Below are 55165 nucleotides of genomic sequence, written 5' to 3'. Positions count from 1 at the left end.
GAGGCGATTGCCCGGGTGACGGCCGTGATCGCCGGGGTGGCGCGGCCCGGGAGCCGTGCCACGAGGACCCGGCGGATCTCAGCGGGTGCGCCTTCGACGCGCAGCAGGCTCACCCCGGGCGGCAGCACCGGCGAGAGCCGCGAGGGCACCGTTGTCACCCCGAAGCCCCCGGCGACCAGCTGAAGCTTCGTCAGCCAGTCGCGCGCGCGGTGGACGATGTCCGGCCGTCCGGGCAGACCGGGCCAGACGCCCAGCAGTGGCTCGGTGTTCGACGCAGGGGCGGCGATCCACGGGGCGCCGACCAGTTCGTCGACGTGCACCGCGGTGCGGCCGGCGAACTCTCCGGTCGAAGACGCCGCCACGAGCAGTTCGGTGTCCGCGACGGTCTCCACGTGCAGGCGCGGCGACTCGCCGTCCAAAGGCCGGTGGGGTGGGCGGGACGTCAGCACGGCGACGTCGATCGAGCCCGCGCGCAGCGCCCGGATCAGGGAGGGCGTGGTGCCCTCGGTGGTCGTGACCGTGATCTGCGGGTCGGTCGCCGCGAGCCGGGCGAGTGAGACCGGCAGGATGGCCGCGCCCGCGCTCAGGAACAGCCCGAGCCGCACCAGCTCGGTCTGCGGGCCGCTGCCGGTGAGGTCGCGCTCGGCCGCCGCCAGACAGTCCAGGATCGTGCGAGCGTGGCGCAACAGTGTCAGACCCGCGGCGGTCAGCCGCACTCCGTCGGGGCGGCGTTCGAACAGGGCGGTGCCCGCGCTCCGTTCGAGGGAGGCGGCCTGGCGTGAGACCGCCGACTGGGTGTAGCCGAGCCGGGTGGCTGCCGCGGTGAAGCTGCCGGACTCGGCGATCTGCCGCAGGACCCGTAGGCCGGTGCTGGAGATGTCCATGCTGGATACGCATACCAGAGATGCCTGATCGTCGCTTCCCGCATGTCTGCCGGGCTCCTAGTGTCGATCCCGACGACATGGACGAACACGGAGGTCATCCCATGCGAGCAGCAGTCCTGACGCAGTTCGGTGCCCCGCTCACGGTGCGGGAGGTTCCCGACCCCGAGGCCGGCGGCGGCGAGGTGGTGGTCGAGGTCCTCGCCGCCACCGTTGCGCCCTACGCTGCCGAAGTCTTCAGCGGCGAGCGGAACTACCCCCTGGTCCCTCCCGTCGTGCCCGGGACCGGCGGCGTGGGGCGGATCGTCCACGTGGGCCCGGACGCCACCCGGCTGCGCCCCGGCGACCTGGTGTGGTGCGACTCGACGGTGCGGTCGCGGGACGACGCCCTGACGCCCGACATCACGCTCCAGGGCTGGAGCTCCCGCGGTGAGGGCGGCGCGCGCCTCGCCCAGCATGTGCACGACGGATCGTTCGCCGAGCTCATGCGGGTCCCGACGGAGAACGTCTATCCGCTGCCCGCAGCGGCGGGGGACGACCCGGCCCGCTGGGCCGCGCTCGGCGTGCACGTCATCCCGTACGGCGGGCTGTTGGCCGGCGGGCTCGCGGCCGGTGAGACGCTGCTCGTCAACGGGGCCACCGGCAACCTCGGCAGCAGCGCGGTCGCGGTCGCGCTCGCCATGGGGGCGGGCCGCGTGGTCGCCCCGGGCCGCAACCAGGCCGCGCTCGACCTCCTCGCCGACCGGTTCGGTCCGCTCGTGCGCCCGGTCCCGCTCACCGGGGACGAGGCCGGCGACCGCACGGCGATGTCCGCGGCGGCCGGCGGCCCGATCGACATGGTGATCGACCTGCTCCCGCCGAGCGCACCCAGTGCGGCAGCGCGCACGGCAGCCATGACCGTGCGCGAATACGGCCGCGTCGTCCTCATGGGCGGCGTCGGCATGCTCGGTGGCGACGACCTCGCACTCCCGTACCCCTGGATCATGCGCAACTCGATCACCGTGCGCGGCCAGTGGATGTACCCGCGTACAGCCAACGTCGGCATCATCCGGCTCCTCGCCTCGGGCAACCTGGACCTCGCCCCCGAACGGGTCCGGTCCTTCGGTCTCGACGCCGTCAACGACGCCCTCACGTACGCCGCCGCACACCGTGGCCCGTTCGACCGCACCACCCTCATCCCGCCGGCTCACTGACAGGACCGACTGCTCCCCGCACGTCAGGGACCGACATTCCCCGCACCCCCGAGGGCATGAGCAGATGCCCTGGCCCGCAGGCCGGGCGCGCTCGCCACACATCTGCGGCACCCGGCACCCCCCTTCACGGCCGGGGCGACCCATGGCGGGCGAGCCACTCCAGAACGCGGTCCGGGTCCTTCTGGAAGTGCAGGTACCCGTCCCAGCGGCGCGTGGTGCCGTGGATCCAGAACAGCTCCTTCGGCACGTCCGAGGGGATGGCGTCGAACATGGACCCGACATCGGCCGACCGCGTCATCAGGTCGTCGTGGACCTGGTAGAGAAGCGTCGGCACCCGGACACTGGCGGCCGCGCCGCTCTCCGCCGGGGACATCTCGTCGAGACCGAAGCCGGTGCGCAGCCTGATCAGCCGGTCCAGCTCCGTCATCCGCTCGGCCGGGATGCCGCGCCGCTCGAGCGTCCGCTCCAGAACCGCGCGCGGCGACAGCGGCTGGCACGCGACCAGACAGCAGACGTCCGTGAACTCCTGCGGGGCCCGCTGCATCGCGAACAGCGTGGCGTCGGCGCCCAGGCAGCGGCTGAACAGCGCGATCCGTGCTCCGCGCAGGTCAGGGCGCGACCGCGCATACCGCAGCGACCCCACGACGTCGCGCGACTCGAATCTGCCGCTGGTGGTCACGCCACCGTTGGCGGCGCCGCTGAGGCCGAAGTTGCGCAGGTCGTAGGCGAGGACGTGGTAGCCGGCCGCGTGCAGGAGTGCGATGTCCGGCACCAGGTCGACCTCGATGTCATTGCCGGTCTCGCCGTGACTCGACCGCCAGGGCTCCAGATGGGAGGGCAGTCCCGAACGGCTGAAGAACCGCGGATGGTTGACGATCACGATCCGGTCGGAGCCGGGGGCCGGCACGAACCAGCCTTCGAGTGGGATCCCGTCCTCGGACGGGAACGTGACCTCCTCGAAGTCCAGCCCGTGCTCGGCGGGGGAGTGCAGCACGGGCGAGCGCGGCGAGGTGCTGAACCGGTCGGCGATGGCTTCGAGCATGTCAGGCTCCCGTACGTGTCATGCCGCCGTCGACATGCAGGATCTGGCCGGTGATGAAGTCGGCGTCGTCGGAGACCAGGAAGCCCAGGGCGTTGCCGAGATCCGCCGCGACCGATCGGCGCTTGATGGTCTGCAGGGCCGTCACACGGTCCATCACCTGGTCGGCGCTCGGGCCGTCGGGCCGGGCTCGGCCCAGGAAGCCCTGGGTCGCCACCAGGCCGGGCGCGATCGCGTTGACCGTGATGCCGCTGTCACCGAGTTCGTTGGCGAGCGCCCGGGGCAGGGCGTGCACGGTGCCCTTGCTGGTCAGGTATGCGAGGTCGCGGCTCTGGGTGAGGGTGATGCCCGAGCCGGTATTGACGATGCGCCCCCACCCTGCGGCCCGCATCCCCGGCGCGAACGCCCGGGCGAAGAGCAGGATCGACTCGACGTTGACCGCCAGCACTGTGCGCCACAACTCGATCGTCATGTGCTCGAGGTCGGTGAAGGGGAAGATGCCGGCATTGTTGACGAGGATGTCGCAGCGCCCGTACCGGTCGAGGACCGTGCGGGTCACGGCGTCGACCTGCGACGGCTCACTGATGTCGCACACCAGTCCCAGCTTGTCGCCCTCGCCCGTCAGTTCGTTCACGGTGTCCGCCGGGTCGTCGATGTCGACGGCGACCACGTGCGCGCCGTCCGCGGCGAGCCGTCGGCAGTACGTGTCCGATGCCGCGGGCCGCCCCGGTCACCACCGCCGTCTTTCCGTCAAGCGCCACGGGTGAACTCCAGTCCGATCTGGGTGGCGATCGAAAAGTAGTCCTCCAGGTGCCAGGTCCGCACGATGCGGCCGTCGACCACCTGGTGGAAGTCGGCCGCCCGGAACTCCACCTCGCGGCCGGTGCCCTCGACGCCGAGCAGCTCACCGGTGTGCTTCCCGCGGCTGACCGCGCGCACCGCGACCATGTCCTGGTCCGCGACGACGTGCTCGATCTCGACGCTCAAGTCACTGAACACACCACGCAGGTGAGCAATGCTCGCCTTCCATCCCTCCGGGCCGCCCCCGGTGCGCAGAGGCGGGACGGCCTCCCAGCCGGCCGCGAGGGCCCCGTCGACCAGCGCGCTGTCACCGGTGGAAAGTGCCTCGTAGAAGTGTCGGACCGCGATGTCGTTGTCGTCTGCCATGGATCTCACGGTAGGGACGCGGACTCTCGGTCATCAAAGACCTGTTCCGGACCACGTCATACCATTCAGGCATGACGGACCTCGACCTTCGGCTGGTGCGCTACTTCACCACCGTCGCGTCACACCTGCACTACGGCCGAGCCGCGGCCGAGCTGCACATCGCGCAGCCGTCGCTGAGCCGGCAGATCAGCCGGCTCGAGGCCCAGGTGGGCGCGCGACTTCTCGACCGTACGCGACAAGGCACACGGCTCACCGAAGCGGGAGAAGCCTTCCTCCCGCACGCACGCGCCTTGCTGCGCTCGGCCCAGCAGGCCACGGCCGCCGCCCGGACCGCCGCGCGACCCACCCGGATCACCGTCGGCTACACCGCGGGCCTGATCGTCACCCCGGCGGTGCGGAACCTGCGGCACAAACACCCCGACGCCGATGTGCGCACGCCGCACCTGAAGTGGAACGAGCCGCGCCAGGCCCTGCTCGACCGACGGATCGACGCGGCGGTCACCCGGCTGGCGCTGCAGACCGACGGCCTGGATGTGACGGTCCTCTACGACGAGCCGAAGATGCTGCTCGTACCGGTCGGGCACCGGCTGGCGGACAAGGAATCGGTCACGCTGGACGACATCGCGGGCGAGCCGATTCCCCGCTTCCCGGATCCGGAATGGGACGCGTACTGGCGCATCGACCCGCGGCCGGGAGGCCGGCCCGCACCCGGTGGACCCCCGGTCGAGACCATCGAGGACAAGCTCGAGCATGTGGCCGCCGGGCAGGCCGTGGCCATCATCCCGGCCGCCCTGCACTCCGGCGGCACCCGACCCGACCTCACCACCGTCCCGCTGCGCGGCGTCGAACCCGGCCATGTCCTCATGGCAACCCGGGCCGGGGACCGCAGCCGACTGGTGTCCGCGTTCCGCGCGTCGGCCCATGACTGCATGACTGCATGACTGCATGACTGCACGACTGCACGACGGCGTGACGGCCTGATGCGTCTCGGCGCACTGCCCGAGACGGCGGAGGATTGCGGGTGTCACGTAGCGCTGCCGAAAAGGCCGCACTGAGCACCGGGTCTCAGGGCAGGGCCGCGGCGGGTACGGGCGGCTCGGGTCGGAGACGGACCACGTCCTGGCTGGGTGGTGTGCCGAACATACGGCGGTACTCGCGGCTGAACTGTGAGGGGCTCACGTAGCCGACGGTGTGGGCGACGCCGGTGACGTCGGACGGGCGGCCCGCCAGGAGCAGCCGGGCTTCCTGCAGTCGGATGCGCTTGTGGAACTGGATGGGGCTCATTCCCGTCACGGCGTGGAAGTTGCGGTGGAACGCGGACACGCTCATGCCCGCTGTCCGCGCGAGGTCTTCGACGCGGAACGATTCCGCGTAGTGCTCTCGGATCTGCCGGACGGCCCGGCTGATGTGGGCCAATCCGCTGTCCGCCAGGCCGAGCTGACGGATGGCGGGGCCCTGCTCGCCACGCAGCAGGTACCAGAGGATCTCCCGCTTGATCAGGGGGGCGAGGATCTTGTGGTCAGCGGGCCGGTCCAGCAGCCGCAGCAGCCGGACGATGGCATCCAGCAGTTCCGAGGGGGCCTGGCTGACCGCTATCCCGGCGGGTGCGGTGGGTGCGGGGGCGGGCAGGTCGCGGGGGTCGGCGTCCAGGAGCAGCTGAGCGATGTCGGCAGGGGCGAGGGTCATACCGAAGCCGAGGGTGGGCCGCCCGGTGTCGATGACGTGGCCGGTGACGGGGAGATCGACCGACGTGACGAGGTACTGGCCGGGTCCGTACTCGTACAGGTGCTCGCCCAGGGCGAGACGCTTGCCGCCCTGGGCGATGACCGCGAGCACGGTGCCGGACATGCCTGCCGCGGGTGCGCTGTACCGGTCGAATCTGCATGTCTGGACGCCGTCGATCGCTGTGGACATGTCGGGGCGGGCATGCCGGTTCACCAGCTCGCACATCTCGTCCAAAGGCATGGCATCAGTCTTGCATGCACGGACCGACCTCTGCCCGCTCCGAAGCAGCAGGATCAGGCAAGGAGGGCGCGGCGTACCGAGGCAGCCCGCGGTGCGGGCGAAGCCCGGTGGCCGGCGCGACGTGCCACCAGGCGGCAGCCGTGACATCGGCGTGGTGGAGGGCCGCGTTCGCCGGGGCCGCCCCGGACGGCTCGGTCACAGATTCTGGCCGCCTGAGACCTCGATGTCCTGGCCGGTGATCCAGCGCCCCTCCTCGGAGAGGAGCATGGCGATGACCATGCCGATGTCGTCGGGTTCGCCGACTCGCCCGAGCGCGAACGTCTTCGCCAGTTCCGGAATGATCTCGGGGTTCCTCGCGAAAGCGTCATCGGCGAAGCGGGTGCGGGTGGCCCCGGGGGCGACGGAGTTGACGCGAATGCCGCGGGCGCTGAACTCCTTGGCCATGTACCGGGTGAGGACCACCATGGCGCCCTTGAGGGCCGCGTAGACGGAATAACCGGGCGCGGTCACGTGCGGCAGGGTCGAGTTGCTGGTCAGATTGACGATGGCACCGCCGTCGGCGAGCATCGGAAGCAGGGTCTGGGTGAGGAAGAACGGGCCCTTGAACAGGCCGTCGGTGAGCTTGTCGAATTCCCGCTCGGTGGTGTCCGCGATCAGTGCCGTCCCGGCGAATCCCGCGTTGTTGACCAAGTGGTCGAAGGAGTCCCGCCGGAAGGTCTCACGCAGTGCGCCGGCCACGGCCTCGTGGAAGGCAGGGAAGCCGGCCGTGTCGCCGACGTCCAGGTGCAGCGGCACGGCGGTGCCGCCCAGCTGCTCGATTTCGCGGACGGTGTCCTTGGCGCCCTGCTCGTTGGAGCTGTAGGTCACGATGACGCCGGACCCGCGCCTGGCGATCTGGACGGCCGCGCTCTGGCCTATGCCGGAGCTGGCGCCGGTGACGACGGCTACCTTCATCGGTTGTGCCTCCTGGGCGTCCGGAGCCCTGAAGGCTCCGCTCGGAATGTGACACCTCAAGGCAACCGCGTCCCCGTCCTCGCGGAAAGAAAGATCCTGCTGGTCTCTTGCCCAATCCTGCCCGATCAACGGGCCGAATTACACGCCTGACGGTCCCGCGCAGGACAGTAGGCCGCTGCAGCTTCAGGTGGTCACGTCCATCTGCTGCGTGCCGATGACCTTCAGCAGCTGCAGGTTCCGGTAGTCGCTGGAGTCGGGTGCGGCGGTGAACAGGACCAGCTGCTGGTCACGGTCGGGGATGGTGAGTATGTCGAAGTCGAGCTCGATGGCGCCTATGCGGGGGTGGTGGAACGCCTGCCGGGCGTGGTGTTCGATGTGCAGTTCCTGGGAGTGCCACAGCCGGGCGAATTCCGCACTTCCGGCAAGGAGATCGTCGATCAGCGCACCTAGTTCGGCGCTGTTGGGGTAGCGGGTGGTAGCGACTCTCAGGTAGCTGACGGCGGTGATGACGAAGCGCCGGTGGTCGGTGATGCCGTAGGCGCCGTGGTCCCCGTCGGGGTGCAGGAAGTAGCGGCGCAGGACGTTGCGGTCCGTGGCGCGCAGAGCGGAGAAGTCTTCGAACAAGGCGGCGGCCAGCTCGTTCCAGGCCAGGACTCGGCAGGTGTTGTCCAGGACGAGGGCGGGGGTGTCGGCGAGCCGGTCCAGCAGTGCGGCGGTGGCGGGGTCGACCTCCCGGGACGGCATCCGTTCCGCATCCTGTTCCAGCTCGCCGGCCAGGGAGAACAGGTGCGCCCGTTCTTGGTCGGACAGCCGCAGCGCGCGGGCGATGCCCTGGAGCACCTGCCGTGAGGGATGCCGGCCACGGGCCTGCTCGAGACGGCTGTAGTGGTCCGTCGAGATATGGGCCAGCTGGGCCACCTCTTCCCGGCGCAGCCCTGGAGTGCGGCGCCGAAAGCCGCGCGGCAGACCCACGTCCTCCGGCCGGATCTGCTCCCTCTTGCTGCGCAGGAACGCGGCGAGCGCGTGCTTGTCCATGCCCTCAGGCTACGGCCCTGCCGGGGATGCCCTTGCCTCCCAGCCATGGACCGACGGTCCCTGGATGCGCGGCGGCCACGGCCGAACGCTGAGAGGGAGCGGCCGCGCAAGAGGTGCGGTCAGCGACGAGCGAGGAGAACACGATGCGGATCTTTCTGACAGGAGCCAGCGGCTATCTCGGCGGGGTGCTCACCGAGCACCTGAGCGCGGCGGGCCATCAGGTGCGGGCACTGGCACGGTCTCGGGAGGCGCGGGAGCGCGTGACGGCGCTGGGTGCGCAGGTCGTGCCGGGCAGCCTGGCCGACACGGAGATCCTTCAGGAGGCGGCTGCCGGGGCCGAGGCCGTCGTGCACGCGGCGGTGGACTTCACCAGCCCGGCCATGCGCGAGGTGGAGGAACCCGCTTTGGCGGCCATGCTCGCCGGGCTGAAGCAGGGCAGTCCATTCATCTACACCAGCACGGGCCTGGTCTATCCGGACCGCGGCGGCCTGACCGCGGGCGAGGACACGCCGGTGGACCTGGAGCATTCACCGCAGCCGTACAAGGTGCTCGGCGAGCGGCAGGTGCTCGCCGCTGACGGACCGGCGGTCACCGTGGTGCGGGCGGCACTCATCTACGGACGGGGTGGTTCCGGACTGTTGCGGAACATGATCGCCGCGGCTCGGGAGCGGGGAGCGGCCACCTACATCGGCGACGGCGACAACGCGTGGTCCTCCGTGCACGTCGACGACCTCGCCCGGCTGTACCTGGCCGCGCTGGAGCGGGCCGAGTCCGGGCTCGTGGTCAATGCCGCCTCCCGCACCCGCACCTCCATGCGGCAGATCGCCGAGGCGGTGGCCGACCTCACCGGGGCCCGGACCCTGTCACTCAGCCTGGAGCAGGCGCAGCAGATGATGGGCCCCTTCGCCAAGGTCCTCACGCGCTCTTCGCCGTTGGATGCCTCCCGCGCCGAGCAGACCTTCGGCTGGCGGCCGCTCGAACCCGGTCTCCTTCACGAGCTGCGCACCGGTTCGTACGTGGGCGAGGCTGCGGGGGCGTGACGACGGCAGCGCAGATGAAGGGGCGCACCGCCCTGGTGACCGGCGCTACCACCGGCATCGGCGCAGCGATCGCCGACCGCCTGGCAGGCCACGGCGCCCACCTGGTCATCGTGGCCCGCAACGACGTGCGCTTGAAGGAGACGGCCGAGCGACTGAGAGGCCGCCACGGCGTCCAGGTCCTTCCCGTCACACTCGATCTAGGAGTCCAGGAAGCCCCGCGCGGCCTCGCACAGCAGCTGCAGGAGCGGGGAATCGACGTCGAGATGCTCGTCAACAACGCCGGCGTCAGCACCCTCGGAGCCGTCGCGACGGGTGATGCCGCACGACTGCGGACCGTCATCGACGTCAACGCGGGCGCGGTCGCCGAGCTGACGGCGTTGTTCCTGCCCGCCATGGTCGAACGCGGACATGGCTCGGTCGTCAACATCGCAAGCACCGGCGCCTACGCCCCGGCCGCGTACCTGGCGGTCTACGCCGCCTCCAAGGCCTTCGTGCTGTCGTTCACCCAGGCTGTCTGGGCCGAGACCCGCGGCACCGGAGTGCGGGTCGTGGCCGTCAGCCCCGGTCCGACCGACACGCCCATGAACACTCGGCCCATGCGCGGCAAGCGTCAACCCGGTGACGTGGCCGACACCGTCCTGGACGCTCTCGGCGGCCGCGCTCCAGCCGTGGTGGACGGCCGCGCCAACGCCGTGCAGACCTTCGTCCTCGGCCGGTTGCTGTCCGCCCGCACCACCGCGCGCATCGCAGAACGCAGCCTGAGACTTACCGCCGAAAGGAGCAGATGACCTCCAGCGGTGGAGCCCGTCACCTGCGACGGGCTCCCGGGCCTGCCTGACGCTGCCACGGCGACCGACCGCACCATCTCTACTGGCCGGCTCGTCCGCCGCCACCGGTGCCGCACACCGCTCTCGCAGGAACGGCTCGCAGGTCATGGCAGGGCCGCCCGCGACCTGCCCGCCTCCCGGGCGATCGTCCGGTGCAAGGGGATCGCGAACACGAACACGAACAGCCCGAAGACGGTGATGGGCAGCAGCCAGAGCCACTGCGCGGGATCATCCCTCAGCCAGTGCCGGTTGCCCCACCAGTTCGTGCTGACGTCCGACACCATCACGGCACTTGCCAGGCAGACCCCTTCCCGCCGCACAAGCCCCACCAGCACGGCGGTCAACGGATCCAGCACCACCAAGCCGACGAGGAACATCCGCAGAGAGACCTGATGAAACGCCGCATAGGCGTGTAGGCCGCCACGGACCAGATCTGCGATGTGAGCACCGGTGCCCTCGAGGAAACCGATCAAGTACACCGCGAGAACCCATCGCGCCCACAACGGCTGTGCGCTCCACCGTTCCCGCAGCTCGAACCCCATCGCGTCACCCTAGACGAGCGCCCGGGCCGCTGCGGACGAGACGGCAGCGCCGGCAGCGTCGACGTGCCAACGGCCCCCGTTCTCATACCGATTCGAGCGCGGTCAGCAGCAAACCATCGATGGCCGGCGCTCCGGTACGCCCATGACGCGTTTGAAGGCGACGCTGAGGGCGCTCTCGAAGCCGTAGCACTCCCCCCTTTGTTCGGACGGTCGCTCAAGGAGAGCGGACTTTAAGCCATAGTTTGTCCAGGAAGGACGTCCTAGCGTGAGGGCATGACAGACATTGCCCCCTTCACCCCGCTGACCACGCCCTTCACAGACCGCGCCACCGCCGAGGAGGTGATCGACGGCGTCGACCTCTCCGGGCGGCGGGCCGTCGTCACCGGCGGAGCCTCGGGGATCGGGGCCGAGACCGTTCGAGCGCTGGCCCGCGCGGGCGCCGAGGTCACGATCGCCACGCGCGGTCTGGAGTCCGCCTCCGCCTTCGTCCGCGAACTTGAGGAGGTCCCGGGCGGAGGCCCGGTGCGGGCCGCGGCGCTCGACCTGTCCGACCCGGCATCGGTCGACGCGTTCGTGCGGGCCTGGGACGGGCCGCTCGACATCCTGGTTGCGAACGCCGGGATCATGGCCCTTCCCACACGTGTCCTCTCCTCTTCCGGCTGGGAGATGCAGCTGGCCACCAACCACCTCGGCCACTTCGCCCTCGCCACCGGGCTGCACCCCGCCCTGAGTGCCTCGGGCGCGGCACGGCTGGTGATCGTGAGCTCCGGCGCCCATCTGGGTGCGCCCTTCGACTTCGAGGACCCGCACTTCGAGCGGCGGCCTTACCACCCGTGGACGGCATATGGGCAGTCCAAGACCGCCGACGTCCTCTTCGCGGTGGGCGCCCGGCGCTGGGTGGCTGACGGCATCACGGCCAACGCCCTCAACCCGGGTTACATCCTCACCCGACTGCAAAGGCACTTGGACAACGACACGATGCGGGCGTTCGGCGCGATGGACGACGAGGGGAACCTGACGCCGCCGCCCTACTACAAGAGCCCGGCGCAGGGGGCCGCCACGTCCGCCCTGCTGGCTGCCTCTCCGCTGCTGGACGGTGTCACGGGCCGTTACTTCGAGGACAACCAGGAGGCGCGCGTCGTAGGGGCCGACGAGGAGAACCCGTCCGGAGGCGTGGCCACCCACGCCCTCGACCCGGAGGCGGCCGACCGGCTGTGGGAGTATGCCGCGGCCACCTTGCACCACTCGGCCTGACGGGCGAGCGCCGGCGAGCCGGGCCGGCTTCAGGGCTTCCGCGGTCGCCGCGGTGGTCTGCCCGGGGCCGATCCGCGTCCGGCCGCGGGCCTTCCCTTGCGGGAGAGCCCGCGGCTCATCGGGAGGAATCGCCGAAGGCCGGCGCCGCGTGCGTGCACGCCGACATGAAGGACAGCGTGCCGGGCAGCAGGTGCCCCAGTCCGTGCGCCGACCGCGCCGGCAGGCTCTCACGCGACGTTTCGTCGCCAGTTCCTCCAGCACACACCGCATCCGGATGTCGGCGTCGTGTGGAACTGCCTTACGGCGGGGCACCATCCGCAAGAGACCACGTCGTCGGACGTAGTCAGTCGGATTCCTCCGTCAGTTCCACCGTGCACAGCGGATCCTCACGGAACGGCGCCAGTTGCGCCTCCGTCGCGCCCGCGTCCGTGATCAGCGTCCAGGGACGGGTGAACGTGGTCCACCAGTGCGACTCCTCGCGTCCCAGCTTCTCCGAGTGGACCAGTACATAGGCCTCTCGCGACCGCTCGACCATCAGCTGTTTCAAGGAGGCCTGTTCGGGCCGCGCCTCGCAGATGCCGCGCCCCGCCACCACACCGTCGGCGCCGAGGAAGACCGCGTCCGCCGTCAGCCGCGCCACGGCCGACTCGGCCAGCGGCCCGACCATCCCCAGGCTCATGGGCCGTACCGAACCGCCGAGGACGATCAACTCGATCCCCGGCATCCCGGCCAGGATGCCGACGGATGTCAGCCCCGGCGTGGCGACGGTCAGTTCGTGGTGGGTCGCCAGCCGCGACGCCAGTGCCCCCACTGTCGTACCCGCGTCGAGGAGTATCAGCCGGCAGCCCTTCACATGGGCTTCGGCCGCACGGGCGATCGCCTCCTTCTCGACGCGGGCGATTCCCTCCCGTTCCTTCAGCGGCTGCTCCTCGGAGCCCGACGACAGAGCGCCACCGTAGGTGCGGACGATCTCGCCGGAGTCCGACAGCCGTGTCAGGTCCCGGCGGATGGTCGACTCCGACACCCCGTACCGTTCCGCCAGTTCTGTCACCGACAGGGGGCGCACCTGCAGCAGGTCGCGGATCTCCCGGCGCCGCCGTTCCCCGCTCACGCAGCGTTCCCCCCGGTTCGTGCGCCGGCGTGGCGCCGCGGCGCCAGCTCCACCGCCTGGCGCAGCGCCTCCACCATCGACGCCTCGTCGGCGCGGCCGGTGCCCGCGATGTCGAACGCGGTCCCGTGGTCGACGCTGGTGCGGATGACGGGCAGGCCCACGGTGATGTTGACGCCCGTGTCCAGGCCGAGCACCTTCACGGGGCCGTGGCCCTGATCGTGGTACATGGCGACGACCAGGTCGAAGTCGCCGCGGACGGCGCGGAAGAACACCGTGTCGGCCGGGAGCGGGCCCTGGGCGTCGATGCCCTCGGCGCGGACCTTCTCGACCGCGGGGACGACCTTGGCCTCTTCCTCACCGTGGCCGAACAAGCCGTTCTCACCGGCGTGCGGGTTGATGCCGCACACCGCGATGCGGGGTGCGGAGATTCCGGCGGCGACCAGCGTCTCGTACCCGCGGCGGATGGTTCGCTCCACCAGGCCCGGCTCGATCTTGGCGACCGCGTCGACCAGTCCGATGTGGGTGGTGACGTGGATGACGCGCAGCTTCGGCGCCGACAACAGCATCGACACCTCCTGGGTGCCGGTGAGTTCGGCGAGGAGCTCGGTGTGGCCCGGGTACTTGTGCCCGGCCGCGTGCAGTGCTTCCTTGTTGAGCGGCGCCGTGCAGATGGCGTCGACCCGCCCTTCGGAGGCGAGCCGGGTGGCGGTCTCGACGTACCGGTAGGCACCCTCGCCGGCGATGGGCGAGAGCTTCCCGAACGGCAGGTCCTCCGGGATGTTCGCGAGGTCGAGACAGTCCACCGTGCCGGGCTGGTAAGCGGCCTCCTCGGGAGAGGCGACCGCGTTGATCCGCAGTTCTGCGCCTGTCAGTTCGACCGCGCGGCGCAGTCGTTCCGCGTCTCCCACGACGAGAGGCAGGAAGGGGAGCGAAGCAGCGGCGCCGGCCAGTGCCTTGACGACGACCTCGGGTCCGACGCCGGCGGCGTCCCCCATGGTGATCGCGATCACGGGTTCGGGCATGGTGTCATCCTTCGGAGTGTTTTGCTCAGCCATGGAGAGTACGGGGTGGGCGGGGGTGATCTTGCCAGCCGGGTCCTGCAGTGCCCGAACGGCACGCAGCAGCGTCCCCGGGTCACCGAAGGCTCCCGCCTTGGTGACCACCGTCAGTCCGCCGGGTGTACGCATGCGTGCGACCCCCGGTTCGACCTCGCCCTCGACCACGAGCGTGTCCACACCGGCGGCGAGCAGCACGGCGCGCGCGGTCTCGCCTCCGGTGGCGACCAGGAAGCCCGCGGCGTCCAGACCGGCGTGGGTGACCTCTGCCAGGGTCTGGGCGAACTGCTGGGCGCGCTCGGGCTCCACGGCCTGGTGGGGGTCGAGGAAGACGACGGCGTTGTCGCCCGCCCCGAGCGTGGCGCGCAGTTCGCGCATCGCGTTGCTCGTGCCGCCGGGACCGGTCTTCACCACGACCGGCACGGCGGGCAGTTCCTCGATGAGCACGCGGCGCTGCGCGTGGGCCTGCCGACTCCGGCTGCCGACGCAGACGAGCGCCGGACCGGAGACCGGAGCGTCCGGTGTTGCCGCGGGTGCGGGGAGCGCGCGGAGCGGCTCCGCCTCCGTCCGCAGCGGGTCCAGCTGGTGGGCCATGCCGCCGGAGCCGGCCAGCAGCACGGGCAGACCTGCCGAGGCCCGGACCGTGCGCGCGAGGTCCTCGTCGGTGAGCGCGTCGACGACGACCGCGTCGACCGTACCGGCGGCCGCCGCGAGGGCACGGGCCGGATCGCCGTCCCGTAGTTCCGCCAAGCCCAGCAGCGCCACGGTCAGGCCCACGGCCTCCAACTGTGCGACAAGGGGCCGGCGGCCTGGGTGGCGTTCTTCGAGGGGCTCGCTGCCGACGTGCACCCGACCGCCGACGACGGTGCGTCCGGTGGCGGGGAAGGCCGGGGAGACGACCGCGAGGTGGCGCTTTCCCTCCCGCTTGTGCAGGGCGTCCAGGCATGCGCTGATCTCGGGACCGATGTGGCCTCGGAGCGTGGAGTCGATCTTCTTGTAGATCCGGGTCCCCGCTCGCGACCGGAGGATGCCTGCCGCGACCCGGTCGGCCGCGATGTCGGGGGAGGTGTAGCGGGAGTCGGTGTCGATCGCGACCACCGTCGCCCGCGGCCACTCGGCGTCGGCGTCCAGTGACACCACCGTGTCGGTCCGCCCGGCGAACGCGACCGCGCTGTCGGCTGCGCCCGACAGATCATCGGCGATGACGAGCAGAGCGGGGGAGGAGGACGGGGAGCCCGTGGCGTGCTGCGGTACGTGGTTCACCGGTGTGCGGTCCCGTCGGTTGACGTCGCGCCCACGGTCGAGGGCGTCGTCTCCGCGGTCCCGGCCGGCGCGTCGTCGGCAAGCGCCTGCGGCCGTACCCGCTGCAGTCTGCGGTGGTAGGCGGCGGTGATGACGGGAGTGAGCAGAGAGGTCACCACCACGGAGGCGGCCACCAGCACCGTGGCCTTGTCCGCGGCCTCCTTGTACACGGGGTTCGCGGCCGCGACCAGCGCGGGCACGGCGGCCGCGTTGCCGGCGGTGCTGGCGGCCGCGAGGCCGGGCAGACCGTTGCCGCCGAGCAGCCTGTCCGTCGCGAAGAGGGTGCTGCCGCTGACGATCAGTACGAAGAATCCGAGGCCGACCCCGAGCAGACCGGCCGTCCAGACGGTGCCGAGGTCGATGCCCGATCCGAGTGCGAAGCCGAAGAAGGGGATGCAGACCGGCACGGCGGCGCCGAGGAAGCGGCGCATGTCCGGGTCGAGGTTGCCCAAAATCATGCCGACGACCAGCGGCAGGATCGCACCGAGCATGGTCTGCCAGGGGAAGGCGGACAGACCGGCGACACCCAGCGTGACCATGGTGAGGAACGGACCGGACTCCAGACTCATCAGCGAGTACGCGGCCGTGTCCTTGGGCCTGCCGAACTGACCCATCAGCGCCATGTAGAGGCCGCCGTTGGTGTCGTTGAGCGAGGCCACGATCGCCAGGGTCGAGATACCGGCGAAGACGCCGCCGTCTACCGGCGCCTCGCCCAGGAAGTGACCCACCACAACGCCGATCACGACCGCGACGCCGGTCTTGACGATCAGAAGCGCCCCGCCCTTCTTCAGGATGTACGGGGTGGTGCGCAGCTCGATCGTGGCGCCCATGCAGACGTAGAACACCGCCAGGATGGTGAGCGCACCCGAGAACAGTGCGCCGGTGAACGAGCCGAAGAAGTCCCCGGTCCCGGAGTGGACGGTATTGATGACGGCACCCACGAGCAGCGGGATGAGCATCATCCCGCCGGGTACGCGCTCCAGGCTTTTCTTGATGGGTATGGACATATCGGCCCTGCCTTCCATCGACCCCATGCGAGTGTCGGCGATACCGCACACGTGTCCCAAGAGACGGGAGTGGCGCTCCGCTGCTGAGTGGACAGTAAGCGTCGTGCGCACTTCACGCAAGGTGCGCGAAGTGCGCACTGGATGGTCGGGTTCCGCCGGCTGCCGATCACGCACGGGCCAGGTGGCCGGCCGCGCCTTGCCGTCCACGACGCCGAATGCGGCGCCGGCACCCCGTACGAGTCGACCGCCGCCGCTCTCGCCGCCGGCGTCGTGGGCATGGCGCGCGCCTCCAGCGTTACCCCGTCCCGGTGATGTGATCCAAGGGCCGCACCCCCGGTGAACTGCGGTGTTGCCTGACTCGTACGGCCTTCGCGCACAACGGGCATTGGACCTGTGACCTTCCGTTACCGAGGGTGAGAACACCAGGCATGCCGCGCGACATCGAGACTGAAGGAGCCATCCGACGATGGGGAACTACGACGGAGAACGCGTGCTCGTCGTGGGCGGAACGAGCGGAATCGGGCTCGCCACCGCGAAGCTCTTCGTCGACGGGGGAGCCCGCGTCGCCGTCACCGGGCGCCGGAAGGAGACACTGGACGCGGCCCGCGAAGAACTCGGGGCGAACGCCTTCGCATGGCAGAGCGATGCGACGTCGCTGCCCGCCATCGATGCTCTCGCGGGCCGTGTCGAGGCCGAGCTCGGAGTGCTGGACCTGCTGTTCGTGAACGCGGGGGCGACGCGCTTCGTGCCGTTCGAGGAGATGGACGAGGCCGGGTACGACGCGCTGTTCGCGGTCAACGCCAAGGGGCCGTACTTCACCGTCCAGAAGCTGGCCCCGCTGCTGACCGAGGGCAGCGCCGTCGTGCTCACCACGTCGCTCGCGGATGTGAAGGGCATGGCCCAGGTCAGCGTCTACTCGGCCGCCAAGGCCGCGTTGCGCTCGATGGCACGCACGCTGGCACGCGAGCTGCTGCCGCGCGGCATCCGCGTCAACGCGGTGAGTCCCGGTCCCATCGACACCTCGATCATCGCCAGATCGATGCCCGAAGCCGCCGCGGAGCAGGCCATCGAGCAGCTGCGTGAGGCCAATCCGATGAAGCGGCTCGGCCGCCCCGAGGAGGTCGCCAAGGCCGTGGCGTTCCTGGCTTTCGAGGCGACGTTCACGACGGGAGCCGAGCTCACCGTGGACGGCGGCGCCTCCCAGCTGTGAGGCCCTGTTCGGATGACAGGACGCCGAAGCCGTCGGGCCTCGCTGGGGAAGCCGGGCATCGTCTGCATGACGGCCAGGCACTCGGAGTTGTTGAGCCCGGGCGGCCTGACTGGAAGCCGGGCGACACCGGCCCAGTCGTCATCGATTTACGTGGAGTGCCGTCACGGCGGTGTTCGGTTCTGTCGTCATGAACGGATCTTGAACACCCTCTCCTCATGCCCGCAGGCCCTCGAAAGACTTGTCTAGGAGGGGCGGAGCCAGTCCTTGCTGCCGTAGGCCACCGTGCGGTTGCCGACCAGGAGATCGGCGTAGCCGTCCCCGTTGGTGTCGGTCAGAGCCGAGGGTATTTCGCTCGGCTTCTTGAAACCCTTCCAGCCGACCGGATGGGCGGTGTCGAGCCCGTCGGCCGAACCGGGGTAGGTGCGCAGCTTGTACTCCTCCGGGCCGTCCTCGAATCCGGTGTCGATGACCACGTCGTCCTTGCCGTCGCCGTTGATGTCGCCCACCACGGCGTCGTACTCGGCGAAAGGGAGGCCGACGCTCGCGAGCGGCTTGCTCTTGAAGCCGTACCAGGAGCCGGGCAGGACAATAAGAGTGCCTGTGTCGGCCGGATCGTCGTACGAGGTGACGGTCACCAGATCGTCGTAGCCGTCACCGTTCACGTCGCCGCACGCGCTCCCCGACTGATTACAGTTTTTCCCGAACGCGACGTTCGACCCTATGGTCACCGCAGCGGCGACAACAGTACCGAGTACCACCGCGATGACACTTTTGGTGCGAAATGACACAAATGCTCCGAGGTGTGGCGTTTTTGCTATCCCACGCTTCCGCCCTCAGTCAAGCAATCGAGGCACGACTGGCCGCGGTGGAAGGGCACATGAACAGACACTTGTGAGCGGTGGACGGTTCCCTGACGGGCCACCCACTCGGCCACCCTCCTCTGCTGGGGAACGGCTTCTCGCCGACGGGCAGGGCGAGAATGCGGGTGATCTCCCGGGCGACGGTCACCGGGTGGGCGTCGACGCCGGGCTCGAACAGGCCCTCGGTGGCCTCGCCGTACTGGGCCAGTGCGTCGAAGGCGAACTTCGAGGCCACGTAGGGCCCGAGGAAGGGCGGGACGCTGACCGTGGTGGTGCTTCCCACGTAGAGGAGGGTGCCCGATCGCCGGGCGCGCAGGTGGGGCAGCGCGGCACGGTTGGCCCGCTGGACACTGATCGCGTTGACGTCCAACATGTCCGCGACGTCTTCCGCGGTGAACGCTTCGGTGTAACCGAGGGCCAAGTGCCCCGCGTTGTGGACGACGACATCGAGCTGACCCGCCTCGGCGAACTCCTGCGACCGTACGTCGAGTTCGACGACGCGCAGATCGGTGTGGTCGCGTTCGGCGAAGGCGAGAAGTTCCCCGGCGCGGGCCCGTTTGCGGCCTTCGGGGTCGCGCATAAACGCGTAGACCGTGTGTCACGCGGCGGCGAGCTCCTTGACGGTGAGGTTGCCGGTCCCGGTGGAGGCGCCTGTGACCAGGACTACGGACATGGCGGGGCGTTCCTTTCGAAGACAGCTCGAAGACAGCTGGGGTGGTACGGGGGCGGGGCCGGTGATCAGGCCGGGCGGGGCCTGAACGGCCCCGCCGCGTACGGTGGTCCCGGCGCCAGGTGACCGGTGTGCTCAGTAGGCGCTGAGCATGGCCAGGACGTCGTCGTAGCTGCCGTTGACCGTGGCGTGCCGCAGGAATTTGACGTTCTCGACCAGGATCTCCTTGGCATCCTGCTCGGTCTGCAGGAGGTTCACGGCCTCGGTGAGGAAGTCCTCGAGCGGCATGGCGTGCTCGTTGTCCTGCTGGCCCATCAGGGTGGTGCGCACGGCCGGCGGGACCAGCTCGATCACTTGGACGGAGGTGTCGGCGAGCTGGACGCGCAGGCTCTCCGTGAAGGAGTGGATGGCGGCCTTGGTGGCGTTGTAGGTCGCGGTGATCGGCAGCGGCACGAACGCCAGACCGGAGCTGACGTTGATGACGACCGCGTCCTCCTTGGCCGTCAGGTGGGGCAGGAAGGCGTTGACCATTCGGATCGGGCCGAGCAGGTTGGTGGTGACGGTGTCCTCGGCGACGCGCAGAGAGTCGCCCTCCAGGAGGGGCTCAGGCAGCTGGATGCCTGCGTTGTTGACCAGGACGTTCAGCTCGGGGTGGGTCCGCGTCACCGTCTCGCGGGCCCCGGCGATCGACGCGGGGTCGGTGACGTCGAGGACGAGTGTGTCGATGCCCGGGTGCCCGGCCGCAATCTGGTCGAGCAGCTCCTTGCGGCGGCCCGCGACGATCACCTTGTTGCCGGTCTCGTGCAAGCGCAGGGCCAGGCCGAGGCCGATGCCCGAGGTGCCGCCCGTGATCAGAATCGTGTTCCCGGTGGTCTTCATGGAAGTTCCTCCTTGGGAGTGGAAGCCGGGGTACCCCGCACAGTGGGGCGGGTTGCTCCGCACTGCGGGTGCCGGAGAACCCCGGCACCGACCATGCTGCGCCTGCCCGCGGGCGGGCGGGAGAGGAGCCGTTACCCATGGATCAGCAGTCCCTGGATGAATAAGCCGGTATCGGCAACCATGGAGGCATGGACAGAGACCAGCTGGCGGATTTCCTGCGCCGACGGCGTCAAACGCTGCGGCCCGACGACGTCGGGCTGGTCGGCGGCCCGCGCAGGCGCACCCAGGGTCTGCGCCGCGAAGAGGTCGCCGCCCTCGCCGGGATGTCCACCGACTACTACGCGCGCCTGGAGCAGCGGCGTGCCCCGCAGCCCTCCGAGCAGATGATGGTCGCGCTCGCCCGCGCCCTGCGCCTCACCCTGGACGAGCGCGACCACCTCTTCCGCCTCACCGGCCACAGTGCCCCGGCGCGCTTCCACCGCTCCGAGCATGTCGGCCCGGCTCTGATGCGGGTGATGGACCGCCTGGACGCCCCGGCCCTGGTGGTGTCCGACCTCAGCGACACCCTGGTACAGAATCCGCTCGCGGTCGCGCTGTTGGGTGACCAGACCCGGTACACCGGTCTGGCGCGCAGCGCCTACTACCGCTGGTTCACCGACCCGGACGAGCGGAGACACTATCCGCAGGAGGACCACGACCGGCAGAGCCGGATCCAGGCGGCGGCGCTGCGGGCCGCGCTGACCGCCGACGGCAGTCACCCCCGGGCCGAGCAGATCGTCGCCGAGCTGCACGGCCGCAGCCCGGAATTCGTCCGGGTCTGGGAACAGCACGAGGTCGCCAACCGCTTCGAGGACCGCAAGACCCTTGTGCACCCCGAACTCGGCCGTATCGAGGTCGACTGCCAGGTGCTGTTCACCGACAACCACGCACAGACCCTGCTCGTGATGACCACGCGTCCCGGTACGGAGAGCCACGGAAAGCTCCAGTTGCTCTCGGTCATAGGACAGCAGCAGTTCGACGCCAGGCCGGGCGACCCGGCCGGCTGGACGACCGGGCGGCACACCTCCGCGTGACCCTGCGGCGGCCGGATGCGCCAGCGGGCGGGCGCGCCGACCCCAACGGGGGCACCGTACGGGCAGGAGCGCGTGTCAGGAGGCTGCTCGTGCGGGAACGATCATGGCTGGGCGGAGCTCGTCGGCCCGCCGGGGCTTTCGTCTCGGACCGCAGGGCTTCGAAGGCCGCCCTGCTGCCGTTGACCGATGCGGTGCACACCCACCGCAGGCCGGCGTGGCTGAACGAGGCCGGTATGCACATCGGGGCCACGCTGGATCTGCGGTGCACGGCCGAGGAGCTGGCCGCCTTCACCATGCCCGAACTGGCCTACGGCTGAACGGTGTATCGGCTGGAATCGGTGCTCCGGTTCCAGGAGGACGACCGTTTCGAGGTGGGACTATCACATGGGTGTCACACCCGACCGCGGCCTTGCTTCCCAGCTCCAACACCGGCAGCCAGTCGGTCGACCCCAGCGCCACCGGCGACCTGCATGTTCGGCCCCCTCAGAGTTCACCTCATGACGCGCGGCGATGTTATCGGGTGGCTCCGACATGCCAGGCCCACTACCCCCGACCACTGGGGCTGGACGTGACGCCGCTCCCCACCGAGTTGGCCTCCGTCGACTGAGATGTCTTGGTGATCGGTCCGCCGTGGGACCGTCCGATGGCCTGGTCGTCCGGCTCGCCTGCCGGGGCCCCTTTTGACGGGCTCCGGCGGCGTGCTGGTGGGCTCGGACGACGGAGTCGACCGCTACGACCCCGTCGAGGTCGCCTTCGGCCTGGGCGAGGAGGAGGATGAAGAGCTTCTCCCGGGTGCCGCCGGCGGCCGACTTCCGCAGCCGGTTGTGAGCCCTCTTCCAGGAACCGAAGTGCTCGGGCAGGTCCATCCGCGGTGTCCCGGTGCGGTACTTGGACGCGATCGGGCGGCGCTCCGCTGCTGAGTGGACAGTAAGGATCGTGCGCGCTTGACGCAAGGTTGCGCGGAGCGCGCACGACAGAATCGGGCCGCAACGGGTTCTGAGGCCGGTTTGACGCCGCTTTTGCTTAACCGCTATCCATTGAGTGACGCAGAGGAGGATCACCCGTGCAGGACGTGGTGCTGGCGCTGCTCTCCAAGGAGCCATCGCACGGCTACGACCTGCGCAGGCGGTTGGCGGCGGCGCTCGGGCCGCTGGGGGAGACGCTGAACGCGGGGCAGATCTATGTGACGCTCACCCGGCTCGAGAAGGCGGGCCTGGCCGTTCAGGAGCGCGAGGACACGCCGGTGCGTGGCCCGCGGCGCAAGGTGTATGCGCTGACCGCGGCCGGGCGGGAGCGGGTTGCCGCGTGGATGGCCGAGGGCGTCGGGCCCAGGGCGGATGTGACGGAGTTTCATCTGAAGCTGGTGGCCGCCGCCGAGTCGGGCATGGCAGAGCCGCTCGCGCTCGTCGAGGCCCGGCGCCGCGAGCTGAGGCGCAGCCTCGCCGAGGCTCAGCACGCCGTCCTCACTCACGACACGGACTCGGAGGCCGGGCTGCTCCTGGAGGGCGTAGCACTCCGGCTGCAGGCTGATCTGCGCTGGTTGGAGGCGTGCGAGCGGATCTGGTCCGCCCGCGCCCGGCACGGGAGAGGCGGAGGGAACGGATGACGACACCAAGCGGCGGGCGGGGCAGAGGGCAGTCGCGGCACAGGGACACCGGAGGTGAAACCGCAGATCCGGTGCTGCGCGCCGTCGGCCTGTCACGGGTCTACGGGCAGGGCGAGAGCACGGTTGTGGCCCTCGACGGGGTCGACCTCGACATACCCTCCGGGCAGACGCTGGCCGTGACCGGTCCCAGCGGCTGCGGCAAGTCGACGCTGTTGCATCTGCTGGGCGGCCTGGACCGGCCCGACGAGGGTGAGGTGTGGCTCGGCGGGCAGCGCATCGACCTGCTCGGCGAACGCGCACTCGCCCGTCTGCGGCGCCGCGCTGTCGGCTTCGTGCACCAGGACTTCCACCTGATGGACGAACTGACGGCGGCCGAGAACGTCGAGCTGCCCGCGCTGCTCGCCGGTGACTCGCCGCGCGCCGCCCGCCGCCGCGCTGCCGCCCTTCTCGACCGTGTCGGGCTCGCGGACCGGGACCGCCGTCTGCCGTCCGAGCTGTCCGGCGGGCAGCGGCAGCGGGTCGCCATCGCCCGCGCCCTGGTGAACGAGCCGCTTGTGGTCCTCGCCGACGAGCCCACCGGCAACCTCGACACCGCCGCGACCCATGACGTCCTCCGCCTCTTCGCCGACCTGCGGGCCACCGGACAGACCCTCGTACTCGTCACCCATGACGAACGCGTCGCCGCCACCGCGGACCGGGTCGTCTCCCTCCGTGACGGAGCATCGGCCGAGGACATACCCCTGGCTGCGGGTGGCTCACAGCTCGGCGCGCTCCTCGGCTGGGAGGAGTGACCATGGGCCGTCTGCTGCTGATCTGGCGGCTCATCGCACGGGACATACGGCGCCGCCCCGGCGAGGCCGTCATGTTCCTGGTCGCCGTCACCGCCGCCACCACGTCGCTGACCCTGGGAATGGCTACCGACAACGCCGTGGCCAGCGGGTACATGAAAACCCGCGAGGCCACCGCAGGACCCGACATCACGGCCATCACCACCGCCACGGACCCCTCCGCCCTTGCCGGACGCATCGCGGACGCCCCCGGTGTCGACACGCTCGCCGACCCGGTTCCCGGATTCTCCACCACGGTCCGCGCCAACGGGTGGACGGAGAACACCGCGGTCGAGGGGCGCGAGCGCACCGTGTCCGCCGTGGACCGGCCGCTCGTGACCTCCGGCACGTGGGTGCGCAGGGGCGGCGCGGTGGTCGAACGCAGCTTCGCCCAAGCGCTCGGTGTACGTGTCGGTAACCGTGTCACCATCGGTGGGCGCGACTACCCGGTCGTCGGTACGGCCATCAGCGCGGCCACCGGGGTGTATCCGTTCAGCAATTGGGCCACGGGCCCGGGGCCTTCCGACGGTGGCGGCCGAATCTGGCTCACCACCGACGACGCCCGTGCGGCAGCCGGCGACGAGTCCCTTCTGTACCTGCTCAACATCAAGCTGTCCGACCCCGCCGCGGCACAGAGCTGGGCGCACACCGTCTTCACCGACGACCTCAGGGGCCAGGACTGGGTCAACACCCATCCCTGGCAGCTCTTCATCGAAAGTGACACACATGTGCTGAGGTCCGTCCGGCCCACCCTGGTCATCGGCGGGGGTCTGCTCGCTGCGGCAGCGCTCGTCACCGTCGCGTCGCTGGCCGCCGTGCGCGCCCCGCGGGACCACCGGCGCGCGGGCCTTCTCAAGGCTGTCGGTGCCACACCCCGCACCGTGGCCGCGCTGCTGCTCGCGCAGTATCTACTCCTCACTGTCCTGGCCGCCGCTGTCGGAGTCACCGTGGGATGTCTGACCGCGCCCACGCTGGCCGACCCCAGTGCCGGGCTGCTCAACGCGGCCGGCCCGCCGACCACCGGCATCGTCGTAGACGCGACCGTACTCGCCGTACTGGTGGCCCTGATCGGCACGCTCGGCCCCGTCCTGCGCACCGTGCGCTCCAGCACCGTCGACGCCCTGGCCGATCCGGCACACCCGATCACGTACCGTCCTCGACTGACGGCCATGACGGCCTATCTGCCCACGCCGCCCCTGATCGGCGTACGGCTGATCGCCCGTCGTCCCGGCCGCGCGGCCCTGAGCGCCGTCGGCACGGCCGCCACTACGGTCATGGTGACCGCGCTCCTCACCTTCCGGGTGTCGCTCAAAGCAGAAATCGCCCAGGGAACGTCCACTTTCGAGGACATCCGCAACGCCCTGACAGGCCAGGTGATGCTCGGTGTCACGGTCGCAATTCTGGCGCTGTCCGTGCTCAACACCGTCTACGTCAGCTGGAGCACCGCGGTGCAGGCCCGGCGCGCCCTGGCCGTCGCCCGGACCCTCGGCGCCACCCCCGGCCAGGTCATCGTGGCGCTCTGCACCGCGCAACTGCTGCCCGCCGTGGGTGGGATCGCGGTGGGTGTTCCGATCGGAATCGGCCTGTTCGCGCTGTTCAGCGCGGTCGTGGTGATACCCCCGGGCAGCTGGCTCGCGGCCGCCGTCCCGGCCGTACTCCTTGCCGTAGCGGCGCTGGCCGCCCTGCCCGCCTGGCTCCACACCCGCAGCCCCGCCGGGCGTGTCCTCGACGCCGAACCCGCCTGACGGGCTTCTCCGCCGCCCTATGCCCTTTCTTTCGGCGGCTCCGCCGACGCCTGCGGCTCCACCGACGCACCGGAGGGTGCGGACGGTGGCGGTGGCGGTGCACAGGACGCCCGTTCCACCAGGCGTGTCGGCAGCCGCAGTCGCAGGGGGTCGGGCGTCCGCCCTTCCAGGAGTTCGAGCAGCATCTCGACCGCGCGCTGGCCCATGAGCTGGAGCGGCTGCTCGATCGTGGTGAGGGCGGGGCGGACCATGGTGGACTCGGGGACGTTGTCGAACCCGATGACGGACAGATCGTCGGGTACCCGCATGCCGAGCGTCATCGCCACCTCCATCGTGGAGATGGCGGACACGTCGTTGGCGGCGAAGATCGCGGTGGGGCGGTCGTCCAGTCGCAGAAGACGGCCCGCGGCCTCGGCGGACTCGTTCTCCCCGTAGCCGGCAACCTGCACCAGTGCGGGATCGAAGGCCACGCCCGCGTCCTCCAGGGCTCTGCGATAGCCGAGTTCGCGCTGGCGGGCGGACTCCAGGTCGCGGGGCGGACGGCCGAGGAAGCCGATCCTGCGATGGCCGAGCGCCAGCAGGTGCTCGACGGCGGTCCGCGCGCCATGGAAGTTGTCGGCCGCGACGATGGGGGCGGAGTCGGCGCCGACATGAGGGTCGACGGCGACGACCGGGGAGCCGATCTCGTCGGTGGAGACGGTCGGGGTGACCAGCACCGCGCCGTCGATCAAGGTGCCGGACAGCCGTGACAGATAGCGGCGTTCCCAGCCCGTGTGGCCGCCGCCCTCGCCTCCCGTCGAGTACACCACCAGTTCATAACCGGTGCCCTTGATGGCGCGAGCGGCGCCCTTGAGGAGCTCCGCACTGTACGGCTCGATGGCCCACACCAGCACCCCGATGACGTGGGTGCGGTGGTTGCGCAGGCTCCTGGCCACCAGGCTGGATTCGTAACCGAGCTCCTCGATCACCGTGCGCACCCGCTCCAGGGTGCTGGCCGCCACCCCGTGCCGCTCGTTGAGGACTTTGGAGACGGTCGCCACCGATACCCCGGCTCGGGCCGCGACATCGCGGATGGTCACGCGGTTTGTGGTCACAGCGTGATGGTACACCTGGTAAAACGATTTCGATAACGTTATCGATAACGATTGACACGCCTTCGGTGGGCCTGCACGATGACCGCAACCACAGCGGGACGGAGAGCGGCAGCAGGGCCGGGCGGTCAAGGGACGTACGCGCCGACGGTCTGTGCCGCCGCTTGGAGTCATGCCCCGGACACATCGCTGTGCCCGGGACGGAGAGGCGGACAGCATGTCGGCATCGGCCATCTCACGACGAAGTGTTGTCGCCGGGCTCGCGGCCTTCGCGGGCACGGCGATCGCGGGCTGCGGCACCTCGGGGCCCAAGGCGCAGGGGGCGAGCGGCGGGAGTTCGGGATCCGCCTCGGCGTGGATCCTCAGCGGGGTCACCCAGAAGGCGTTCCAGCAGTCCTTCGACTCATGGAACGGCGCCCATCCGCAGCAGAAGATCTCGGTGGAGTCCTTCGCCAACGACCCCTACAAACAGAAGATCAGGACCGCCGTCGGCGCCAAGCAGGCGCCCACGCTGATCTACGGCTGGGGCGGCGGCGTGCTCGCCTCGTACGTCGCAGCGGGCGCGGTCGCCGACCTGTCGGACCTCGCGGCCGACCCCGCGCTCGAGGGCCGGTTCCTGAAGTCGGTGGCGAAGGTCGGCGAGATCGACGGCAGGACGTACGCGTTGCCCAACAACGGCGTCAAGCCGGTGATGATCTACTACAACAAGGAGCTCTTCGCGAAGATCGGCGCCGAACCGCCGCGAACGTGGGGCGAACTGACCGCGCTGGTACCCCGGTTCAAGAAGGCCGGCATCGCCCCGTTCACCGTGTCCGGGCAGGCCAAGTGGCCACTGCTGCCGTGGCTGTCGTACCTGATGGACCGCATCGGCGGTCCCGGCGTCCTCGACGCGATTCTCGCCGGCAAGGCCAAGGCCTGGTCGCATCCGGCGGTCACGCAGGCCAACGAGATGATCCAGCAACTGGTGAAGTCCGGCGGCTTCGTCAAGGGCTTCGCGTCCATCTCCACCGACTCCGGTGCCGACATCGCCCTGATGTACACCGGCAAGGCGGCGATGAGCCTCGGCCTGCCCGCGACCTACCAGACCATCCAGACAGCCGACCCCGGCTTCATCAAGGACGGCAAACTCGGATACTTTCCCTTCCCCACCGTCGAGGGCGGCAAGGGCGACCCGGCGGACATCACGGGCAACCCGTCCAACTACTGGTCGGTCTCGGCGGATGCGGACGCGGAGGCTCAGGAGGCGGCCCGCGCCTACCTCAAGGGCGCGCTGCTCAACGCCGCCTACGCCACTGACCTGCTGGCCGTCGGCAACGTGCCCCCCGTGGCCGGCTTCGGCGACGAGATCGCCAAGTCGTCCGACCCCGAATACTTCACAACGGTCTACGACCTGACGGCGAAGGCGCCCAACTTCTCGCTCTCCCTCGACCAGGCGCTCGGTCCCCAGGCCGGTGACGCCGTCCTGACGGCCCTTCAGCAGATCTTCCTGCTGCAGATCGGCCCGAAGCAGTTCGCCGACCACATGAACGCCACCCTCTGATCGCCGGAGGCGAGCCTTCATGACCTACTCTCCGTCACCCGTGGCCGCGCGGGCCGCCACCGCCGCCCGTGCCAGGGCCCACGGCACCACCGGCGCCTCACCCCGCGGCACCGCGCTGTTCGCGCTGCCCGCGCTCGCCATGTTCGTGGTGTTCGCACTGGTGCCGCTGGCCGGGGCGGTGGTGCTCAGCTTCGTGCACTGGGACGGCCTCGGCGCGCTCGGCTGGGCCGGCTTCGCCAACTGGACGAAGATCCTGCACGACCCGGTCACCGGCAACGCGCTGCTGCTCACCTTGAAGATCATCGTGGCTTCCTGGCTGGTGCAGACCCCGATCAGCCTGCTGCTCGGCGTCTTCATCGCGGGCACCCAGCGCTACCGGGCCGTGCTTGCCGCGTTGTACTTCATCCCGCTGCTGCTGTCCTCCGCAGCGGTGGCCATCGCCTTCAAGGCGCTGCTCGACCCCAACTTCGGCATCGGCGGCGCGCCGGGTCTCGGTGCCCTCGCGCAGAACTGGCTCGGCGACCCCACGCTGGTGCTCTATGTGGTGATCTTCGTGATCGCCTGGCAGTTCGTGCCGTTCCACACCCTGTTGTACCAGGCCGCGGTCCGGCAGATCCCGCAGTCCCTGTACGAGGCCGCGACGCTGGACGGGGCGGGCACCGTGCAGCAGTTCTGGTACATCACGCTGCCCCAGCTGCGCAACACCGTGATCACCTCCTCGACGCTGATGGTGACCGGATCGCTGACCTACTTCGACGTGGTGTTCGTGCTCACCGGGGGTGGTCCGGGCAACGCGACCAGGCTGCTGCCGGTGGACATGTACCTCACCGGCTTCCAGGCCAACGAGATGGGCGCGGCCAGCGTGCTCGCGGTGCTCCTCGTCGTGATCGGCCTCGGGCTCGCGTTCGTGATGACCAAGTTCTCCGGCTTCAGCCGCATGTCCAGTGACCGGGAGGGCATCTGATGGCGACCACCACCCCGCTCCGCGCCGTCGCGGAGAGCCGGCGGGCACCCGGCGCGCGACAGACCGGGGGCCGCCGGGTGCGGCGCAGGCCCAACGTACTCGGCGGGCTCGGCGGTCTGGTCTGGCTGGCCGTGATCATCGTGCCGGTGTACTACGTCGTGATCTCCAGTCTCCGGCCCCAGCAGGGTTTTTTCGCGACAGACCCGCTGGCGATCCCGAGCAAGGTGACGTTCGCGAACTACTCGCTGGTACTGGGCAGTGGCTTCGGCCGCTACTTCCTCAACAGCGTGATCATCACGGTGGCCTCGGTCGCGGTGACCGTGGTGCTCTCGCTCATGGCCGCGTACGCGGTGGTACGCGGCAGAACCCGGCTGTCACGCGGCGCCTTCTCGGTGTTCCTGCTCGGCCTCGCCATCCCCGTGCACGCCACGATCATCCCGCTCTACTACATGATCAGCCGTGCCCATCTCTACGACAGCCTGCTCGCACTCATCCTGCCGTCCATCGGATTCGCGGTGCCGATCACGGTGCTCATCCTCTCCAACTTCATCCGGGACATCCCCGGTGAGCTGTTCGAGTCGATGCGCATGGACGGCGCCACGGACTGGCGGATGCTGGTCAGCCTCGTGCTGCCGCTCACCCGCCCCGCGGTCGTCACCGTCAGCATCTACGACGCGTTGCACGTGTGGAACGGCTTCCTGTTCCCGCTGATCCTCACCCAGAGCCCCGGCAACCGGGTGCTGCCGATGGCACTGTGGACGTTCCAGGGCGAGTTCACGGTGAACGTCCCCGCGATCCTCGCGGCGGTCGTGCTGTCGACGATTCCGATGCTCGCCGCCTACCTGCTGGGCCGCCGCTACCTGGTGCGAGGCCTCACAGCCGGTTTCGGCAAGTGAGAGTCCCGGCCCGAAAGGGCGCCCGCGCGGCTTCGCACGCTCCGTATGCCGTGCGTGCCGCACGCACGGCTGGCGCGGCGGGTAGCGCACACATGCCCGGCGCTCCCCATCTCTCTCGCCCCGCCGCATCGGCCGGTACCGCCGGCGCGGGGCCCAGAGCGCGCCGGGCCCGCCCGGCAGCACGCCCGCCACCGCGGCGGCACACCGCGACTGACCTACCTCCTCCCGGCTCCTGACCTGCACTCCTGGAGTACAAGCATGAACGACGCATCCGTGATGCTCCACGTGGACGGCGGCGCACTCGCCACCGCCGATGGCCGCCCGGTACGCCTGCGCGGCGTCGGCCTGGGCGGCTGGATGAACATGGAGAACTTCATCACCGGCTTCCCCAGCACCGAGGAACTGCACCGAGGCGCGCTGCGCCGGGTCGTCGGGCAGCAGGCGTACGACGCCTTCTTCGACCGCTTCCTGGACGTCTTCTTCACCGACGCTGACGCGGCGCTGCTCGCGGGCACGGGCATGAACTGCGTCCGGATCCCCTTCCACTACCGGCACTTCGAGGACGACGCCCGTCCCATGGAGATCAAGCAGGAGGGCTTCCGGCTGCTGGACCGCGTGGTCGACACCTGCGCGAGACACGGCCTGTACACCGTCCTGGACCTGCACGCGGCGCCGGGATTCCACAACCAGCGCTGGCACAGCGACAATCCGACCCACCGCTCGTTCTTCTGGACCCACCGCCACTTCCAGGACCGGGTCGTCAATCTGTGGGAGGCGCTGGCCGACCACTACCGCGACAACCCCTGGGTCGCGGGATACAACCCCCTGAACGAACCCGCCGACTCCGAGGGCGAGACCATCGGCCCGTTCTATGAGCGGCTGCACAAGGCCATCAGGGCCGTCGACCCGCACCACATCGTCTTCCTCGACGGCAACCGGCACGCCACCGAGTTCGACCTGTTCCGCGACCCCTGGCCCAACACCGTGTACACCGTCCACGACTACGCGCTCTCCGGATTCGCCGACAGCGGCCCCTACCCAGGCCTGTCGAGGGGCCAGTACGTGGACCGGGCCTATCTGACCGAACGGTTCCTCAAGCGCTGCGAGTACATGCGCACCACCGGAACACCCATCTGGGTCGGCGAGTTCGGCCCCGTCTACAGCGGCGATCCCGAGCGCGACGACCACCGTTACCGGACCCTGGCCGACCAACTCGGCCTCTACGACGAGTACGGCGCCGGCTGGAGCCTGTGGACGTACAAGGACATCGGGCTCCAGGGCATCGCCCAGGTGCCGGGCGACTCCCCCTATCTGCGCCGGATCGCCCCGGTGCTGGAGAAGAAGGCGCGGCTCGGGGTGGACGTGTGGGGCGGTGTGGACACCGGAGTGCGGCACATCCTCGACCCCCTCGAAGCAACCGTCGCCAAGGAGTTCCCGGACTTCGACCCGCTGCCCTTCGGCGCCCAGCAATGGATCCACGTGCTGGTGCGGCACATCCTGCTCGCCGAGCCGATGGTGGAGGACTTCGCCCGCTGCTTCAAGGGCCTGGACGCGGACGGCATGCGGGCCATGGCGGACTGCTTCGCGCTGGAGCGCTGCACGATACGCGAACCTCTGCTCGCAGTGCTCAAGAAGCACTTGTGAGCGGCGCCGCCAGTAGATGGCCGCCGGTGGGACGGCGAGGACGGGCGCCAGGGCGTACGACCGAGCAAGGGAGCACCCGTGGAGAGGGAGGTTGTATGAGGATCGAGAGCGTCGAGACGTTGCGGCGCGGGCCACTCGCACTGGTCAGGGTCCGTACCGACGACGGAATCGAGGGGGTGGGCCAGACCGCGCCGTACGAGGCCGCGCACACTGTAAGGGTGCTGCACTCGATGGTGGCCCCGATGTTCCTCGGCCGCGACCCCTGGGATGTCGAAGCCCTGGGAGACGCCTGCCTGCGCGCCCACTACAAGTTCCCCGGCGGCTTCGTGCACCGGGCGCTCGCGGGAGTCGACACCGCCCTGTGGGACGTGCTCGGCAAGGCCACGGGGCAGCCGGTGGCGAAACTCCTCGGCGGGCAGGCCCGGGACTCGGTGCCGGTGTACGCGTCCAGCATGCGGCGGGACATCACCCCGGAGGCAGAGGCGGAGCGACTGGCCGCGGTCATCGCCGAGCAGGGCTTCCGTGCGGTGAAGATCCGGGTGGGCCAGGCCATGGGGCGGGACGGGGACGCCGCACCCGGCCGGACCGAGCGGATCGTTCCGCTGATGCGACGCGAGTTGGGCGACGGCATCGACATCTCCGCGGACGCCAACGGCGGCTTCTCGGTGGGCCGCGCCATCCGCGTCGGACGGCTCCTGGAGGAGCATGGCTACTTCCACTACGAGGAACCGACGCCCTTCACAGAGATCGAACGCTGTGCCGAGGTGACAGAGTCCCTCGACATCCCCGTCTCCGGCGGTGAACAGGACTACTCGCTGCCGCAGTTCGGCCGGATGCTGGCAGGACGGGCGGTGCGCATCGTCCAGCCCGACATCGGCTACATCGGTGGGGTGTCACGGGCCCGCAAGGTGGCGGTGCTGGCTGAGGCCGCCGGGGTCCCGTGCACCCCGCACTGCGCCAACGACTCCCTGCTCCAGGTGTTCACCCTGCACCTGGCGACGGCGATGCCCTCCTGCGTGCACTACCAGGAGTGGAGCGTGGAGGACACACCCTGGACGGCGGCTGTGTACGAACCGTTCCTGACCGTGAAGGACGGCCGCCTGCCGGCGCCGACCCGCCCCGGATGGGGCGTGGACGTACTGCCGTCCTTCACGCGGGAGGCGGAGCGTGAGGTGTCCCGGATGTGACCGGTGCGATGCCCTGCGGCGGCGCGGGGGAGTCGTCGCGAAGGCGCGGCGCACAGGCAGGTCCGCCACTCGACGCAACAGGCACCCGAACCTCGCACTCACAGCCGTACGTCAGCGCGCGGTGACTGAATACGCGGCGAGCGCGCGGTTGCCGTGCGGCTTGGCGACGGACCGGAGCACGTCGGCCTGGCTCAGCACCAGTTGCCGCACCGGCTCGGGCAGCGCGGCCATACGCTCATCCGTTGCGACCAGGTCGAGGCAGGCGGCGATTTCCCAGTCGCCGTCCTGAAGTTCCCCGGTATCGACCGGCGTGCTGCCCTCGGCCGTCCAGCCGGCCTCGGGCAGGAGCCGCAGCAGCCCCTCGCGGGAGACAGGCGTGCGGACGTTTCCCTGGCCGCGCGAACCTGCGGCCTCGGTCTGCCCCTGGATCAGCACGGCGAGGAGGTGCGCCAACTGGTCACCGGAAGCAGGCGTCAAGTCCCACTCGGTCAGCCATAGTCTCCGCGCCCACGGCCGTACCCGGGCCAGGGTGTCCCGCAGCTCTCCCAGCGATGCGAAGTACCAGGAGCAGTGTGCGAGCACCACGTGGTCGAAGGTGTTTTCGGGAAAGCCGACCGACGGGTCGAGGACGTCGGTCCCGAAGCGGAAATCGATGCGCTCCCCGAGAGGGCCCGCCGCGAGCCGGGCGGCCGATTCTCCGAGCGTGACCGGCGCCCCGTAGGAGGGTTCCGCCACGTCGACGGCCACCACGCGGCCCTCGGGCCCAACCGCCTCCGCAAGGACGGCGGTCATGTCGCCCTGGCCGCAGCCCAGTTCGAGGACGGTTGAGCCTGGTGCGATCCGCCAGCTTGCCACGAGCGCGGCGCGGTGGCGAGTCTGGGACAGCTGGATGTCCGGGCTGTGATCGGCGGCGGCCATGCCGGCCGCGAGCGAGGGGGCCTTGGCGCGAAGATCGGAGTGGTTCACAAAGTCCTTGGTGATGCTCGACGGGTCGGGGCGGGGCCGATGGTATGAGACGTGCGGGCAGCGGCGCCTCCGACTTTCCGGTTGAGTTCCTCCCCTCCGTTCGGACGGTCGCTCAACGACAGTGGATTGCGCCGGCTCCGTTCACATCAAGCAGCAGCACTTGTCGAACCGTCCGTGCCACTTCACCCTTCTGCCGTGCGAGTTTGCCAGAACGGCAAGGCTGATCGCGTCGGGCCCGTGCCGCGCCGGATGATGGACGGGCAGTAGCGCCCGCCGCGAACCGAGGAGAATCCCATGCAGCCCGAGCCGACCGCCGAGCTCCGCCACCGCACCGTCGAGGCGCCGGCCGGACGCCTCCACCTGGTCGAGCAGGGCACCGGCCCGCTGGTCCTGCTCGTGCACGGCTTTCCCGAGTCCTGGTACTCCTGGCGCCGCCAGCTCCCGGCCCTGGCCGCGGCCGGCCACCGGGCGGTGGCGATCGACGTGCGCGGTTACGGCCGCTCCTCCAAGCCGGAGGCGACCGAGGCCTACCGGATGCTCGACCTGGTGGAGGACAACGTCGCCGTCGTGCGCGCCCTCGGCGAGGAGAGCGCGGTGGTCCTCGGCCACGACTGGGGCGCCAATATCGCCGCCGCCTCCGCCCTGCTCCACCCCGAGATCTTCCGCGCCGTCGGTCTGCTGAGCGTCCCCTACGCGCCGCCCGGCGGCCCCCGTCCCACTGATGTCTTCAGCCAGATCGGCGGCCCCGAGCAGGAATTTTACGTCTCCTACTTCCAGGAGCCCGGCCGCGCCGAGGCGGAGATCGAGCCCGACGTCCGGGGCTGGCTCGCAGGCTTCTACGCCGCTCTGTCCGCCGACACCATGCCCGCCCAGCACGAGCCCGACCCGCACTTCGTCACCCGCGGCGGCGGCCGGCTGCGCGACCGTTTCCCCACGGGAGTCCTCCCGGCCTGGCTGAGCGAGGAGGACCTCGAGGTCTACGCGGGGGAGTTCGAGCGCACTGGGATCACCGGCGCACTCAACCGCTACCGCAACATGGACCGGGACTGGGAAGACCTCGCCCCGCACCGCGGAGCCCCGATCAAGCAGCCGTCCCTGTTCATCGGCGGAGCTCTGGATGCCTCCACCACCTGGATGTCCGATGCCATCGACGCCTACCCCACCACCCTTCCCGGCCTTTCGGCCGCCCACCTCTTGGACGGCTGCGGCCACTGGATCCAGCAGGAGCGTCCCGACGAGGTCAACCGTCTGCTCACCGACTGGCTCGCCACGCTCCATAGTGCTGTGACCGGAAATGATCACCGGCTTGGTGTCGCCTGACCTTGCGCCGGTTGGACGTGGCGACATGTCCGATCGGTGCGGGAGGCGGCATGGCAGAGCCGGTCAGGGTTCGCAGGCTGACTGAGCAGGAGGGGCAGAAACTGCAGCGGACCGTGCGGCGGGCGGTACCGATACGGTGCGGTTCCGCAGGGCGATGATGCTGCTGGCCTCGGCGGGAGGGAACACCGTCCCGGTGATCGCGGGATCCTGGACAACCTGTCCGCCCATGAGGGCAGCAAGATCCGCCGGTGGGCCCAGAAGAACAAGGTCGAGCTGTGCTTCACGCCGACCTACGCCTTCTGGGCGAATCCGACCGAGGCGCACTTCGGGCCGCTGCGGCAGTTCCCCCTGGCCAACTCGCATCGCCTCAACCACACCGCCCAGACCCGAGCCCTGCACGCCTCCCTGCGCCGCTGCAACGCCAACGCCCGGCACCCCGACATCCTGGCCGCCCAACGCCGCGAACGTGCCCGCGTCCGCAGCGAGAAGGCCTCCGCTGGGGCGGACGCCCACTCGCTTCCGCGGCGCGACCACCGCGCCGGACGCCCGGGTCACAGCCCAGCGCCATGCCGCCGCCGGACAGCTCGACAAAACGCACACACTTCGGGCTCCGCGTCAACGGTCCCCAGTAATCGGCTCCATCTGTCACCTGCGGATACTCGCCGACTCACCCGAAGGCGTCCAACGATTTCGAAGCAGCCCGACAGCCACCCCGCGACGTCATCCACCACCACGACCCCACCCCGGTGAACCTTTTCGGGCGCAGCTACGGCTGAACCAGGCGGGTGCACGCGGGCAACTTGGCGGCTCGTTCGTGGCGTGTGGCGGTGGCGACCGTTGTCCGAGTCCGGCACGACCTCTGGCACCTTCAAGAACGTGCTTGCTCTTGGCCGACACCGGAAGCAGCGCGACGTCCGCGATCGCCGCGGCGGGTGGCGCCTTCCTCCTGGCCGGAACCCGCACACGACCTGCTGCTCTGACTCCGAGTCCGCCCGCCGTCAGCGGCCCCGCCCGGGACCCACGGTTCAGCACACTGCGGAGACCGTCAGGGCCGCATCCCGAACAGGAAACGGGTGGCTCGTGTGCGGCGGATCAGCAGCTCGTATACGGCGAGGGTGACGGAAAGGGCGATCGTGACGAGCACGGTGTACTTGACCGGGATCGGTGCGGGCCAGCCGACCACGAAGTACGCGACGGCGACCACGATCGGCTGGTGCAGGACGTACAGGGGCAGCACGGCGGCGGCGAGATAGCCGCGCAGGTGCCGGCGCCTCGTTGGATCCGGGTTCGGCGCCGCCGGCGGCTGCTGGCCTCGCCGGCGGTCGAGCAGGCCCGGGATGGCGACCACCAGACACCATCCGGCCGCGCCGAACAGCGCTCGTGACGCGGTGGCCAGGGCCGTCGTCTCCGTGAAGGGCTCGTCGGTCAGGGCGAAGCCAGGACCGCACGCCGCGAACAACAGGGCGCCGAGCCAGGCCGCAAGCACGGCGTCGCGGCGCATCACGGTACGGAAGCGATCGTCGGCGGCGAGCGTGAAACCGGCGAGGAAGAACAGCAGGTACGACCAGCGGTGCCAGCCCGCGTAGTCCTCCTCCATCCGCGCGAAGGCGCAGATCGCGGCGAAAGCGAGAGCCGGCAGCAGCACGGTGCCGCGCCGGCGCAGCACCCCGTGCGCCAACCGGTCGCGGGCGCGGCGCACCGGCTCACGCGGCAGCCATCGAAAGAGCGGCGCCAGCATGAGGGAGAACGCCAGCAGAAGCACGACGAACCACAGATGGCCGGTCTCGAAGTGCTCGCCCTGGACGAGGAACGGAAACTGAGCGGGCGCCAGATGCACGTCGTAGAAGCGGGGCAGGAAGCCGAGGTAGGACTCGTGGTAGGCGGGGTCGGCCGAGCGGGCCCGCAGCCACTGCGGAATCGGGTTCAGTACGAGCGTCGCGAACACCAGCGGCACCCCCAGCCGCAACAGCCGCTCCCTGGCGAAGCCGCCTGCGCCGCGGCGGTGCAGCGAGTGCCAGGCGCCCAGCCCGGAGATGAGGAAGAGCAGTGGCATGGCCCATACGACCCCGAACCCGGCGATGATCAGGACGGCTCCGGTGGTCTGGGCGTTCTTGACGTAGAAGTCGTCGTCCGTGGCGAACACGAGGGCTGAGTGGAAGAACACCAGCCCGATCACGACCAGCATCCGGATCGTGTCCAACTCCGGGCGCCGCTCCGGTGACGCCGCCCGCTCCGGTTGTGTGCGCGTCACCATGCCCGTACCCCCCGGCCCGCATGTCTGCGCACCAGTGTGGCAGGCCGACGGCTGAGCGCTATCCCTGCGACGGAAGTCCGTCGAGAGTGACGCGTGGCTGGGTCACGCTTTTTGATCGCGGCGTGCGGGCCGGGCAACCAGGCAAGTTCCTCGCACGTGAGCTCCCTATGCTGGGTCGCAAAGCGGGAAGAGGCGACGAATGCGGGTGCGTGACGTCCTGACGGCGTGTTTCGTGGGCCTGACGTTCTGGGGGGGGCCGTCCAGTTCACCGGCGGGATCGGCGACCACGGCCTGTCCAAGGAGATGATCTGCGACGGGTTCACCATCGACTCCGAGCAGGAGGAGGAAGGGACGACCGTGATGCACGGCGACGACCGGTGCTTCCCGCTGGAATCCGGGGATGAGTACCGAACCTATGCGCAGCAGCGGGACCTCCAGCAGGGCAGGCACCAGGACGTCGTCGTGGGTGCCTGGTAGCTGGGCACCGGCCTGGCCGGTGTGGCCGGTGTGTCCCTGACCAGGCGCCTGGGCCGCCTCCGGAGCGAGGCCACCCGTGTCGCCCGGGACTCAGACCCCCGTCAGTGACGTCCCAAGTCATCGACGTCGATCAGGCTGTGGGTGGCCGCCGCAGCGAGTGGCCGTCCGGACCGGGCGTGGGCCGGCCCCTCACGGCAGCAGGCGGTGCTGGGCGGCCGCCGCCACCGCGGCCGCCCTGGTCTGCACGCCCAGCTTGGCGTAGATGCGGCCCAGGTGGGTCTTGACGGTGGCCTCACTGAGAAAGAGGGCGCGCGCGATCTCTCGGTTGGTCAGGCCGCCGGCCAGTTGGCCGAGGATGTCCCGTTCCCGTTCGGTCAGGGCAGGACCGGGGGTGCGGATCCGGGACATCATCCGGTCGGCGACGGTTCCCGACAGCACGGTGCGCCCGGCCGCGGCGTCGCGGATCGCGGCGAACAACAACTCCGGTCGCTCCGCCTTGAGCAGGTATCCGGTGGCGCCGGCCGACAGGGCACGGGCTATGTCGGCATCGGTGTCGAACATCGTGAGGACCAGGACCTGCGGTGCGGGTCTGCCCCGCGCATCGGGAGCGGCGGTGGCGACGATCCGTCGTATCGCCGTGACGCCGTCCGTGCCCTCGCCGAGTTGGAGGTCCATGAGCACCACGTCCGGCCGTAGACGCGTGGCCGTCGCCAGCGCCTCGTCCCCGCTCGCGGCCTCGCCGACGACATCGATTCCCGCGGTGCTGGACAGCAGTGCCCGCAGCCCGGCCCGTACCACGGCGTGGTCGTCGCACAGAAGGACCCGGACGGTGCCGGATTCGCCGGCGAGGTCCGTACCGGCCGGTTCGAGGTCCTGGGCGGGGTCTGCCGGCGCCGGTTCTTCGGCCCTGTGCCCGTGGTGCGGGATCCGCGGGGATCTCATGGGGTCGCCTCCGCCAGGAGCGGACTGCGAGCGGCGGCCCCGGCGTGCGGTCCGAGGGCCACGGACATGGTCACTACCGTCCCTTCACCGGGCGCGGATTCCACGCGCAGTGTTCCTCCGGCCCTTCTCGCCCTGCTCTCCATCAGGGAAAGACCGTGGCCGCGTGTGCGGGCCCGGTGGCGGCGCGGGATATGGTCCGGGTCGAAGCCCCGGCCGTTGTCGGCGATGTCGACGCACACGGAGTCCGTGGAACAGGTCAGCGTGATCACAGCCCGGGTCGCCCCGGAGTGTTCCCGCACATTGGCCAGGGCTTGCTGGCTCACCCGCAGCAGCGCTGTCTCGACCGGCTCGGGGAGGTCCGCGGGCGTGCCGTCCAGCCGGAACTCGACGGCCGGGCCGGACACGGGCTCCCCATCGGGCCCCGGCAGGGCAGGCTGCTGTGCGAGGGATCGCATCGCGTGCACCAGGGTGTTCCCGTCGAGATCGAGCGGGGCCAGGTCACGGACGAACCGGCGCACCTCCGCCAGCGCGCGGCCGGCGCTCCCTGCGGCCTGACGGACATGTTCGTGCGCGGTGTCCGGCGCGGTGTGCCACTGGCGTTCGGCGGCCTGCAGCAGCATCTGCTGGCTGGACAGGCTCTGGGCGAGGATGTCGTGAATCTCGGCCGACAGCCGCTGCCGTTCCTCCAGAGCACCTGTGCGCCGCTCGTTCGCGGCCAGTTCACCCCGGGCGCGGACCAGGTCGTCGATCAGCAGGCGCTGCCGGTCCGTCAGACGACGGCTGTGCAGCAGTACGGCTGTGGCGACGGCTCCGAGGGCGACCGGGGCGATCACCACATTGGGGTTGAACGGACCAGTTGCCACGCGGAGCTCGGAAGCGACCACGAGGAGCGTGAGTACTGACGCGAGCAGCAGCGCGACCGGCACCGGCAGCCGGTGCACACCGGTGAAGAACAGGGGCATGGTGCACCATGTCGCACTCGGTTCGAGGGCGAGCAGGACCAGCCAGACGACGAGCAGCACGCCCAGCCGGATCAGGTGCCCGGTGGTGGGCCGCTGGCCACGCCGAGGGCCGCACGCCCAGAGCGGCCCGCTCAGATGGAGCACGCCGAAGACGACGAAAAGTGCCAGGCTCCACGGGGTATGGCTGTTCGGCCCGTCGTGGGTGAGCAGGCGGGCGATGGAACCCACCAGCAGAATGACGAACGCGGCCTGCATGGCCGCCGCGATCCACCACGCGTCGGGATCGGCACCTCCCGGTTCCGAACCATCGTGCTCCGTCATCGCTTGTTCATCCTTCCGCGCAGGTTCCGTCACCACGTGGTGCGGTCCCACCACCTCTACCGGCCACCCGGGTCCGGTACATCATCCGATCGGCTGACATCGGCATGGTCCCTCCCGGCTCCCGATCGATCCATTCGTCCCGCGAGCAGCGACCCACCGCGGACGAGACTGCCGGACAGACCGACATGCCGCACCGTCCACCCCCTGTCCCACCACTCACCCCCGCACCCCTACGGAAAACGCCTCCCGCATGCACATCTCCTTCCTGCTCCACAATGCCTACGGCATCGGCGGCACGATCAGGACGACGTTCAACCTCGCCGCGGCGCTGGCAGAGCACCACGACGTGGAGATCATCTCGGTGTTCCGGCACCGCGACGTGCCCTTCATGGGCGCACCCGCCCAGGTAGGCCTCACCCCTCTGGTCGACCTGCGCGCCGCCTCCGCCGACCACGACGGTGACGATCCCCGCCACGCCCGGCCCGCCGGCGTCTTCCCCCGCGCGGACGGCCGGCACAGGCAGTACAGCCGCCTCACCGACGAACGCATCGGCCGACACCTGAAAAAGCTGGATGCCGACGTGATCGTCGGGACCAGGCCCGGACTGAACGTGCACATCGCGCGCCAGGCGCAGCCCTCCGCCATCAGAGTGGGGCAGGAACACCTCACCCTCTCGGGCCACGGCTTCCGCCTGCGCCGCGAGATACAGCACCACTACCAACTACTGGACGCCCTCACCACCGTGACCGAAGCCGACGCCCACGCCTACCGGCGACTGGGCCTGCGTGGCGTGAGGGTCACGGCCATACCGAACGCTGTTCCCGCGGCGTCCATCGAACCCGCCGACAGCACCGGCAAGTTCGTCATCGCGGCGGGCCGGCTCAACACCGTGAAGCGCTACGACCTGCTCGTCAGAGCCTTCGCCCAGGTCGTCGCCGCTCACCCGGAGTGGCGGCTGCGGATATTCGGCAGTGCGGACGCCACCGGCAACGAGAGACACACCCTGTCCGCCCTGATCCGCGATCTCGGACTGAGCCGTCACGTCTTCCTCATGGGCCAGGTCAACCCCCTCGAACCGGAGTGGGCGAAGGGCTCCATCGCCGCATCCACCTCCGACCGGGAAGCGTTCGGCATGACCATCGTCGAGGCGATGCGCTGCGGTCTCCCCGTCGTCGCCACGGACTGTCCGGCCGGACCTCGCGAGATCATCGAGGACGGAGTCGACGGGCTCCTGACCCGCCCGGGAGACGTGGACGGCATAGCGGCCGCACTGCTCGAACTGATCGGCGACGACAAACTCCGGCGCCGCATGGGCGAAGCCGCCCTGCGAAATGCGGCCCGCTTCGACCCGGCACGCATCGCCGAACGGCACCTGGATCTCTACCAAGACCTGCTGCGCGGCGGCCCCGGACGGCGCACGCTCGGCTTCGTACGGCGAAGCACGCACCGAGCGGTCACCGGCTCACTCGACACCGCACACACACTGCGCTCCCTGGCCCGCACGGTTCTGCGCGGCCAACGGCAACGCGCAGTGAGCGAACAGGAGCCGGCGGGCCGATCGAAGCCGCGCTGAACGACTCCGATGTCAGATGCGGCCGACACTGCCTGCCGTCCGCATCGCCCACGCCAGGCAGCCCAGTGCGCCCGTGGTCAGCAGGGTCCGCACGATGTTCCAGTGCACCCACGCCGACTCGAACCGGGCCCGTACCGCCGCCGGATCGTGGATGTGCTCCGGGTTTCCGGCATCCGCCAGGCGGTTGTTGAGCGGCACGTTGAAGCCCATCGTGACCACGAGCGAGGCCGTGTAGAGCACGACGCCGGCAATGATCCAGGGCAGGGCGGGCCGCCCCTGTCCGCTGCGGTGCAGCACCGCAGCGGACACGCCGAGCACGAGGGCGCCACCGAAGGCGAGGGTGAACCAGCCGTTGAGAATCGCCGAGTTCACCCGCTGCATGGTCTCGATGAACGTGCGGTCGTCGGCCCGCGACAGGCCGGGCATCACCGCCACGGAGAAGGCGAAGTACAGTCCGGCCATCAGTCCGGTGGTGAGCGTGGCGGCGAGCAGGACCACGCTGCGCAGGTCGCCGGTCATGACAACTCCTCGGGACGGGCGGCCGGCGGGAAGCGGTGCGGACGCGCGCGGTACGGCTGGTACGGATGGCGTGTTCTGCGTCATGACTCCAGTGAATCCGTGCGGCATACCGCCCGGCCATCGCCGAAAAGCTCATCTCCATACGCGGGCGTCCAGCCCTAGTCTGTGGCCATGGACGCACTGGCGACCCTCCTCGACGGCCCGCGGGCGCGCGGCGCGTTCCTGCTGCGGTCGGTTCTCACGCCGCCCTGGTCGGTCAGGATCGCCGACCTGGCTCCGCTCACGCTGGTGCACATGGTCCGGGGCGACGCCTGGATCAGGACCGACGACGGACACGCGCGGTCGGTGCCGCCTGGCGGCATCGCGGTCATCCGCGGACCGGAGCCGTACGTCGTGGCCGGCGGCCGGGAGACCGAGCCGCAGATCGTCATCCGGCCCGGCCAGGTCTCGACCGACGTCCACGGCAACGAACTGTGCGAGCAGATGGATCTGGGAGTGCGGACCTGGGGTGACGACCCCGACGGGGTGGACGGCGCCGGAAGCGGCGCGGGGCAGGGGACCGGGCAGTCGGCGGTGATGATCAGCGGCACCTACCAGATGCACGGTGAGATCAGCAGCCGTCTGCTGTCCGCCCTGCCGCAGGTGCTGGTGCTGACACCGGACGCCTGGTCGAGCCCGCTGCCCGCGCTGCTCGGTGAGGAGATCGTCCGGGAAGAGCCCGGTCAGGAGGTGGTGCTCGACCGGTTGCTCGACCTGCTGCTGATCGCGGCGCTGCGGACCTGGTTCGCCCGGCCCGAGGCCGAAGCGCCGGCCTGGTACGCCGCCCGGAGCGACCCGGTCGTCGGGCCGGCGCTGCGACTGCTGCACGACGACCCCGCCCACCCCTGGACGGTCGCCGACCTGGCCGCCAGGACCGGCGTGTCACGGGCCGCCCTCGGCCGCCGCTTCACCGACCTGGTGGGGGAGCCACCGATGACGTATCTGACCGGTTGGCGGCTGGCGCTGGCCGCCGACCTGCTGCGCGAGCCCGAGGCCACCATCGCCTCCGTCGCCCGCAAGGTCGGCTACAGCAGCCCCTTCGCGCTCAGCGCTGCTTTCAAACGGGTCCGCGGGATCAGCCCGCAACAGCACCGGGAGCGCATCGCGGCAGCCGCCTCCTCCTGACGAGCGCCTCGCCCGTCACGCCGGGCACTCGGTGCCCCCGATGGCGAAGACCGCTGATCGAGGGCAGGGGCCGGCCGACGCTATCGTTCGGTGAGCCGCCGGTCGGCGCGAGGGAGCCGGTACACCACGCTCGGACGCAGCGGCCCGGGCGGCACGGTCGGGTCGTCGAAGTCGTCAGCCGGATCACGGCTCATACCGAGGCGACGCATCACAGCCTGTGACCGAAGATTGGTGGCCGCCGTGACCGCGAGAATCTCCGGCAGTGCCAGGGAGTCGAAGCCGAAGGTCACCACCGCCTGGGCGGCCTCGGTCGCATAGCCATGCCCCCACGCCGAGCGGGCCAGGCGCCAGCCTGCCTCGACGCCCGTGAACGGCATGCCTTCCTCCACCGGATCCAAGCCGGTGAACCCGATGAACTCACCGGTGCCGATCACCTCGACCGCCCACCATCCCCAGCCGCGCCGGTCGATCTCCGCTTGGAAGCGGGCGACGGACGCGTCGCTCTGTTCGCGGGTGAGTACCCCCGGAAAGTACTCGCGGACTTCTGGATCGGCGTTCATCGCCGCCCATGGAGCGAGGTCGCTCTCCCGCCACCCACGGAGCACAAGACGCTCGGTTCTCAGTTCGGACATCAGGCCAACCTAACGCGATCAAGTCCACGGAGCGATCCGATTAACACCACCAGCAGACCCAGCGACTGCCTTCAGAGACAGACCCACCCGGCGCGCGCGAGGGCAGCTACCGTAACCGCGCCGGGCCCAACTCGGTGCTCCCGCAGGCCGGGCCGGAGCCGGCTGCGAAGGTCCTGTTCACCCCGCGCCAAGGATGCCGCCGAGCCGGCCCATCGGTCGTCGATCCAGAGGTCTCAAGGGATACCGGTCGGGTTCCCCCGGGTCCTCGCACTGCTTGTCCCGCAGGTGTGCGAGGGTTGCGGGTGCGCCCGTTCGAGGGCGGGCCTTACGACCGCGGAGGGTTGGAAAACAGGCTGTTGAGCTCGGGGAACGGGATGGCGCCGCTGAGCGGGTGGTAGTCGCCGGTGTCGTACAGCCGCTGCGCGGCGAGCCGGGTGGCGGTGTAGGCGGCCTGGGTGACGCCCGGGCCGAGGCTGACGCGGGCGACGCCGAGGCGGCCCAGCTCTGCGACGCCCGGTGCCCCGGGGCCGGCCATGATGTTCAGCGGTACGGAGATGTTCGCGGCCAGTTCCGCGATGGTGGCGGGGTCCGTGACACCGGGGACGAAGATGCCGTCGGCGCCTGCGTCCACGTACCCACGCGCCCGCTCCAGTGTGTCCTCGAGCCGGGTGGCGGGGTCACCGAGGCCGAACAGGTAGGTGTCGGTACGGGCGTTGAGGAAGAGGGGCACGCCCGCTCGCTCGGCCGCGGCCCGGGCCGCCGTCAGCCGTGCCCTGAGCTCGGCCGGAGCCCGGGTGCCGTCCTCGATGTTGACGCCCACGGCACCTGCTTCCAGCACCTGCGTGACGGTCTCGGCGACGGCGGCCGGGTCCTGTCCGTATCCGCGCTCGATGTCGGCGGTGACCGGTACCTCGACCGCCGCGACGATACGAGCGATCAGGTCCACCACCTGGCCGGGGGAGGAGCTTTCCCCGTCCGGATGACCGAGTGACCAGGCGATCCCCGCGCTGGTGGTGGCGATCGCGGGTGCTCCCGCTTCCTCGATGACACGGGCACTGGCGACGTCCCAGGCGTTGGCGAGCGCCAGAGGGTTCGCGGAACTGTGCAGGGAGCGGAGGAGCAGGGCCTTGTCCCTGTGCGCTGTGTTCATGCCGTCAGCCAACCAGTGCTCCGGGCATGCTGTCCGGCAGGAATCCGACACCCATGTCCTCCCGCCCTGGCTCACAGTGGGCTGCTCCCAACTGGGCACAGCGGCCACGCGATCCGACAGCGACTCGGCATGTGGTGTCGCACCGTCAGGCTGCGCGGTCCGACCCGCCGGGGCCGCGTCGGCGCCGACCCGTCGGGCGGACGCGGGACGGCTTCAGGAGGCGTTCTCGACGGTGCCGGTCAGGCGGTAGGCGGTGAAGGTGTCGACGCCGAGGGCGGCGAGCAGGTCGAGGGCGTCGGTGAGGGGCGGGGCTCCGGCCAGGCGAGCGGCGGCAAGGTGGGCGGGCAGGCGGCCGGCGGCGATCAGGGCCGTCCACTGGGCGGGGGAGAGAGCCAGATAGCGCAGGCCGGAGAGGTCGGCCAGCAACGTCAGGTCCGGCGTGGGGCAACGGGACAGGTCGAGAGAGCGCAGCGCGCGGAGGGTGCGCAGCGGAGCCAGGTCGATCGGGGTCTCGGAGCCGACCGCGAGCGAGGCGAGGCGCGGGTGGCCGGCCAGCGGGACGAGGTCGGCGCCGCGGCCGAGGTCGACGGCCAGGTCCTCTACGGGGAGTGCTGCCACGGGGGACAGATCGGTGGTGGCGCAGCGGTTGAGGTGCAGGCGCCGCAGGCGCGGGGTGGCGGAGAGCGAGGCGAGGTCGACGGGCGACGGCGCGTCATTGAGATGGATCGCCTGGACACTCGGTGCAAGCTGCTCGTCCAGGGTTGAGACCACCAACTCGTATGAATCGTCTTCGGATTGCTGCGGGGCGTGCGGATCGGGCAGGTCCAGGGTCTGCCCGAGCCAGGCGGTGACGGAGGAAGCGACGTAGCGCGGGCCGTCGTCGAAGTCGCGGCCGACCTCGATCACCTGTCCGGGGCGGCCGTCCGCGGCGGGCGCGAGGTCAACGGCGAGGAAGTTGCCGTCGCACCAGGTGGCGAACGGAAGCCAGCCCGGATGCCCCGAGCAGCGGCGCACCGTGTTCGGCGGGTCGGCGTCGAAGATCACCTGCCGCCAGCCGAGTTCCCAGCCGTACCAGGTCGGCACTCCGATGTACTCGTCGCGCTCGGCCAGGGCTCCGTCGAGCGGCAGCCAGCAGTATCCGTCCAACGCCGAGCTGCCGCCGTCCCCGTCCGCTTCCAGGTAGAGCGCCCGCAGGTCCGCGGGCAGCGGCCGGCCGAGGTGGCGCTCGGCGGCGGCGAGCTGAGCCTCGGTGACGGGCGCCGGCATCTCCGGTTCCGCGTCGCGGCGTTCGGCGTGCCGCCGGAGTACGGCCCGCAGCCGTTCGACCGCCACCGCCGGATCCCCCGCCTGGCACAGCTCGGACGGTTCGGCCCCGTCGACCGCGCCCGGTTCGGACGGCTGGAAGTCGGGGTCGACGATCAGTGTCCAACCGTCCTCGTGGCCGCTCCCGGGGTGCAGCGTGTCCCGGAACACCACCAGGTCGAAGGCACCCGACGGGCGGCAGGTCAGCTCCAGGACGATCGCCTCCCAGCCCTGGGTGTCCCGGAACGCCGACGCGAGCGAGGCGAGGTCCTGGTGCGGGAACGGTATGTCGAAGTAGAGGCCCGGACGGCTCGGCACCACATACCCGCCGCCGAACAGGCCGACGCCGGTGCCGCTCCCGCGCCCGCGCAGCACGCACTCCGTCCATCCCCCGGGCGCCTGGGCGACGACCTGCGCCGTGATCTGCCGGGCCGTCTGCTCCACCGTCAGGTCCATATCTGCCCTGCCCTTTCGTCCGCACTGTCCGGACGATCATGCCAGCAGGCTCTGACACAGCGGCCGGCCCCCGGCGCCGACGAGTCACTGCTGCGGCCTGCGTCAACCTGTTTCCGCATCCGTGGCGGGAACGATGCCTGCCGCCGTCGTGGCTACTGCCGCAGCGCGGGCGAGTGCGGCCGCCGCCTCCGACCGACGTCAGCGGCTGAGGGAGTCACACCGGGCCCGGCAGGTCCATGAGCGCGAGTTCGGCCGGGTCGACCACAGCGGTGATCTCGGTGATGTGGCCGTCGGCGACGGTGAAGGCGAGAAGGGAGAGCGGGGTGCCGTCCGCGTTCCAGGAGATGACGCCGGGAAGACCGTCTACGAACGCCACCGGCTGTGGTCCGCAGACGGAACCTGGGAGCGTCTGCTCCAGCAACCGGCAGAAGCGGCCGCAGCCGTTCCCACTCGGCATCCGTCAGATCCCCTCGCCCCATGTCCACGTCAACGACCCGGACACGGGTCAGTCACATGATCGGCCGAATAAGTCCCAGGGCCTGTGCAGGTCCCGCTTTGCGATGCTTATCGCCGGTCCGGGGTTGGCCGCCGAATGATGTTCACGAAGACATCGGGGGCATCGCTGCTGTCCCCAGACGTGTGTGGCTGAATAATGAGGGAGAACGGTATGGAGCCATCAGAACTCCACCGCGCAGTTGAGGCAGGGCGGGCGACTGCATCGGAGCTGGGTCTTCGGGTCGATGATGCGATCGTCATCCACAACTCGGACCGCGTCGCGCTGCGCCTGGTCCCTTGCGATGTTCTGGCTCGGGTCGCACCCTTGGGGCATCTGGCTGATTCCGAGTTCGAAGTAGAGGTTGCTCGCCGTCTCGCCGACGTTGACGCGCCGGTGGCTGAGCTCGATCCTCGGCTCGAGCCCCGAGTCTATGTGCGTGATGTCTTCGTCATCTCGCTATGGACCTACTACGAACCGGTGGGATCAGAGATCGCGCCGGCCGACTACGCAGACGTGTTCTTGCGGCACCACGCCGCCCTGCGGCAGATCGATCTGGACGCACCGCATTTCACCGACCGAGTCGCCGTGGCACTGAGAGAGGTGAACGACCGGGAGCAGTCTCCCGAGCTGCCCGATTCTGACCGGGCACTCCTCAGCGACACACTCAGTGGACTGAGCGCCGCGATCAGCAGTGACAAAGCTGGCGACCAGCTGTTGCACGGGGAGCCTCACCCGGGCAACCTCCTGAACACGAGGAGAGGCCCGCTTTTCGTAGACCTCGCGACCTGCTGCCGTGGGCCGATCGAGTTCGACCTCGCCCATGCGCCCGAAGACGTGGGAAAGCACTATGCGGGGGCTGACCACGACCTGATCCACCGGTGCCGCGCCCTGGACTGGGCGATGTTCTCCGCCTGGCGCTGGCGGCGAGACGACCAAATGCCCGACCGGGACCACTGGAGAGTGGAGGGCCTCAACCAGGTTCGTGCTGCACTCGATCGCTGCGGACTGGGCTGAACTCGAGACAGAGGGGCTGCTGTGTCCCGATCCGCTGCTACGTGTGCGGCATCCCGTCACGGTGCAGCGGTCGGCCGGCCTGAGAGGCCCCTCGCCCCGTGCCCACGTCAACGACCCGGACGGACTCGTCACATGATCGACCGGACACGTTCGGCTTCACCGGCGAGTGATGCCCCGCCGCGGCCTCGAGGACCGGCAGGCGTGGCTTCGTTCCCGACGAATGACGGTCTACGGCACCACCGTCCAGCCAGGCGGCTCTCCGGCGGATCGATCGATCGTCCCGGCAGCCGGGAGGCGCTCTACCGGCGGATCGCCGAGATCAGTCCGCCGGGCCGCTCCTCGCGCTGCGGCGGGGCGCTGATCGGGCGGCCGTATGCGGCAGCTCGTTCACGCAGAGTGCGGCAGTCGGCCTCCCAGCCGTGCCCGGCCAGCCAGCCCACCGGGTCGTCGGGCATCTCCGAGACCCACAAGGACGCCGCGGTTCCCGGCCCGGCGTCCGCGCCGAAGCGCTCGATCACACCGCGCGAGCCCAACGTGAGCCCCATCCGACTGCCTGGCGCCGACTGCGCACTGATCCGGGCCAGCAGCAACTCCACGGCGTCCTCGGGCAGATAGATCAGCAGCCCTTCGGCGATCCACACGGTCGGCACCGTCGGGTCGTGCCCTGCGGCGGTCAGCGCGCCCGGCCAGTCCTCCCGAAGATCCACCGCCACAGTGATCCGCTCGCAGCGCGCGACAGCCCGCTCCTGGCGCAGCACCGAAGCCTTGAATTCCAGTGGCGCGGCGGTGTCGACCTCGAACAGACGGGTGCCCTCGGGCCAGTCCATCCGGAAGGCCCGGCTGTCCATGCCGGCGCCGAGCAGCACGACCTGCCGGACACCGGACGCGGAGGCCTGCTGCAAGAGGTCGTCGAGGAACTTGGTCCTGATGACGATGGAGAACGACACGGCCAGCCGGCGGCGTCGCGCGGCCTCGTCGTCGGGAAGCGACGGCGAGGAGGGCCACAGGCCGCCGGCGGCGGCGAAGGCCTGTGCCAGTGAGTCGCGGAACAGCGCGTTCTCCCGCTGGGTCTCCAGCGCCCGCACCCTGGCCACGCCCACAGCAGTCGCCCACACTCCCGACGGCTGCACCGGCTCCTGCTCATCAGTCACCGCGCCAGCCTAGGGGATCGACTCCAAGGGGGCGGTGCTACCCCTGGACCGATTGACGGAGACGCGTGAAGGGCGTCCGCGTGGGGCATCGTCGGCTTCGGCGGTTCTGCGAACGTTTACAGTGGCGAAATGTTCGAAGGCAAGTCGGTAAGGCTGCGTGCGCTGCGCTCCGAAGATGCGGAGCATCATCTTCGGTGGCGCAACGATCCGGACGTGGTGCGTTGGGCCACGGCCGGCGATCCGTGTTTCGGCCCGGTCACGGCGGAGGCGATCGGTCTCGGCTTCGAGACCATGCTGCGTCTGAATCCGAGGGAGTCGGCCGTCTTCACGGTCGAGGACCTGGCGGGCGGAAGCGTGATCGGCATGGCCGATTACCGGGACTTGGACCCGTACGTCGGGGTGGCCACGCTGGGAGTGACCATCGGCGAGCGGGAGTTCTGGGGCCGTGGCCACGGCAGTGACGCGCTGCGGCTGCTCGTGGACCATCTGTTCGGCGCGTATGCCCTCAGCCGGCTGGAGCTGGATACCTGGAGCGGCAACGAGCGCGCCGTGCGCGCCTTCACCAGGTTGGGCTTCCGTGAGGAGGGCCGCCGCCGATCGGCCGTGCTGCTGGACGGGAAGCGCTACGACAGGTTGCTCTTCGGGATGCTCCGCGAGGAATGGGCGAACCCCGCATGGCGGCGTAGATGATCTTCGGCAGGCAGTCTGCGGACGCGCAGGCCACCGAGCTGCGCCGCCAGGTCACCCGGATCCTGGCCGAGAGCACCTCGATCTGGAGCGACGACGTATGGACTGTGGATCTGATCAGCGTGCTCGGACTTCCCAGGCGGGCCGCTGGAGCTCATCGTTGTGGATGATGATGTCGGCGCGGTCTGTTGGTCGGGCCGTGGCGAAGTAGAGCTGCTGAGAGGGGATGTAACGGTCGCGCCAGGCCCGCTCGATCTCAGTTGCGCCGGCCGCGGATCCGGCCAGCGCCTCGCCTCGGGTCTGGGCGCGATCCAGCGTCCGTTCGAACGTGACAGACACGAAGATACTGAGGTCCCAACGGTCGGCCAGCTCTGGACGCAAGAGGAAGACACCGTCGAAGAGCAGCACGGCGTCCGCGGGTGCTTCGGTGACCGGGAGACACAGTGCGGTGTCGGTGCCTCGGTCGTAGACCGCCTGCTGGAACTCTCGATCACCGGTTGGGCCCAGCGGGTCGAGCAGAACCTGACACATCGTGTCGTGATCGTGGCTGTCGAAGTAGCAGCCCTCGGGCGAGTACTCCCCGCGCCGATAGCGCTGTGCCTTGGGGAACAGGAAGCCCTCGATCGTCGCGCGGACGACTTGGCGGCCCTGTGCCCGCAGGACAACGGCAAGTTCGTCGGCCAGTGTCGTCTTGCCGGCGGCGGGCGGCCCGTCAATGGCGACGCGCACCGGGTGCCCGACGGATACGGACGCAATCGTCTCGGCCAGGCGACTCAGGAGTTCGCTGCGGGTACCGTCGTCCATGGTCCGCCACCGTCTCCGTGTCGTGATAGGAGCACCCCCTATGGCCGGTCACGTGTGATCAGGCTGCCGTAGCCTCCTCGCCGTCGACCTTCCTCGGCCAGCGCGATCAGCTCCTTGGTGCCCTCCAGTCGTACCCCGAGCAACACCAGCACGCACGAGTGTGCCTTCCCGAGCCCCACCTTCGAGTGGACCCCGTCCGCCCACACGTAGACGAAGTCGCGGTCCGACAGATCGCGCTCCTGGAAGGAAGCGTGATCCTCGCTCCGCTGCTTCGTCAGCCGTGTCACCGTCGCCGGCGACAGTGCAGCCGCTGAGCCCAGGAACTGCTCCAGCGCCGGGACGAAGTCCCCCGACGACAGTCCGTGCAGCTAGAGCAGCGGAAGTACCTCGGAGACTTTCGGGGACTTGCGGCACCACGGGGCCAGGATGTTGGAGGAGAGCCGCTTGCGCCCGCCGGTGGCCTCGTCGACGCGCCGGTCGTTGACTCGGGGCGCGGCGACCTCGACCGGCCCGGCCGCAGTGACGACGGTGCGGGGCCGGTGACGGCCGTTGCGGACCACCAGGCGGTGCCCGCGCTCGTCCCGCTCGGCCGTCAACTCTGCTATGTGCTGGTTGACTTCCGCCTCCGGTACGGCGGCAAGCATCCGCCGGGCGCCCTCACGCACGATATCGTCGATCAGGGAGCCGGACTCGGTGGAACCCTGGGCATTCACGACGCTCAGCACGGCCGTGCCTTCCCAGCCCGCGCTGCGAAGGCGGGCCTACTCGGTGACTGGTCGATCAATCAGCCGGGAAGGTACGCCCTTCGTACGCTCCGGGGAGCTGATCCATGCAGCGCATGCTCGCCCTGCCCGCCGCGATCTGGCACAACGACCGCGCCGGACAAGCCACCCTCCGCTCACTCACCTCGTACGATCACTGACCCCTCTTGGAACTGATCACCCAGGGATCGACTCCAAGGGCCCTGACGAGGGGAGCTACGAGGTTGTCTCAGTCGGCGTGCAGGATGAGTACCCGTACTCAGGTGCGTCCGCGGATCCGGCGGCACGCTGACAGACATGCAGCGTTCTTCGGTGTGGTGGGATCTTGGGCTCGCGATCGCTCTTCTTCCGGTGTCAGCCGTGCTTGTCGTCTGGCTCGGAATGCATGTGATGTTCTCGGGCGATGACTTCGGATCTCCGGGTGTGCGCGCTGCCCGTGCCGGGCGGCGCGGGGCATGGATCAGCGGTTGCGCAGCGGTTGTGGTGGGTGGCGGATTGATGGGCCTGCGGTTCTGGATCGCCGGGTCCGTTCACCTGCTCGTTCTCGGCGTGGCGGCTGTCTTGTTCGCCGCCGTGGCTGTACAGCATGGCTGATCACAGCGGTCGTCTTCAGCGGATCGGAGCGCTGGACCGAAGTGGTCAAGGACGACGCTTGACTGGAGATGCGGAGCACCCCAGCCCACGGGCGTCGTAGCGGACAACGTCGTGGCGGCGGGCCAACTCGGGAACAGGTGGGGTTGACGGTCCGCAGGTGGATCCGGTGCGTCGAACTGTCGGCTGACCCTCTGCTGTCAGCGAATACGCCTGGCCGGGCGCTGATCCCGGTGCTTGTGTGTCGGTATGGAGATCCTGGTTCTGGGTGGAACGGCGTGGGTGGCGCGGGAGCTGTCGCGGCAGGCGATCGAACGCGGCCATCAGGTGACCTGCCTGGCGCGTGGCGAGAGCGGAGAAGTCGCGGACGGGGCGACACTGGTCGCCGCCGACCGGCGCGACCCATCGGCGTACGAGCCCCTGCTCGACCGGGTATGGGACGCGGTCGTCGAGGTGTCATGGCAGCCGGGCTTCGTTCGCGGGGCGCTCGACGCGCTGGGCAGCAAGGCCGGGCACTGGGTGTATGTCTCGTCCGGCAACGTCTACGCCTCCCACGCCACGCCGGGAGCGAACGAGTCCGCTGCCCTGCTCGCCCCGACCGACCGGAGCGACGTCGACCGCGTGTTGTACGGCGAGGCGAAGGTCGCCTGCGAGCAGGCGTCGACGGCCGCTGTGGGCGACCGCCTCCTCGTCGCACGAGCCGGGCTCATCGGCGGACCGGGCGATCACAGCGGGCGCTCCGGCTACTGGGTCGCTCGCGCCGCACGCGATCCGCGAGGGCCCATGCTGGTCCCGGACACACCGGCCATGCCCACCCAGGTGGTCGACGTGCGAGACCTCACCTCCTGGTTGCTCGACTCCGCGGAGACGGGAACCACCGGCACGTACGACGCCGTCGGCCCGGTCGTTCCGTTGGGAGAGTGGATCGAGCTGTCCCGCGCCACCGGCGGGCACACCGGTCCGGTGGTCACCGCCGAATCGGCGTGGCTGCTCGCCAACGGCGTGGCCGAGTACATGGGGCCCGAATCGCTTGCGATGTGGCTGGTGGAGCCGGGCTGGGAAGGGTGGTCGGCCCGGGACGGGTCCGCGGCACGCGCGGCAGGGCTGCGTCACCGGCCGCCGGCGGAGATGCTGGCCGACACGCTGCGCTGGGAACGCGAGCAGGGGCTGGACCGGGAAAGGCGCGCAGGCCTCAGCGCGCAGCGCGAACGCGAGTTGCTCGAGGCGCTCGGCTGACGGTGCTGGGCCGGTCTCTCTCACATCCAACGTCTGTACCGTTGTCGTTCGTTCTGGACTTCCCGATCTTGTGGTGCGCCTGGCCGAGAACCGGTACAGCCGGCCCTGAAGCGCCACTGTTTTCGCCGGACTTCGTCGGTTGGGTTCTCGGGCGAGGATGATTGGCCGCATGACAGCCATCGGCCTGCGGCCGGCCACCTCCGCGGACAGCGAGTACTGTTTCGAGCTCCACAAGGCCGCCATGGGCGCCTACGTCAAGGCGATCTGGGGCTGGGACGAACAGATCCAACGCGACTTCCACGCCCGCGTGTTCACCCCGCAACGATGGCAGATCATCACCGCCGACGACACGGACGTCGGCATGCTCCACTTCGAGCACCGGGTGACGGACATCTACCTGGCGCGGATCGAGATCCATCCCGACCACCAGGGACGCGGTATCGGCAGCCGGCTCATCCGCGGCCTCCTGCAGCAAGCCCGCCGGCAGGGCCGGGACCTCACCTTGGACGTCCTCGTCGTCAACCAGCGGGCCCAGGCCCTCTACCAGCGACTGGGCCTGTACGAAGTCACCCGGCACGGCGAAGACGACATCAAGATCAGGATGTCCACCAAGCTGCCTCAGCCTGGCTGATCCACAGACCTTGACAATGACTCGTGCCGGAGCCGGCGCGGACATCGACGGGGAGGGGATCGAGCGGGATCTGCACGTACTCGTTCACCGACAAGCCCCGTCGGCGGTGCGGGAGAAGAACTGCGCGGAGTGGCCCAGTGGGGTTGCCGCGAGACGACGTCTGATGATGGCCTCGGTGCCCGTGAGGTTCAGCGGATCCTCGGTAGCCCTACCTCACTGGAGGCGTCGGCGTTCAAGCCCACACCGCCCTGACCACGGCGTGGCCTGCGGTGGCCGCCCGCCCGTAGAACTCCTTGAGACGCGTGTGATGGTCGAAGAACTCCTGCCTGACCTCCGCCTCGTCCGATCCGGCCCAGACGAGCTTGGCGCTGGCGACGTTCCACAGCTCGTCGAACGAGACGCGTGCAAGGAAGACTGCGGCCTGCGACACCCCGGGCGACTCCAGAATGCCCAGAGGCGGATTGGAGGGATCGGCGTCGACGCTGTGTGCCACTGGTCGCCCGCCGTAAATCGGCAACGCGGAGACCTCGCCGGAATCGGCATCGAGCACATCGGCGGCCGCGTAGAGGTCGTGGATGGAGCCCCAGACCTTGTCGACCGAGACGGCGATGCCCGTCGCATACTCGTCGGAGAGGCTCTCCCAAGCCTCCCACATGAACGCAGCAAGCCACGTGTGGTCGTCCCGGACCTCGGATTCCGCGACAGCGCGCAGGTGCATGTGGATGCTCACTGCGACGAGGCCTCCCAGTCCGTTCGGCCCGCCTGCCGGGCCGAACGGACAGAACCTACTCCACAGGGCGCCCGGGGTGACGTGACGGTGCGATGGAAGACTTGGGCCCGCTTTGTCGTCTCTCGAGGCCACGGTTCGCAAGTCTTCGAGGGCATTGATCGTCTGCTCGCCCTCGTTCCTGCAAGCCCTCACCGGCCACCTCGAACAGCTCCACGACCAGGCCACCATCGAGGCTGACCGGCCCCTCGCCGCCGGCGCGATCGAAGAAGGCAGTCGTTTGACAGATGGAACGAGCCGGCCGACGACGCAGGCTCGTCTCGAGGCGTCGTAAAAGGAGCATGAACCGGCACAGGTGTCTGGCTACCTCCGGAGGAGGGACCCAAGGGCTGCGCGCAGGGCCCACCGGAGCTGGACCGACAAGCTGTGCTGTGCACACGACGTCCACTGCTACCGCCGGCTCCA

At 70.0% G+C, this 55165-nt stretch carries 50 protein-coding genes and 6 pseudogenes (1 of these 56 only partly in view); 27 read left to right on the top strand and 29 right to left on the bottom strand.

All coding sequences use genetic code 11. The features are described 5' to 3' along the window. On the bottom strand, positions 1–884 hold the 5' portion of the coding sequence (locus ACWDUZ_RS11740; RefSeq protein ID WP_451631633.1) for a LysR family transcriptional regulator. 10 nt of this gene lie to the left of the window's left edge; the window shows 884 of its 894 coding nt (coding positions 1–884); the start codon lies at positions 882–884; its stop codon lies beyond the left edge, outside the window. A 101-nt stretch (positions 885–985) separates the two neighbouring features. On the opposite strand from ACWDUZ_RS11740, the gene ACWDUZ_RS11735 reads away from it, so the two are divergent. Continuing rightward, positions 986–2074: an alcohol dehydrogenase catalytic domain-containing protein gene (locus tag ACWDUZ_RS11735; protein WP_451631632.1), complete on the top strand. Its 1089-nt coding sequence runs from the start codon at positions 986–988 to the stop codon at positions 2072–2074. 124 nt (positions 2075–2198) lie between these two features. Here the strand turns inward: ACWDUZ_RS11735 and ACWDUZ_RS11730 are convergent, their stop codons facing one another. From ACWDUZ_RS11730 to ACWDUZ_RS11720, 3 genes and pseudogenes are all read right to left on the bottom strand, one after another. Continuing rightward, the gene (locus ACWDUZ_RS11730) at positions 2199–3116 is read right to left on the bottom strand and encodes an alpha/beta hydrolase (RefSeq protein ID WP_451631631.1); all 918 of its coding nucleotides are present in this window, start codon (positions 3114–3116) and stop codon (positions 2199–2201) included. 1 nt (position 3117) lies between these two features. After that, positions 3118–3804: pseudogene (locus ACWDUZ_RS11725) on the bottom strand (SDR family NAD(P)-dependent oxidoreductase); the annotation flags it as partial. Positions 3805–3863: 59 nt separating this feature from the next. Then, positions 3864–4280, bottom strand: a complete 417-nt coding sequence (locus ACWDUZ_RS11720; RefSeq protein WP_451631630.1) for an ester cyclase — start codon at positions 4278–4280, stop codon at positions 3864–3866. Positions 4281–4351: 71 nt separating this feature from the next. On the opposite strand from ACWDUZ_RS11720, the gene ACWDUZ_RS11715 reads away from it, so the two are divergent. Beyond that, positions 4352–5221 (top strand): LysR family transcriptional regulator, encoded by an 870-nt coding sequence (locus ACWDUZ_RS11715; protein ID WP_451631629.1) that lies wholly within the window; start codon positions 4352–4354, stop codon positions 5219–5221. Between the two features lie 124 nt (positions 5222–5345). Here the strand turns inward: ACWDUZ_RS11715 and ACWDUZ_RS11710 are convergent, their stop codons facing one another. The 3 genes from ACWDUZ_RS11710 to ACWDUZ_RS11700 all read right to left on the bottom strand — a co-directional run bounded on the left by ACWDUZ_RS11710 (position 5346) and on the right by ACWDUZ_RS11700 (position 8234). Beyond that, positions 5346–6245, bottom strand: coding sequence for an AraC family transcriptional regulator (locus ACWDUZ_RS11710; RefSeq protein WP_451631628.1), 900 nt, complete (start codon positions 6243–6245; stop codon positions 5346–5348). Between the two features lie 195 nt (positions 6246–6440). Continuing rightward, positions 6441–7199: an SDR family NAD(P)-dependent oxidoreductase gene (locus ACWDUZ_RS11705; protein WP_451631627.1), complete on the bottom strand. Its 759-nt coding sequence runs from the start codon at positions 7197–7199 to the stop codon at positions 6441–6443. Positions 7200–7382: 183 nt separating this feature from the next. After that, complete coding sequence (locus ACWDUZ_RS11700; protein WP_451631626.1) at positions 7383–8234, bottom strand: helix-turn-helix transcriptional regulator; 852 nt, start codon at positions 8232–8234, stop codon at positions 7383–7385. Positions 8235–8377: 143 nt separating this feature from the next. Between ACWDUZ_RS11700 and ACWDUZ_RS11695 the strand changes: the two genes are divergently transcribed. Beyond that, positions 8378–9274 carry an NAD-dependent epimerase/dehydratase family protein gene (locus tag ACWDUZ_RS11695; protein WP_451631625.1) on the top strand — a complete coding sequence of 299 codons (897 nt, stop codon included), beginning with the start codon at positions 8378–8380 and terminating at the stop codon, positions 9272–9274. After that, positions 9271–10062, top strand: coding sequence for an SDR family NAD(P)-dependent oxidoreductase (locus ACWDUZ_RS11690; protein WP_451631624.1), 792 nt, complete (start codon positions 9271–9273; stop codon positions 10060–10062). Before ACWDUZ_RS11695 ends, ACWDUZ_RS11690 begins: the two co-directional genes overlap by 4 nt. Positions 10063–10205: 143 nt before the next feature. Here ACWDUZ_RS11690 and ACWDUZ_RS11685 read toward each other — a convergent pair whose 3' ends face one another. Then, a complete protein-coding gene (locus ACWDUZ_RS11685; protein ID WP_451631623.1) occupies positions 10206–10643 on the bottom strand; it encodes a hypothetical protein in 438 nt (145 codons plus the stop codon). Between the two features lie 273 nt (positions 10644–10916). Here ACWDUZ_RS11685 and ACWDUZ_RS11680 point away from each other — a divergent pair, with 273 nt between their 5' ends. Beyond that, entirely contained in the window at positions 10917–11897 is a 981-nt protein-coding gene (locus ACWDUZ_RS11680; protein ID WP_451631622.1) for an SDR family NAD(P)-dependent oxidoreductase, read from the top strand. Between the two features lie 343 nt (positions 11898–12240). Here the strand turns inward: ACWDUZ_RS11680 and ACWDUZ_RS11675 are convergent, their stop codons facing one another. Genes ACWDUZ_RS11675 through ACWDUZ_RS11665 form a run of 3 tightly spaced genes read right to left on the bottom strand, consistent with a single transcriptional unit; the run spans position 12241 to position 16372 of the window. Beyond that, positions 12241–13008 carry a DeoR/GlpR family DNA-binding transcription regulator gene (locus ACWDUZ_RS11675; protein WP_451631621.1) on the bottom strand — a complete coding sequence of 256 codons (768 nt, stop codon included), beginning with the start codon at positions 13006–13008 and terminating at the stop codon, positions 12241–12243. Continuing rightward, positions 13005–15326, bottom strand: a complete 2322-nt coding sequence (gene pdxA, locus ACWDUZ_RS11670; protein ID WP_451631620.1) for a 4-hydroxythreonine-4-phosphate dehydrogenase PdxA — start codon at positions 15324–15326, stop codon at positions 13005–13007. The genes ACWDUZ_RS11675 and pdxA overlap by 4 nt, the downstream gene beginning before the upstream one ends. Beyond that, the gene (locus ACWDUZ_RS11665; RefSeq protein ID WP_451631619.1) at positions 15323–16372 is read right to left on the bottom strand and encodes a 2-keto-3-deoxygluconate permease; all 1050 of its coding nucleotides are present in this window, start codon (positions 16370–16372) and stop codon (positions 15323–15325) included. Before ACWDUZ_RS11665 ends, pdxA begins: the two co-directional genes overlap by 4 nt. 466 nt (positions 16373–16838) lie before the next feature. Between ACWDUZ_RS11665 and ACWDUZ_RS11660 the strand changes: the two genes are divergently transcribed. Next, positions 16839–17582: an SDR family oxidoreductase gene (locus tag ACWDUZ_RS11660; RefSeq protein WP_451631618.1), complete on the top strand. Its 744-nt coding sequence runs from the start codon at positions 16839–16841 to the stop codon at positions 17580–17582. Between the two features lie 23 nt (positions 17583–17605). Here the strand turns inward: ACWDUZ_RS11660 and ACWDUZ_RS11655 are convergent. The 4 genes and pseudogenes from ACWDUZ_RS11655 to ACWDUZ_RS11640 form a co-directional block, all read right to left on the bottom strand. Further along, a pseudogene (locus ACWDUZ_RS11655) lies at positions 17606–17771 on the bottom strand (IS982 family transposase); the annotation flags it as partial. Between the two features lie 53 nt (positions 17772–17824). Further along, positions 17825–18310: an FG-GAP repeat domain-containing protein gene (locus ACWDUZ_RS11650; RefSeq protein ID WP_451631617.1), complete on the bottom strand. Its 486-nt coding sequence runs from the start codon at positions 18308–18310 to the stop codon at positions 17825–17827. Between the two features lie 109 nt (positions 18311–18419). Then, complete coding sequence (locus tag ACWDUZ_RS11645; protein WP_451631616.1) at positions 18420–19022, bottom strand: SDR family NAD(P)-dependent oxidoreductase; 603 nt, start codon at positions 19020–19022, stop codon at positions 18420–18422. Between the two features lie 225 nt (positions 19023–19247). Next, positions 19248–19991, bottom strand: a complete 744-nt coding sequence (locus tag ACWDUZ_RS11640; RefSeq protein ID WP_451631615.1) for an SDR family oxidoreductase — start codon at positions 19989–19991, stop codon at positions 19248–19250. 188 nt (positions 19992–20179) lie between these two features. Here ACWDUZ_RS11640 and ACWDUZ_RS11635 point away from each other — a divergent pair, with 188 nt between their 5' ends. The 5 genes from ACWDUZ_RS11635 to ACWDUZ_RS11615 all read left to right on the top strand — a co-directional run bounded on the left by ACWDUZ_RS11635 (position 20180) and on the right by ACWDUZ_RS11615 (position 25242). Further along, positions 20180–21064 (top strand): helix-turn-helix transcriptional regulator, encoded by an 885-nt coding sequence (locus tag ACWDUZ_RS11635; RefSeq protein WP_451631614.1) that lies wholly within the window; start codon positions 20180–20182, stop codon positions 21062–21064. A gap of 89 nt (positions 21065–21153) precedes the next feature. Continuing rightward, a complete protein-coding gene (locus tag ACWDUZ_RS11630; RefSeq protein ID WP_451631613.1) occupies positions 21154–21381 on the top strand; it encodes a hypothetical protein in 228 nt (75 codons plus the stop codon). A 746-nt stretch (positions 21382–22127) separates the two neighbouring features. After that, positions 22128–22670 (top strand): PadR family transcriptional regulator, encoded by a 543-nt coding sequence (locus ACWDUZ_RS11625; protein ID WP_451631612.1) that lies wholly within the window; start codon positions 22128–22130, stop codon positions 22668–22670. Next, positions 22667–23461 (top strand): ABC transporter ATP-binding protein, encoded by a 795-nt coding sequence (locus tag ACWDUZ_RS11620; protein WP_451631611.1) that lies wholly within the window; start codon positions 22667–22669, stop codon positions 23459–23461. Before ACWDUZ_RS11625 ends, ACWDUZ_RS11620 begins: the two co-directional genes overlap by 4 nt. 2 nt (positions 23462–23463) lie before the next feature. Continuing rightward, entirely contained in the window at positions 23464–25242 is a 1779-nt protein-coding gene (locus ACWDUZ_RS11615) for an FtsX-like permease family protein (protein ID WP_451631610.1), read from the top strand. A gap of 17 nt (positions 25243–25259) precedes the next feature. Here the strand turns inward: ACWDUZ_RS11615 and ACWDUZ_RS11610 are convergent, their stop codons facing one another. Next, complete coding sequence (locus tag ACWDUZ_RS11610; RefSeq protein WP_451631609.1) at positions 25260–26336, bottom strand: LacI family DNA-binding transcriptional regulator; 1077 nt, start codon at positions 26334–26336, stop codon at positions 25260–25262. Between the two features lie 214 nt (positions 26337–26550). Between ACWDUZ_RS11610 and ACWDUZ_RS11605 the strand changes: the two genes are divergently transcribed. The 5 genes from ACWDUZ_RS11605 to ACWDUZ_RS11585 all read left to right on the top strand — a co-directional run bounded on the left by ACWDUZ_RS11605 (position 26551) and on the right by ACWDUZ_RS11585 (position 32564). Next, positions 26551–27873: an extracellular solute-binding protein gene (locus ACWDUZ_RS11605; protein WP_451631608.1), complete on the top strand. Its 1323-nt coding sequence runs from the start codon at positions 26551–26553 to the stop codon at positions 27871–27873. Positions 27874–28012: 139 nt separating this feature from the next. Next, on the top strand, positions 28013–28837 hold the full coding sequence (locus ACWDUZ_RS11600) for a carbohydrate ABC transporter permease (RefSeq protein WP_451631675.1): 825 nt from the start codon (positions 28013–28015) through the stop codon (positions 28835–28837). After that, a complete protein-coding gene (locus ACWDUZ_RS11595) occupies positions 28837–29733 on the top strand; it encodes a carbohydrate ABC transporter permease (protein WP_451631607.1) in 897 nt (298 codons plus the stop codon). Before ACWDUZ_RS11600 ends, ACWDUZ_RS11595 begins: the two co-directional genes overlap by 1 nt. Positions 29734–29991: 258 nt before the next feature. Beyond that, positions 29992–31377 (top strand): glycoside hydrolase family 5 protein, encoded by a 1386-nt coding sequence (locus ACWDUZ_RS11590; protein WP_451631606.1) that lies wholly within the window; start codon positions 29992–29994, stop codon positions 31375–31377. 95 nt (positions 31378–31472) lie between these two features. Beyond that, positions 31473–32564 (top strand): mandelate racemase/muconate lactonizing enzyme family protein, encoded by a 1092-nt coding sequence (locus tag ACWDUZ_RS11585; RefSeq protein ID WP_451631605.1) that lies wholly within the window; start codon positions 31473–31475, stop codon positions 32562–32564. A gap of 111 nt (positions 32565–32675) precedes the next feature. Here the strand turns inward: ACWDUZ_RS11585 and ACWDUZ_RS11580 are convergent, their stop codons facing one another. Next, positions 32676–33530, bottom strand: a complete 855-nt coding sequence (locus tag ACWDUZ_RS11580) for a class I SAM-dependent methyltransferase (protein WP_451631604.1) — start codon at positions 33528–33530, stop codon at positions 32676–32678. A 294-nt stretch (positions 33531–33824) separates the two neighbouring features. Here ACWDUZ_RS11580 and ACWDUZ_RS11575 point away from each other — a divergent pair, with 294 nt between their 5' ends. After that, positions 33825–34850 (top strand): alpha/beta fold hydrolase, encoded by a 1026-nt coding sequence (locus ACWDUZ_RS11575; RefSeq protein WP_451631603.1) that lies wholly within the window; start codon positions 33825–33827, stop codon positions 34848–34850. 204 nt (positions 34851–35054) lie between these two features. Further along, positions 35055–35359: pseudogene (locus ACWDUZ_RS11570) on the top strand (transposase); the annotation flags it as partial. A 536-nt stretch (positions 35360–35895) separates the two neighbouring features. Here ACWDUZ_RS11570 and ACWDUZ_RS11565 read toward each other — a convergent pair. Further along, positions 35896–37104: an acyltransferase family protein gene (locus ACWDUZ_RS11565; RefSeq protein ID WP_451631602.1), complete on the bottom strand. Its 1209-nt coding sequence runs from the start codon at positions 37102–37104 to the stop codon at positions 35896–35898. Positions 37105–37329: 225 nt separating this feature from the next. On the opposite strand from ACWDUZ_RS11565, the gene ACWDUZ_RS11560 reads away from it, so the two are divergent. Further along, positions 37330–37581 (top strand): hypothetical protein, encoded by a 252-nt coding sequence (locus ACWDUZ_RS11560; protein ID WP_451631601.1) that lies wholly within the window; start codon positions 37330–37332, stop codon positions 37579–37581. Between the two features lie 189 nt (positions 37582–37770). Here ACWDUZ_RS11560 and ACWDUZ_RS11555 read toward each other — a convergent pair whose 3' ends face one another. Both ACWDUZ_RS11555 and ACWDUZ_RS11550 read right to left on the bottom strand, forming a co-directional pair. Next, entirely contained in the window at positions 37771–38523 is a 753-nt protein-coding gene (locus ACWDUZ_RS11555; protein WP_451631600.1) for a response regulator, read from the bottom strand. Then, complete coding sequence (locus tag ACWDUZ_RS11550; protein ID WP_451631599.1) at positions 38520–39806, bottom strand: sensor histidine kinase; 1287 nt, start codon at positions 39804–39806, stop codon at positions 38520–38522. The genes ACWDUZ_RS11555 and ACWDUZ_RS11550 overlap by 4 nt, the downstream gene beginning before the upstream one ends. A gap of 250 nt (positions 39807–40056) precedes the next feature. On the opposite strand from ACWDUZ_RS11550, the gene ACWDUZ_RS11545 reads away from it, so the two are divergent. Beyond that, positions 40057–41379, top strand: coding sequence for a glycosyltransferase family 4 protein (locus tag ACWDUZ_RS11545; RefSeq protein WP_451631598.1), 1323 nt, complete (start codon positions 40057–40059; stop codon positions 41377–41379). Between the two features lie 12 nt (positions 41380–41391). Here the strand turns inward: ACWDUZ_RS11545 and ACWDUZ_RS11540 are convergent, their stop codons facing one another. Continuing rightward, positions 41392–41898 carry an anthrone oxygenase family protein gene (locus ACWDUZ_RS11540; RefSeq protein WP_451631597.1) on the bottom strand — a complete coding sequence of 169 codons (507 nt, stop codon included), beginning with the start codon at positions 41896–41898 and terminating at the stop codon, positions 41392–41394. A gap of 171 nt (positions 41899–42069) precedes the next feature. Between ACWDUZ_RS11540 and ACWDUZ_RS11535 the strand changes: the two genes are divergently transcribed. Next, entirely contained in the window at positions 42070–43062 is a 993-nt protein-coding gene (locus tag ACWDUZ_RS11535; protein WP_451631596.1) for an AraC family transcriptional regulator, read from the top strand. 80 nt (positions 43063–43142) lie between these two features. Here ACWDUZ_RS11535 and ACWDUZ_RS11530 read toward each other — a convergent pair whose 3' ends face one another. The 4 genes and pseudogenes from ACWDUZ_RS11530 to ACWDUZ_RS11515 form a co-directional block, all read right to left on the bottom strand. Beyond that, a complete protein-coding gene (locus ACWDUZ_RS11530) occupies positions 43143–43694 on the bottom strand; it encodes a GNAT family N-acetyltransferase (RefSeq protein ID WP_451631595.1) in 552 nt (183 codons plus the stop codon). Between the two features lie 325 nt (positions 43695–44019). Then, positions 44020–44844 (bottom strand): isocitrate lyase/PEP mutase family protein, encoded by an 825-nt coding sequence (locus ACWDUZ_RS11525; RefSeq protein WP_451631594.1) that lies wholly within the window; start codon positions 44842–44844, stop codon positions 44020–44022. A 213-nt stretch (positions 44845–45057) separates the two neighbouring features. Further along, positions 45058–46602 (bottom strand): SMI1/KNR4 family protein, encoded by a 1545-nt coding sequence (locus ACWDUZ_RS11520; RefSeq protein WP_451631593.1) that lies wholly within the window; start codon positions 46600–46602, stop codon positions 45058–45060. A 214-nt stretch (positions 46603–46816) separates the two neighbouring features. Further along, a pseudogene (locus tag ACWDUZ_RS11515) lies at positions 46817–46975 on the bottom strand (RNA polymerase subunit sigma-70); the annotation flags it as partial. A gap of 294 nt (positions 46976–47269) precedes the next feature. On the opposite strand from ACWDUZ_RS11515, the gene ACWDUZ_RS11510 reads away from it, so the two are divergent. Continuing rightward, the gene (locus tag ACWDUZ_RS11510; protein ID WP_451631592.1) at positions 47270–48112 is read left to right on the top strand and encodes a phosphotransferase; all 843 of its coding nucleotides are present in this window, start codon (positions 47270–47272) and stop codon (positions 48110–48112) included. A 299-nt stretch (positions 48113–48411) separates the two neighbouring features. Here the strand turns inward: ACWDUZ_RS11510 and ACWDUZ_RS11505 are convergent, their stop codons facing one another. Then, positions 48412–49263: a class I SAM-dependent methyltransferase gene (locus tag ACWDUZ_RS11505; protein ID WP_451631591.1), complete on the bottom strand. Its 852-nt coding sequence runs from the start codon at positions 49261–49263 to the stop codon at positions 48412–48414. Between the two features lie 129 nt (positions 49264–49392). Here ACWDUZ_RS11505 and ACWDUZ_RS11500 point away from each other — a divergent pair, with 129 nt between their 5' ends. Then, positions 49393–49953 (top strand): GNAT family N-acetyltransferase, encoded by a 561-nt coding sequence (locus ACWDUZ_RS11500; RefSeq protein ID WP_451631590.1) that lies wholly within the window; start codon positions 49393–49395, stop codon positions 49951–49953. A 114-nt stretch (positions 49954–50067) separates the two neighbouring features. On the opposite strand, the gene ACWDUZ_RS11495 is transcribed toward ACWDUZ_RS11500, so the two are convergent. Beyond that, entirely contained in the window at positions 50068–50754 is a 687-nt protein-coding gene (locus tag ACWDUZ_RS11495; RefSeq protein WP_451631589.1) for a cytidylate kinase family protein, read from the bottom strand. A gap of 92 nt (positions 50755–50846) precedes the next feature. Continuing rightward, positions 50847–51479, bottom strand: a pseudogene (locus ACWDUZ_RS11490) (transposase); the annotation flags it as partial. 104 nt (positions 51480–51583) lie between these two features. On the opposite strand from ACWDUZ_RS11490, the pseudogene ACWDUZ_RS11485 reads away from it, so the two are divergent. The 4 genes and pseudogenes from ACWDUZ_RS11485 to ACWDUZ_RS11470 form a co-directional block, all read left to right on the top strand. After that, positions 51584–51676: pseudogene (locus tag ACWDUZ_RS11485) on the top strand (IS982 family transposase); the annotation flags it as partial. A gap of 136 nt (positions 51677–51812) precedes the next feature. Beyond that, positions 51813–52109 (top strand): hypothetical protein, encoded by a 297-nt coding sequence (locus ACWDUZ_RS11480; RefSeq protein WP_451631588.1) that lies wholly within the window; start codon positions 51813–51815, stop codon positions 52107–52109. 246 nt (positions 52110–52355) lie between these two features. Further along, positions 52356–53342 (top strand): oxidoreductase, encoded by a 987-nt coding sequence (locus ACWDUZ_RS11475; protein WP_451631587.1) that lies wholly within the window; start codon positions 52356–52358, stop codon positions 53340–53342. 169 nt (positions 53343–53511) lie between these two features. Further along, a complete protein-coding gene (locus ACWDUZ_RS11470) occupies positions 53512–53973 on the top strand; it encodes a GNAT family N-acetyltransferase (RefSeq protein WP_451631586.1) in 462 nt (153 codons plus the stop codon). 232 nt (positions 53974–54205) lie between these two features. Here the strand turns inward: ACWDUZ_RS11470 and ACWDUZ_RS11465 are convergent, their stop codons facing one another. Continuing rightward, positions 54206–54703, bottom strand: a complete 498-nt coding sequence (locus ACWDUZ_RS11465; RefSeq protein ID WP_451631585.1) for a DUF1877 family protein — start codon at positions 54701–54703, stop codon at positions 54206–54208. Positions 54704–55165 lie beyond the last annotated feature (462 nt).

Source organism: Streptomyces sp. NPDC003393 (genome assembly GCF_053589015.1).
Note: the sequence above shows the minus strand (reverse complement) of the source record. Positions and strands in the feature narration are given on the sequence as shown.

What these genes read in the sequence shown, in the direction of transcription:
- ACWDUZ_RS11665 (WP_451631619.1), bottom strand. Translation starts at nt 16,372, where the DNA reads ATGTCCATACCCATCAAGAAAAGCCTGGAGCGCGTACCCGGCGGGATG.
- ACWDUZ_RS11500 (WP_451631590.1), top strand. Translation starts at nt 49,393, where the DNA reads ATGTTCGAAGGCAAGTCGGTAAGGCTGCGTGCGCTGCGCTCCGAAGAT.
- ACWDUZ_RS11660 (WP_451631618.1), top strand. Translation starts at nt 16,839, where the DNA reads ATGGGGAACTACGACGGAGAACGCGTGCTCGTCGTGGGCGGAACGAGC.
- ACWDUZ_RS11585 (WP_451631605.1), top strand. Translation starts at nt 31,473, where the DNA reads ATGAGGATCGAGAGCGTCGAGACGTTGCGGCGCGGGCCACTCGCACTG.
- ACWDUZ_RS11710 (WP_451631628.1), bottom strand. Translation starts at nt 6,245, where the DNA reads ATGCCTTTGGACGAGATGTGCGAGCTGGTGAACCGGCATGCCCGCCCC.
- ACWDUZ_RS11620 (WP_451631611.1), top strand. Translation starts at nt 22,667, where the DNA reads ATGACGACACCAAGCGGCGGGCGGGGCAGAGGGCAGTCGCGGCACAGG.
- ACWDUZ_RS11735 (WP_451631632.1), top strand. Translation starts at nt 986, where the DNA reads ATGCGAGCAGCAGTCCTGACGCAGTTCGGTGCCCCGCTCACGGTGCGG.
- ACWDUZ_RS11600 (WP_451631675.1), top strand. Translation starts at nt 28,013, where the DNA reads ATGTTCGTGGTGTTCGCACTGGTGCCGCTGGCCGGGGCGGTGGTGCTC.
- ACWDUZ_RS11645 (WP_451631616.1), bottom strand. Translation starts at nt 19,022, where the DNA reads ATGCGCGACCCCGAAGGCCGCAAACGGGCCCGCGCCGGGGAACTTCTC.
- ACWDUZ_RS11575 (WP_451631603.1), top strand. Translation starts at nt 33,825, where the DNA reads ATGCAGCCCGAGCCGACCGCCGAGCTCCGCCACCGCACCGTCGAGGCG.
- ACWDUZ_RS11615 (WP_451631610.1), top strand. Translation starts at nt 23,464, where the DNA reads ATGGGCCGTCTGCTGCTGATCTGGCGGCTCATCGCACGGGACATACGG.
- ACWDUZ_RS11640 (WP_451631615.1), bottom strand. Translation starts at nt 19,991, where the DNA reads ATGAAGACCACCGGGAACACGATTCTGATCACGGGCGGCACCTCGGGC.
- ACWDUZ_RS11555 (WP_451631600.1), bottom strand. Translation starts at nt 38,523, where the DNA reads ATGAGATCCCCGCGGATCCCGCACCACGGGCACAGGGCCGAAGAACCG.
- ACWDUZ_RS11730 (WP_451631631.1), bottom strand. Translation starts at nt 3,116, where the DNA reads ATGCTCGAAGCCATCGCCGACCGGTTCAGCACCTCGCCGCGCTCGCCC.
- ACWDUZ_RS11700 (WP_451631626.1), bottom strand. Translation starts at nt 8,234, where the DNA reads ATGGACAAGCACGCGCTCGCCGCGTTCCTGCGCAGCAAGAGGGAGCAG.
- ACWDUZ_RS11590 (WP_451631606.1), top strand. Translation starts at nt 29,992, where the DNA reads ATGAACGACGCATCCGTGATGCTCCACGTGGACGGCGGCGCACTCGCC.
- ACWDUZ_RS11605 (WP_451631608.1), top strand. Translation starts at nt 26,551, where the DNA reads ATGTCGGCATCGGCCATCTCACGACGAAGTGTTGTCGCCGGGCTCGCG.
- ACWDUZ_RS11535 (WP_451631596.1), top strand. Translation starts at nt 42,070, where the DNA reads ATGGACGCACTGGCGACCCTCCTCGACGGCCCGCGGGCGCGCGGCGCG.
- ACWDUZ_RS11550 (WP_451631599.1), bottom strand. Translation starts at nt 39,806, where the DNA reads ATGACGGAGCACGATGGTTCGGAACCGGGAGGTGCCGATCCCGACGCG.
- ACWDUZ_RS11480 (WP_451631588.1), top strand. Translation starts at nt 51,813, where the DNA reads ATGCAGCGTTCTTCGGTGTGGTGGGATCTTGGGCTCGCGATCGCTCTT.
- ACWDUZ_RS11635 (WP_451631614.1), top strand. Translation starts at nt 20,180, where the DNA reads ATGGACAGAGACCAGCTGGCGGATTTCCTGCGCCGACGGCGTCAAACG.
- ACWDUZ_RS11695 (WP_451631625.1), top strand. Translation starts at nt 8,378, where the DNA reads ATGCGGATCTTTCTGACAGGAGCCAGCGGCTATCTCGGCGGGGTGCTC.
- ACWDUZ_RS11510 (WP_451631592.1), top strand. Translation starts at nt 47,270, where the DNA reads ATGGAGCCATCAGAACTCCACCGCGCAGTTGAGGCAGGGCGGGCGACT.
- ACWDUZ_RS11475 (WP_451631587.1), top strand. Translation starts at nt 52,356, where the DNA reads ATGGAGATCCTGGTTCTGGGTGGAACGGCGTGGGTGGCGCGGGAGCTG.
- ACWDUZ_RS11720 (WP_451631630.1), bottom strand. Translation starts at nt 4,280, where the DNA reads ATGGCAGACGACAACGACATCGCGGTCCGACACTTCTACGAGGCACTT.
- ACWDUZ_RS11470 (WP_451631586.1), top strand. Translation starts at nt 53,512, where the DNA reads ATGACAGCCATCGGCCTGCGGCCGGCCACCTCCGCGGACAGCGAGTAC.
- ACWDUZ_RS11565 (WP_451631602.1), bottom strand. Translation starts at nt 37,104, where the DNA reads ATGGTGACGCGCACACAACCGGAGCGGGCGGCGTCACCGGAGCGGCGC.
- ACWDUZ_RS11520 (WP_451631593.1), bottom strand. Translation starts at nt 46,602, where the DNA reads ATGGACCTGACGGTGGAGCAGACGGCCCGGCAGATCACGGCGCAGGTC.
- ACWDUZ_RS11545 (WP_451631598.1), top strand. Translation starts at nt 40,057, where the DNA reads ATGCACATCTCCTTCCTGCTCCACAATGCCTACGGCATCGGCGGCACG.
- ACWDUZ_RS11680 (WP_451631622.1), top strand. Translation starts at nt 10,917, where the DNA reads ATGACAGACATTGCCCCCTTCACCCCGCTGACCACGCCCTTCACAGAC.
- ACWDUZ_RS11705 (WP_451631627.1), bottom strand. Translation starts at nt 7,199, where the DNA reads ATGAAGGTAGCCGTCGTCACCGGCGCCAGCTCCGGCATAGGCCAGAGC.
- ACWDUZ_RS11495 (WP_451631589.1), bottom strand. Translation starts at nt 50,754, where the DNA reads ATGGACGACGGTACCCGCAGCGAACTCCTGAGTCGCCTGGCCGAGACG.
- ACWDUZ_RS11715 (WP_451631629.1), top strand. Translation starts at nt 4,352, where the DNA reads ATGACGGACCTCGACCTTCGGCTGGTGCGCTACTTCACCACCGTCGCG.
- ACWDUZ_RS11595 (WP_451631607.1), top strand. Translation starts at nt 28,837, where the DNA reads ATGGCGACCACCACCCCGCTCCGCGCCGTCGCGGAGAGCCGGCGGGCA.
- ACWDUZ_RS11540 (WP_451631597.1), bottom strand. Translation starts at nt 41,898, where the DNA reads ATGACCGGCGACCTGCGCAGCGTGGTCCTGCTCGCCGCCACGCTCACC.
- ACWDUZ_RS11530 (WP_451631595.1), bottom strand. Translation starts at nt 43,694, where the DNA reads ATGTCCGAACTGAGAACCGAGCGTCTTGTGCTCCGTGGGTGGCGGGAG.
- ACWDUZ_RS11685 (WP_451631623.1), bottom strand. Translation starts at nt 10,643, where the DNA reads ATGGGGTTCGAGCTGCGGGAACGGTGGAGCGCACAGCCGTTGTGGGCG.
- ACWDUZ_RS11525 (WP_451631594.1), bottom strand. Translation starts at nt 44,844, where the DNA reads ATGAACACAGCGCACAGGGACAAGGCCCTGCTCCTCCGCTCCCTGCAC.